The organism is Nocardia sp. NPDC050799, assembly GCF_040654015.1.
Lineage (GTDB): Bacteria > Actinomycetota > Actinomycetes > Mycobacteriales > Mycobacteriaceae > Nocardia.
The window spans coordinates 56603-113437 of the sequence record NZ_JBFAHF010000001.1; the positions used below are offsets into that span (position 1 = coordinate 56603).

A 56835-nucleotide genomic window follows, 5' to 3' on the forward strand; every position below is an offset into this window, starting at 1 on the left:
CGTGGTCCTGCGCGAAAGCAGCGTGCCACGACCCGCCTGAACTGGGAAAATTACTAACCCTTGACACTGTGGGTCCGGTCACACTAGCCTCGGTGACAGCTTCGGAAAGCGCATTCCCGGCGGGTGTAGTGCGAACCCCGCTCCACTACTAGCTTTAGGACTCCAGATGGCGGTAGTCACGTCCGTCGAGGCCGGTTCCTCCCCACCGCAAGCCGCGCAACCCGTCCGTACGCGGCGCCGGAAGCTCCCCTCCCCATCCACGCTGTGGTCAACCGTGTGGCGGCCGCTCGCCCTGGTGGCGGTGCTCGTCGTCGCCTGGTGGGCCGTTACCGAGTTCGAGCTCGTCGAGCCCTATATTCTGCCGTCGCCGGCGGATACCTGGCGCACCGCCGCCGACAACTCGGCATACCTGCTCCAGAACACCTGGGTGACGACCTACGAGACAGTGGTCGGTTTCGTTATCGCCGCGCTGATCGGCGAAGCCGTCGCACTGGTGATGATCTACTCGCGCGGTGTCGAGCGAACGATGTACCCGCTCATCCTCTTCGCGCAGGTCATCCCCAAGATCGCGATCGCCCCGCTGTTCATCGTATGGCTCGGGTTCGGCACCAGCCCCAAGATCCTCGTCGCCGTACTGATGGCATTCTTCCCGATCGTCATCGCCGGGATGGCGGGGCTGCGCTCGGTGGACCCCGAAATCCTCGAGCTCACCTCCACCATGGGCGCGAGTAATTGGAAGACGTTCGTGAAGGTTCGTTTTCCGGCGTCGCTGCCACAGTTGATGTCCGGCCTCAAGATCGCCGCCACCCTCGCGGTCACCGGCGCCGTCGTCGGCGAATTCGTCGGCGCGAACGAGGGGCTCGGCTACGTGATCCTGCAGGCCAACGGGAATATCGACACAGCGATGCTGTTCGCCGCCCTCATCATCATGTCCGTACTGGGCATCATCCTGTTCGCGATCATCGAAATCGCCGAGCAGTTCCTCATTCCATGGCACGCCTCCCGTCGATCCACGGCCTCGGCCGTCGGCGCGGCATGAGCACGCCGAACCACCGCATTCGCGCCACAGCTGGAGAACCTCGCATGAAATTCGGAATTCGCACACTCACGACGATCGGCGCCGCCGCGGTGGCATCGGTCCTGGTATTGACCGGCTGCGGAAGCGGCGGCAGCGAGGCGAAGGATCCCGGCACCGACGGGAAGACCACCGCGGTATCGCTGATGCTCAACTGGTACCCCTATGGTGAACACGCCCCGTTCTACTACGGGGTGCAAGAAGGGATCTTCGCGAAGCACGGCATCGATCTGCAGATTTCGGCCGGCCAGGGCTCGACGAAAACCGCGCAGGCCACCGGTTCGAAGCAGACCGACTTCGGCTGGGCCGATACCCCCGCCGTTCTCAGCAATATCGATAAGGGCGTCAAGGTCAAGAGCGTCGGCGTCTACCTCCAGACCACGCCGTCGGCAGTGCAGGTATTCGCCGATTCGAATATCCGGACACCGGCCGATCTGGCGGGTAAGACCATTGCCGTCTCCGCGGGTGACGCGCCGACCACGACTTTCCCGGTCTATCTCGACAAGGCGGGCGTTCCGGCGGATCAGGTGACCCAGCAGAGCCTCGACTCGGCGGGCAAGATGTCGGCGATGCTCTCGGGTCGCGTCGACGGGCTCATCGGATTCGCGCACGACCAGGGCCCCACCATCGCGAACAAGAGCGGTAGGGAGGTCCGCTATCTGCGGTATTCGGACCAGGGCCTGAACTTCTTCAGTAACGGGTTGATCGCGAACGAGGCCACCATCGAATCCTCGCCCGAGCTGGTACAGGCCATGGTGGACGCGACGAGCGAGGCCTTCGCCGCCGCCGTCGCGAATCCGGATGCCGCGGTCGCCGCGATGGAAGGTAAGGATCCGCAACTGCCGCCGCGGCAGGTACTGCTCCAGCAGTGGCAGCAGACCATCCCGCTGCTCAGCACCCCGGAAACCGCCGGTAAGGCGCCGGGAACCAATTCCGAAGCGAACTGGCGCGCCACCATCGATGTCCTCAGCAGTGCGAAGCTCCTCGACAAAGCCGAGGACCCGGCCAAGTACTGGGACGCGAAGTTCACCCCCACCAGTAAGCCGTGACCGGAGCAGGTGACGATATGAGCACACCCACCGAAACCCTCGCGGGCATCGATACCGCGGTCGCGGTAGCCGACCTGACCGTACGGTTCTCGTCCAAACGCGGCGAAGTCACCGCGCTGCACGATGTCGACCTGCAGGTCCGCCGGGGCGAATTCGTCTCGATCGTCGGTCCGTCCGGCTGCGGCAAATCGACGCTGCTGAAAGTCGTCGCCGGTCTCACCGATCCGAGCGGGGGCAGTGTCGAACTCGGCGGCGCCCCCGTGCGTGGGCCGCAGCGCAATATCGGCTACGTATTCCAGCGCGCCGCACTGCTGGAATGGCGGACCGTACGCAAGAACATCCTGCTCCAGGCCGAGATGCGCGGTATGAACAACCGGGCGGCCGCGGCCGAATGCGCGCGTCTCATCGAGATGACCGGGCTCAGCGGATTCGAGGACGCCCTGCCGCACGAACTCTCCGGCGGTATGCAGCAGCGGGTTTCGCTGTGCCGGGCCCTGCTGCACGAACCGGAAGTGCTGCTGATGGACGAGCCGTTCGGCGCTCTGGACGCGCTCACCAGGGAGCGGATGAACGTCGAGCTGCATCGGATCTGGCGGGAAACGGGCACCACGGTACTGCTGGTCACCCATTCGGTGGCCGAGGCCGTATACCTCGCCAACCGGGTGGTCGTGATGAGCCCGCGGCCGGGCCGGATCATCGAACTGCTCGACGTCGATCTGCCCGCGCACCGGAATTACGCCACGACGATGGAGACGCCGGAATTCATCACGGTCGCCAACCGGGTCCGGGATCTGCTCGGCGCGGTGGCGCACGCGGACTGATATTCGATCCCCGCCGACTCACCGACAGGAAGGCGACCGCGTGAGGGTTCTGGTTGCCCCGGACAAGTTCAAAGGAAGCCTTTCCGCCGCCGAGGTGGCCGACCGGCTGGCGGAGGGCTTGGCGGCGGCGGGGATCGACAGTGACAGATTGCCGCTTGCCGACGGCGGTGACGGCAGCGTCGACGCCGCGGTAGCGGCCGGTTTCGCGCCGCATCCGGTGACGGTGGCCGGTGCGGCGGGAACACCGAGATACGGGCGGATCGCCGTCGGCGACGGTACCGCCGTGGTGGAGGTCGCCAATACCTGCGGCCTCACCACCCTGCCGAACGGCCGCACACTGCCACTGGATGCGAGCAGTCTCGGTGTGGGGCAGGCCATCGCGCAAGCGTTGCGGTTCCGGCCGCACCGGGTGGTCCTCGCCCTCGGTGGCAGTGCCGGCACCGACGGCGGAATGGGCCTGCTCGCAGCGCTCGGTTTCACCTTCGCCGACGCGCAGGGAATACGACTGCGAGCGTGCGGACGAAGTCTGGGGCGCGTCCATACCGTCGACTCGTCGCGGGCGGCGCGGCTGACCGGGATCGAGATCGTGGTTGCCGGTGATGTCACCAATCCCTTGCGCGGCCCGGACGGCGCGGCGGCGGTGTACGGACCGCAGAAGGGCGCCACCGACGCCGAGGTGCGATTTCTCGACGCCGGACTGAACAACCTCGTCCGCGCGTTCGCCCGCAGTGGCTACCCGGACGCGATGGCCTTCGCGGAGGCGGCCGGAGCGGGCAGCGCGGGCGGAATCGGCTTCGCCGCGTTACTGCTCGGCGGCACGATCGTGTCAGGCGCCGAGTATTTCCTCGACTTGCTCGAGTTCGACCGGCGCCTGCCCCATGTCGACCTGGTCGTCACCGGGGAGGGAAGTATCGATGAGCAGACCGCGAACGGCAAACTGCCCGCGGTACTGGCCCGTCGCGCCCACCCCGTTCCGGTCGTCGCGGTCGCCGGCCGGAACACGCTGTCCCCGGACCGATGGGGCGCGGCAGGGTTCACGACCATCTACTCCCTCGGCGACTACACCGACCGGGATACCGCCGGTGACCCCGATCTGACCCGGCAATTGCTGACCCGCATCGGCCGGGAGATCGGCCGCCTCCCGGCCGTGACGCCGAGACACGCCCACCCGTAACCCGAACCGGATGAACCAACTCGTCGACCGGACCCGCCGGTAATCGTCGGTCTTCGGCTCTATGGGCGGTTCCGAGGAGGTTCGAGGAACCCGAATGAGGGAGGGGCGCCCGGTAACTGTGTGGAGCCGCCACCGCCGGAGGCCGATGATCCCTCCGAAGATCCGTTGCAGGCCGAAGTCGACCGGGCGCGGATCGAACTCGGCGGGCGGTATTCGCCCAGGGAGTCGCCGGCCCCGGCGCCGCGGTCCGGGAACTGTGCCAGGTGGTGGCCCTCCTCATCGCGACCCGCGCGATCCGGCTGCCGTGGGGTGCTGAGGCAGAATCGAGGGATGACAAAGGCAGTCGTGAACGGCGTCGTCATCGCGTCCAGCGACGACACCGTCATCGTCGAAGGTAATCATTACTTCCCGCCGGGCTCGATACGGAAGGAGTTCTTCGAGCCCACCGACACGCATACGTTCTGTCCGTGGAAGGGCCGGGCCGGCTACTACACCGTGGCCGTCGGCAACGCCGAGCCACTGACCGACGCAGCCTGGTATTACCCCGAACCCAAGACCAAAGCAGCCGAGATCGAGAACTACGTCGCCTTCTACAAGAATCAGGTCGAGATTCTCGACGACTGACCCACTGGCCGCCCTGTGCCCGGGTGACATCGGTGCCCCGCCCGACCCGAGATCGATCGATGAACATCGAGCGCGCACGGGTCAGGTAGTTTCCCGCGCCGAGCCATTGAGTTCGGTATCCGGGGTGGTCGCGAGGGTGAGATCGAGGAGGCGGTCCACGAGGTCGACCGCGGTCTGTGCGGTGTAGTGGCCGGGCAGCATTCCCTGAGCGATTCCTGCGCCGGCCGCGAGGATGAGCTCGGCGTCCAGCTCGGTGCGCCCGGGAGTCTCGTCGGCGCGTCCGGCCCGGCCGAGTTGGTCGGCGAGGACGGCGGCCAGTGCGCGAGGTGCTGTCAGCGTTTCGTCGGTGGTGATGCCTTGTCCGGCGATGGCCGCGGTGTTGAAGGCGCCCAGGACGATGGCCTCCTGTCGGCGTTGTTCGTCCAGGGGGAGCAGCTCGACCAGCACCATGCGGAGGATCTGGCGGGGTGAGGTGTCGCCGGAGTGGGTCGACATTCGCTGGGCGAAGCGGGTGCCGGCGTCGTGCATCACCGACTGGTGGGTTGCCAGAAGGAATTCCTTTTTGGTGCCGAAGTAGTACTGCACCAGCCGGACGGAGATGCCGGCTTCGGCGGCGACTGTCTGGAAAGTGACCGCGGCCAGGCCGCCGGACACGATCACGCGGCGGACCGCATCGGTGATTTCGCGCCGGCGCGCTCCGTGGTCGACCAATCGTGGCACGAGTACTCGCCTTCCCTCCGGGTCGGTTGTCCTAACACTTTTGATGGTATACCCATAACATTTATGTGGTATGTTCATATCAAAAATGTGGAGAGGGGAGACCATGCCGAAGATCGGGCGATTCACCAGCGAGGAAGCGAAAGCCGCCTTCCTGCGCGCCTACGACGCCGTGGCCGCGAAGTGGCCGGTGCCGTCGGCGAATATCGATGTCGAGACAGCTTTCGGGACCACGCGGGTCCGCAAGTCCGGTGACGGGGACGGGGCACCGATCGTGCTGCTGCCGGGTATCGGGGGAAACGGCCAGGTGTGGTTCCGGTTCGTCGAGGACCTGGCGCGCGATCGGGTCGTGTACACGCCGGACGTTATCGGCTGGGCCGGGCACTGCGTGCAGACCGCACCACTGCGCGGCACCGGCGATATCGCGCAGTGGATGGTCGACGTGCTCGACGGGCTCGGCGTCGAACGCGTCCATCTGGCCGGAAACTCCCTGGGAGCCTGGCTGGTCGGCGCGATCGCGACGCACCGCTGCGATCGTCTGGCGAGCCTGACCATGTTCGAGCCGAGCGCTGCGACCTTTGCCAAGCCGCGCCCGGGACTGCTGTTCAAGTTCGTCATGGCGGGGGCGCGGCCGACGCCCGAGCGGATGCGCAAGTTCAACCGGTGGCTGATGCCGGGCTACGAGATGACCGATGAGGAATTCGAACTCGCCACCGCGATCCGGAGATTCCGGGCAGCGATGCCGTGGGACCGCCCCTTCACCGACGAAGAACTCGCCGCGATCACCGCCCCGGCCCTGGTGCTCTTCGGCGCCGAAACGGTCGTCAGCGACCCCGAACGGGGCGCGGCCCGCGCCCGCGCACACATACCGTCGGCCGAAACCGAGATCTATCCCGGAGTGGGACACGATCTGCTGTGGGCGAATCCGGAACAGATACTTCCGCGTTTCCTCACCTTCGTCGCCGACCACGACCAAGTCCGTACCTGAACCACGCGCAGCGGACCGGGAGCCCACGAAGCGGTCCATCCTTCGCTGCCGGCCGACCCGCAAAGCGGGTGAACGCGTCACTACTTTCGCCATCTGCGGCACCGGCCTGAAAACCGGCGCGGAACACGCGGCCCGCGGGTTTCGACGAAGTACCGGGCCCGGCAGCTCAGGCCTTCGGTGTTCGAGGGGTCGGCGGTATGTGCGCGGCGGCTTTCATGGCTGGTTGCTGTTGCGCGTGGCGTGCAACAGTGTTTCGGCGATCTCGCGTACCCGGTCTCGGGTGATTCCGGTGCGTTGTTCGATGGCGAGGGGGTGGTCGGTGGGTTCGAGCTCGACGAAGGGGCGCTCGCCGACCGGGCGGGTGTGAACTCGGGTCTTCAGGTTGAGAGTCGTGGGCGAGTAGACCGAGAGATCGGTGGTGAGCCAGCCGAAGTAGGGCTTCTCCGTTTCCCGGCCGACGGTGTCCCACAGGTCCGCCGCGCGGGAGAAGTTATCGCTGCTGAGCGAGACCCAGACAGCCCAGGAGAACACCTCGTCGCTACCGATGACCGGAATTTCGATGAGACCTTTGACGAAGTAGTGCTGCGCCCGGATTACGCACTGGTCCGAGGAGAGCAGGCAGTCGTCGGCGTCGGTGAAGGCCGGCTCTCATACGGCGGGGGCTTCGGTCGTGTAATTCATGGGCAACGCGGGGTGGTGCGCTCCGCGCGGTCGACCGGCCGCGGGGCTTCCCCCGGTGGTCGGAGAACCCGCGCATCGACGACGTGCCGGAGTTGCTCTTCGGTCCGGGTCCGAATCCAGGTAGTGGCGATGTCGTAGCCGGTGTCGAACAGCTCCTCGGAGGTTCGTGTCGGTGCACTGAGCGCCGCACCGTAGCGCTGTTGGGCGAAGATGGTCGACGCGCGGAGGGCCTGGTCGCGGAACGGTCGCGGGCGGTGCGCAATGGTGGGTAGCGACGGGTGGAGCAGCGGAAAGATCAGTCCGCCCCGGCTGTCGTACGGTTCTGGTCCGTAGAGGTCCAGAACGAGGGCGGGGTGTTGCGCGAAGATATCGTGCGGGACCCGGTACTGGCAGCCGCCGTCGAAGACGTCGTCGAGTCCGGCGGCCGCGGGCAGGGCCCCGGGTATCCGGGTGGCGGCGACGACTGCGTCCGCGACAGGCAGATCGACCAGGCCCAGCTTCGGCAGATCCCGTGGTAGCAGCAGGGTGCCGTGGCCGGCCGCGTAAACGGGGACCAGCAGCGACGAGTCCGCGCGGTGCGGTTCGGAACCCGGTGGCCCGAGGGCGAAGTCGGCAAAGGTGCGATCTCCGGCGAAGGCGTGGGCGAGTTCGCGAATTCGTGCCTGCGGGTAAAGGGCTCGCCGTGTCATCAGCCCGCGGAGACTTCTCGCGCCGAGGATTTCGTGCTCGGGGTGATCGATCGCGATCCTCCGGGCGCGGTCACGTGTCATGCCCAGCGCTATCGCGGTCGCCGCGAGCGCGCCACCACTGACGCCCACGACGACCGGTTGCAGGGCTGGATCGGATTGCCCGATGTACTGGGCTCGCCGGGCGGTCAGGGCATCCACCGACCCGATGGCCATTCCCACCATCATCGCGAGGCTGCGGCCGGCGACCCCGGCGAGGATCCGGACGATCGGGCGTTCAACTGTCGCCGATCGATCTGTCACTGTTGTCCTCGCTCGCCCGTGAATGCCGCTGGCCGGCGCCGGAGCTCGCGGCCGGACCCGGGAGCTCTCCCGCGTTTCGAGACCGTCGCTGCCAACGCGGTGCGGAGGCCGTGCCGTGCACCGGTGACGGAGTCGACGGGGTGCCGGCGATCCGCGTGCCCCGGTACCGACCACCGCACCACAGCATCCCGCGCGACGCCGTTTCGAGACCGCGCTGAAAGGCGATGACCCGCCGACCCTATCTCCTCCACAAAAAACTCCAGCGAATATTCTTGAAATGCGCACAAGTGCGTGGACGTAATCAACCGGTCGATTCCCGCACCGGCGCAATCCCTCCTACGGCATTTCGCAGATAGCCGACCGGCCCGGCGGCCACGATGCCCACCGGCGCCGTACAACGTGTCGTTGCAGACCCGGAGGACTCTACTGAGACGATTTATCGAGAACAATGAAACCGCCTCGCATATAGGAAAGTTTGTCAAGCGTGCACATTCGGTGGCGTGTCTTTGTCCCCCCCGCACAACACACTCGACTCGATGACGCCCCTCGTGCGCGTCCGTCCGGCCGCAACGACGCCCGCGCCCGGTGTCGGCGCCGAGGCGGGTTCCGCTCATCCGGGCGGTACCGGATCGTCGCGGCCCGTGACACCCGGTGGTGTGGCCCCGCCAGGTTTCGGTTGGAGCAGGGGTACACCCGAATGCGATGGTGGTGGGCCGTACAGAGAGTGCGACCGTCGAGCACCTTCGGCCCCCACCCGACAGCGTCAGGAGGACGGGCGCAGCACACTCCGACCCAGGAAGCGGCAGATACGAAGAGCCAGTGCGATATCCAGCTTCTCGTGACCGGCCCCACTGTTCCGGGTGGCGTCGACCGCCTTGGTGATGCGGTATTTGACGGTATTGCGGTGCAGGGTCATCTGCTGTGCGGTGTGCAGGTGGCTTTCGCCGGTTTCGTAGAAGGTGCTCAGGGTGTCTCGTAGTGTTGCTGCCTGCTCGGTGTCGTCGGCGAGGGTGCCGAGCACCTCACGCACCCACTCCCTGGTCGCGTCGAGGTCTTTGGCCAGCAGCGATACCACCGCCACGCCCGGGTCGCCGAACCCGATCGACCGGCGGCCGGGCGGTGTCCCCGGCAGGGTGGCGACGAAATAGGCGGCGGCGGCCTGTTGGTGGGAGCGGCGGAAACCGTCGCACCCCCGGCCGGGCAGTCCGACCGCCAGCCGTACCTGCGCGGGGAGGTCGGCCTCCAACCGCAACCCGTCGACGGCGGGCCGTCGGCCGAACGGGAACCACGCCCACATCGTCCGCCGGTCGATGGCCGTCACCAGTGGCGGGCCGTCGGCCTGCAATGCGTGTGTCATCGCCCGGGCGCCGGAATCCAGCAGGGCCATGGTGGCGACCTCGTCGCTGCCCGTGGACCACAGGATCGCCGCCAGGTGTGTCCGGTCGAGACCGTAACCGGTCTCGGCCTCGAACGCTGCCGGATCCGGTGTGCGCGTCGACAGCAGTGTGTGCACCGTGGAGGAGTGCACGGTGCCGCGGGCGTTGGCCCACCGCATGCGTTCGGTCTCGTAGGTCGCGGAGACGTACTCGATGATCCAGTCGGTGTAGGCGTAGACGCTCTCGGTGAGGCGTTGGAGTACGGCCAGTCCCAGCGCTGTCGGCAGGCTCCGCTGTGCGACCTCGTCGTAGCAGATGCGCATCATGGTGTTCTGGCCCATGTGGTAGGCCCGCACCAGGAAATTGGACGGGATATCGCGCTGCGCCATCCGCCGCGCGTATTCGACAGCTGCCATCGGCGGTTGCAGGTGATCGACCGGGATATTGTTGGCCAGGATCTCGACCATGGTGGTCACATTGGCCTGGATGCTGGCGGTCCGCAGATCCGAAAGCCGTGGATCGGCCCGGGTGTAGTCGATCGCGTGGAGTATCCGTCGAGTCATCCCCGCGGCGATCTCCGATTCCCGAGCGCGCAGCCCCACCCCGATCTCGAGAACGAGGCCGGATACCCGGCTCGGCGTAGGCTCCGGCGGCGGCTCGGGCCGGTGCCGCGGTGGGTGGGCAGAAGCGGTCATCGTGCATGGTCTTTCACGGAGAGGCGAACGAATGGGTCGATGGTGCCGGGAACCGTAGCGTATGTGCCCCGGTCGCCCGGGTCCTTCCCGATGACGGTGACCGCGAAACCGCCGATCGCGCAATACGGATCCCGACTTCGTCCTTGCTAGTTTGTCTGTGTAATGAACCCGAACCGCTGCCGCGGGCCGAATCCACGAGGACAGAAGAGGTCGATGCCGGAAACGAACTATGCGACCGACCGCCATCTGGTCGGGCGCGCCATTGCCGACATCACCGGAGAACCGGCCGAGGCCGGCATGCTCGGCTACGGCAAGGCCGACCAGAAGACCACCGGAATCCACCTTCGTCTGCGCTCCCGCGCCTTCGTCTTCGTGGACCCGCTCGTCGACCGGCGGGTGCTGTTGATCGTGAACGATCTGCCGTTGATCTTCTCCAGCATCACTCAGGAGGTGCTGCGCCGGCTGGCCCAGCGCTTCGGCGACACCTACAACCAGTCCAACGTGATGCTCACCGCGACCCACACCCACTGCGGACCCGGCGGCTATTCGCACCACCGGTTGTACAACGGCTCGGCCGGGTTCCGTCCTAAAACCTTTGCGGCGATCGTCGACGGCATCATCGAAGCGGTCGAACGAGCACACGAGGATCTCGCCCCGGCGACCCTGCGCCTGGTACACGGCGAGCTGCGCGAGGCCAGCGTCAATCGCTCGCGTGCGGCATTCGACCGGAACCCGGAGGAGGAGAAGGAATTCTTCCCCGATGCCATCGATCCGCAGACGACCCTGCTGCGCATTGATCGCGAGGGCGAACCGGTCGGCGCCATCAACTGGTTCGCCACGCACGGCACCTCGATGAGCAACCGGAACACGCTGATCAGCGGCGACAACAAGGGGTACGCGGCCTACCACTGGGAGCATGTGGTCGAGGGTGTGAACTATCTTGCGGACCCGGATCCCGACTTCGTCGCGGCCTTCGCGCAGACCAACGCCGGTGATATGTCGCCCAATCTGGACGGTAGGCCCGGTGACGCCGGCACCGAGTTCGAGAACACCCGGACCCTCGGTCTGCGCCAGTACGAGGCCGCGGCGAAACTCGCCGCGGGATACGTGCCGCGCATGGCCGGCAGCATCGATCACCGCGTCGTGCACGTCGATCTGTCCGCGGTAACCGTCTCCGCGGAATTCACCGGAGATGAGCGCGAGCACCGCACCGGGCGGCCCGCCGGTGGTGCGGCCGCCTTCGCCGGCGCGGGATACGACGGGCCCACCCACTGGAAGACCTTTCGCGAAGGACGCAATCCGGGCTGGGATCTGCTGTCGCGGTTGGCATACCGGTTCGCACCGTCGCTGCGGGATGCGCAGGCGCCCAAGGCGATCGTGGCTCCGGGTGGGCTGCTCAATCGGCTCGGGCCCTATGTGCAGGAGATCGTTCCGGTCCAACTCCTCCAGATCGGCGAGCTGTATCTGATCGGTATCCCGGGCGAGGTGACCATCGCCGCCGGACTGCGGTTGCGGCGCACGGTGGCGGCCATCCTCGGCGCCGAACCGGCCAACGTCCTGGTCGCCGGATACAGCAACGCCTATATCCACTACGTCACCACCCCTGAGGAGTACGACGCGCAGCACTACGAGGGCGCGAGCACTTTGTTCGGTCGCTGGGAGTTGCCGGCCCTGCAGCAGATCGCGGCGCAGCTCGCGACCGCAATGCACGACGGCAGCCCGGTACCGTCCGGTACCGAGGCACCCGATCTGTCGGAGGTGCAGCGGCCCGCGAAGGCAACCCCGCCCGTGGACTTCCCGCCGGTGGGGCACGACTTCGGCGACGTGCTCAGCGAGCCCGCGCCGGCCTATCGCGCGGGGGAGCAGGTGAGCGTCGAATTCGCCGGCGCGTACCCCAACCATGACCTACATCGCGGCAGCACTTATCTCATGGTGCAGCGGCGCGACGGGGAGCGCTGGCGACTGGTCGCCGACGACGGCGACTGGACGACCACCTTCAGCTGGTCGCGTGGCGCCGCCTCGAGCTCGCGGGTCACCATCACCTGGCACAGCCCGGCCGACGCAACACCCGGCAGCTACCGGATTCGATATTTCGGCGACGCGGTGAAGTCCGGCAGCGACCGCGTCCCCATCAGCGGTACCTCGCCCGAGTTCCGGATCCACGATGAGGAGCCGGGCGAATGACCACGCCCGATTCGGTGCGGCGCCGGCGACGACCGGCGGTGCACCGAGCCCGAGAGCGCAGCGGAGCACGGTTACAGCAGACCCAGTAAGTGCAGGTCGGTGGTGTACTTGACGATGATCTCCGGGGTCACGTGCGGAATATCCCGGTCGGAGCCGATTTCCGCGTGCCGCACCGCCGCGCGGAACCGTTCGGTGGGCGCGATCGAACCGCGGACCGCTCGCTGCGGTTTCCGGTAGCTGTCCAGCAGCGGTAGCAGCGAGTACCGCCGCTGCCGTTCCGGCAAAGCGCGTACCGCGGTCTCGAACCGCCGCAACCAGCTGTCGTAATCGGGTATCCGCTGGATGGGATGGCCGGCCTCGATCAGCCAGTCGACGTAGGTGTCCAGCGAGATCCCATCGTCGTACGGGTTCATCACGTGGTAGGTGCGGAACCCGGTCCCCGCGCGGGCGCCGAGCGAGACGATCGCCTCGGCGATGAAACCGACCGGAAGCCCGTCGTAGTGGGCGCGCTGCGGCCGGCCGTCCGGATCGAGTTCGTAGAAGGAGCGGGGGGCCGTACCCGTGGCCTCCAGACTCAGCATCAACCGGGTGAACATATCGGGGACATTGAGCTGGCCCGCGTACCCGGTATCGGCGAGGATCATATCGCAGCGGAATACCGCCACCGGCAGACCGCACAGGTCGGCGGCCTCCCGCAGCAGCACCTCGCCCGCCCATTTGCTGTTCCCGTAGCCGTTGGCGTACCGGTCGTCGATGCTGCGGTGCGGGCTGGTCACGCGGATATCGGCATCCTCGGTGAAATCCGCGGGGTCGACCTGATCGCCCACCGCGATGGTCGAGGTGTAGGTGTAGGGCTTCTGCTTCGTGGTGAGCGCGAGGCGGATCAGTTCGGCGGTACCCACGACATTGGGGCCGAACAATTCGGTGTAGGGCAGGAGGTGATTGACGAGCGCGGCGGGATCGACGATCACGTCGACGGTATCGGCCAGCCGCTGCCAGGTGTCGTGGTCCAGCCCGAGATCGGCGCGGCCCTTGTCACCCACGATCACCTCGAGATGGCCGGCGGCCAGCTCCCGGTAGCGGGCGGTGAGCCCCGGGTCGCCGGAGTCGAAGGTTTCGTCGAGCCGGGACCGAGCCGCGGTATCGTCCGTGGCGCGGACCAGGCAGATCAGTGTTCCGCCGGCGTGCGCCATCCGTTCCAGCCATTCCAGCGCCAGGTACCGCCCGAGGAAGCCGGTCGCGCCGGTCAGCAGGACGGTCCGTACTGTCGCGCTCGGACCCGGCAGGTGGGGTGCCTGTGCGAGCGTGCGTTCGTCGAGGAACTTGTCGAGTGTCAGATCACCGGCGTGCACCTCGGTCGCTCCCGCACCGTGCACCGCGGCGAAGGTGGGACGCCGGGCGCCGGCTCGTTGTTCGTCGATGTAGTGGGCCACCGCCCGGAGGTCGGCGGTGGGGCCGATGAGGAAACCCACCGGGACCTCGACCGCGAAGATCTCTCGCAACAGCTGTCCGAAGGTGAGTGCCGACAGCGAATCGCCGCCCAGGTCGGTGAAATGCGCGTCTGGGCCTACCTCGCCGGTAGCGGCGCCCAGCAGGGCCGCGGCCGCGCGGACGACCGTCTCCACTGTCGGCCGGTCGCCGGCGCCGTGGCGCACGGTGCGTAGCTCCTCGGCTTCGGCTGCTGCCAGCTCGGTGTACAGCTGCTCCAATCGCGGGCCGTAGTGCTCCTTGAGGGCGGGCCTGGCCAGTTTGCGGATACCGGTGAGCAGGCCGTTCTCCGGTGTGAACCGCTGGTATTCGAGGAGGAAGTCACGCGGTATCTCATAGGACTGCAAGCCGGCCGATTTCGCGACCTGCTGTAAGGATTCGCTGATCAACTGTTTCAGCGCGCGGCTGTCGCCCCCGGCTCGTTCCCGCGCGGCAGCCGTCGGTACCACCACCGCCAGAAGGTAGGACCGCGTGCTGTTGCCGTAGACATAGATCTGGCGGACCAGCGGGCTCTCGGCGAACACGGCCTCCACCTTCGACACCGTCACGAACTCACCCTGCGAAAGCTTCAGTACGAAGCTGCGGCGATCGAGGTACACGAGTTGATCGGGGCCGAACTCGGCGAAAATATCTCCGGTGTGGTAGGCGCCGTCGGCGTCGAACACTTCGGCGGTCACGTCGGGACGCTTGTAGTACCCGCGGGCCAGCGTGTCCGAGCGAACCACCAACTCCCCCCGAGGGTACGGGCGGTCTGTGCGGAAGTAGCCCAACTCCGGGACATCCACGAGTTCGTAGTGGGATACCGGCGGTCGGCGCACCCGGCCGTCGACGGCGATACTCCCGGTTTCGGTGGCACCGTAGCCGTCCACCACATGCAGGTCGAGGAAGGACTCGACCCACGCCCGCATCTCGGCCGAGATCGGCGCCGAACCCGTCGTCGCCGCGAGATACCGGCCGCCGAGCAGATTCCGGCGCAGATCCGCCGCCACCTCGGCTTCGAGTGTCGTGTGGTCGGCTCCGTCGCCGCCGCGACGAGCCACTTCGCCCTGGAAGCGGTGAAAGAGCATCTCCCAGATCCGGGGCACGAAGGAGAGCTGGGTGGGCCGGACCAGGGCCAGATCGTCCAGCAGGGTCGACAGGTCGCTCGTGGCGGCGAAGAAGACGGTGCCGCCGCGGCCCAGCGTCATGTAGAGGATGGCGCGCCCCATGATGTGGCTCATCGGCATGAAGGCGAGCCCTATCGCCGGTTCGGTCCCGCGCTGGCCCCATTTCTCACTGCTCGCGGCCCGCCAGTGGTCGGCCACCAGGCGCTCGGTGAGCATGGCGCCCTTGGGTGCGCCGGTGCTTCCGGAGGTGTAGATCAGCAGTGCCAGCGGATCCACCTCGGCGGCCTCCGGCGTCGGCACAGGCGGCAGCGTCGACCCGCGGGCGACGACTTCGGCCAGGGTCTCCGCGACCACCGCGATGCCTGCCTGCGCCAGCCGTGCCCGCGCCGCCGCCAAGGTCGCGCTTTCGTCGTCGTCGCGCGCGTGGTAGTCGAAAACGATCAGCCGGGCCGGGGTGTGGCCGGTCAGCGCGAGTTCTACGGCATCCGCGAGCCGGCCGATACTCGCCGCGATCACCACCGGCTCGGTTTCGGCGACTATGGGCAGCAACCGGGACGCGGCCGAACTGGTCGGCAGGGGGACGGCCACCGCGGACATCCGGGTCAGCGCCACATCGACCACGGTGTAGTCGACACTGGTGAACCCCAGCATGCAGACGCGATCGCCGGGGCGCACGGCGTCCGCCAATGCGGCGGCGATGGCGCCGGCTCGGTCCCACACCTCGCGATAGGTGACGGTTTCGAATTCGGGCCGCAGTTTCGCCGTGGTGCGCCCGGTCCGCTCGTCGGTGACGTATTCGATCGCGCGCCGGCCGAGCGCGGGCCGGTGCGCGTAGCCTTCCATCACGGTCCGCGCGACCTCGACGGGGCGTAGATCCGGTTTCCCGGCTCTCGCGGTGACCGCCGGGTCGGGCCGGGCAGCGGTGAACTGCTCGTCGGTGCGATACAACTCCGCGATGCGATGTTCGAGCCGGGTTTCGCGGGTTTCGTTCGACATCGGGCTCACCTTCGAAAACTCGTAGTTTCGAAATGCTCCGGTGGCACTCGCGAGTGTCGTGTGGCACTTCCAAGTCTCGAAGCGTCCCTGTGGTGCGTCAAGGGCCTGGGAAAAAGTGACCGGGGCTACCGATCGGCCAACTCGGCCGTTACATCGCGGGGTGTGGTCGAGGCACCGCCCCACCAGGTTGTCCGCGCCGGTGATATCCGGTCCGGGCCCACGACACGGCGTGAAGGCCGGCACTGAGTCGCCCGCAGCGATCCGCCGATCGACTGCGGGCGACTCGGGCCGTACACAGATGTTTCGTCAGCAGGCGACGGGCGCGGGTTCGCCGCGCACCCGGCCCTCGAGCCACGCCACCATGGCGGGCGCGCCGGCCGCCGCCGCGGACAGATGCTCGAACGAGGGGACCAGCAACGTCTGCAATCGCACCCCGGCCGCACACCACCGGCGGTTGGTGTTGTCGATGGCGTTGATCGGCACCAGCGGGTCGGTCGGCGAATGCCATTCGAATATCGGTATCTGTGGAACAGGATCGTAGAGTTCCACGCTGTTCTCCCGCACCACGGCCCAGGCATCGGGCTGCTCGAAGACAGCGGGCCCCGTAGCGAACTCGTGTGCGCTGCCACCGGCCCCGAGGGCGAGGATGTCATTGGTGCAGAGGTTGGCCATTGCGTCACGCATGGCGAGACCACGGGGATTGAGATTCCCGCTCACGTGTACCCGGTCGGGGTATTCCCGCTCGAGGCCGATGGCCGCCGCCATCGCCAGCCCGAAGGCCGGGTGCGGGTTGTAGCCCAGCCCCTCCGCCATCGAGACCAGGTTCATCGGGGCTCCGCCGATGGCCGCGCCCGCGAGCCGTAGCTCGGGTGCGTAGGACGGTTGCAGCGCCGCCGCCCACGCCGTGGCGAGCCCGCCACCGGAGTAGCCGGCCAATACCGCCGGGCTGTTCGCGACGCCGAGTTCGGGCATCCGCTGCACCGCCCGGACGCCGTCCAATGTGATCTGGCCGCCCAGGCGCCCGGCTCCGAGGGCGAACTCCGGTCCGAGATGATCCGGCAGCGCCACGCTCCAGCCTCGCGCCAACATCGCGCCCAACGCCGGCATGATCACCGACAGGTTCAGGTCGGCGCCGTAGAGCCGGTGCGATACCGCGCAGTCGGTGCCGAGCGAATTGATGAAATGTTGATACGACAGCAGCGGCGCGCCGGGTTGATGTCCCGCGGGAGTGGCGATCGTGGTGGTCGCCGCGATCGGTGCGCCCCGCGAATCGGTGGAACGGAACTTGACCAGCCGGACCGTGGCGCCGGGGAAGACGGCCACCGGCGGCAGGACCCGCACGTCGAGCACGTCGCCCGGCCGGTGCGCCGCCAGATCGGCAGGGGCGGCATAGAACCGATCGGGATCCGGAGCCGGGTAGATGGGTGCGGCGGTGGCCGGTGTCGCCACCAGCAGGGCGCATGCCATACCACCGAGCACACCCAAAAAACGAACAAAGGGACGAGTCACGATCTCAACCTCCAGGAGGGGGGAATAGTTCGCCGCAATTGCTGATTCGCAGCTGGAACAGATCGCTTCGGTGAGCAAGCTATCACGACATTCCGAGACAGGACCGCATTGAACGAAAGGCGCGTTCACCTGCGAAAAGGTGCGGCAGTCCCGAGCCCGGTACCGACCGGTCGCCGAGCGGCGGCGCGGCCGATTTCGGCCCTCGGCGCCGAGACCGTGCCGCACCGATCCGTCGTCGGGTAGCACCGGGCGCGGCGCCCCGGAGGCCCGCCGGGCCGGTCGGCGAGTATGTCGAACCCGCGGCACGCCGGGGCACTGGTAGAGGCCGGGGGCGCTCTGCCCGCAGGCCGGCCACCCCCTGGGTCGGCGCGCGGACCACCGATCGGCTACTCGGTGACCCGGTCGTCCGGAGCTTCCAGCGTGTGCAGCAGAGTTCGCAGGAGGTCTTCGAGTGCGGCTTGCCCGGTGTCGGGGAGTGCGGAAAGTAGTCGCGTGACGTTGGCGGTGTGCGCGGTCATCGCCTCGTCCACCGTGGTGTAGCCCTTCTCGGTCAACCGGATGTGGAAACTGCGTCGGTCGTTGGGGTCGAGTGTGCGTTCGACGAGGCCGGAGGCCACCAGCCGGTCGATCCGGTTGGTCATCCCCGCTCGCGTGAGCAACAGCGCGGCCGAGAGCTGTGAGGGGATGAGGGTGTACGGCTCGCCCGCCCGGCGCAGGGTCGCGAGGACATCGAATTCGCCCGGCTGGAGTCCGAACTCGGTGAATACCCGCTCCTGGGCGGGGCGGAGGAGAAGGGCCGCCCGGCCGAGGCGGCCGACGATGCCGATCGCGGTCAGTTCGAGATCCGGGCGTTCCCGAGCCCACGCGGCCACCACGGCGTCGATGGAGTCGGGTTCGGGGGTGTGCTCACTCATGTCTCCATTCTATTCGAGATTTGATAGTTAGACATCTAACTATCAGATATGTGATGATCTTCGCAGACCGCCCCCATCGAAACTCACGGAGGAAACCATGAACGACGAAGTCACCCGATACATCGACGAGTTGCAGCCCTGGCAGGCCGACGTGTGCCGGCAGTTGCGCGGCATGATCCACACGACGATCCCCGCCGTCGAAGAGCAGATCCAGTACGGCAAACCGCACTTCTCGAAGAACGGTAGCCACGCCGCGGTGATCCACGTGGCGAAGAGCAAGGTGTCGTTCATGGTGTTCAACGCCTCCGGGATCGAGGCGGTCAAGGGAGTACTCAGGTCGATGGGCAACGGTGAACGCAAGGTCGCCGATATCCCCGAGGGGCACGATGTCGACTACGCCCTGCTCGCCGGAGTGCTGGCCGAGGCGAGCGCCGGTCTCTGAGCGGGCCGCCGTGCCTCTGCTGCTCTTCGGGGCCGCCGATCGCGATGGCGCTGTGCGATAGTTCTCGGGAGTCGCAGCGAGAGGATGATTCGACGGGATGCCGACTGCTCAGCCGACCAAGCGGGATCAGATCGTCGACGAGTTACGTCGGATGATTCTGACGGGCGCGTTGAGTCGCGGGGAAAAGCTTCCTCAGGACGATCTGGCGCGGCGATTCCATGCCTCGATCACCCCGGTGCGGGAGGCGATGCGCTTGCTGGAGGCCGAGGGGCTGCTGGTGGCCGAGCCGCACCGCGGGGTGCGGGTGGCGGGCGTGGATCTGGAACGGGTCAAGGGCAGCTACGTTGTGCGCCGGCTCGCCGAGAGCTATGCCATGAAGCGAGCGGTGGACCGGATGGCCCCGCGCGATATCGCCGCCGCCGAGAACCTGATCGTGCGAATGAGAGACCATGCGGTCCAGGGTGATTCGGTATCGGTGCGCGAGCTCAACCGGCAGTTCCACTTCTATTTCTACGAGCGGTGTGGTCTGCCCGCGTTGTGCGACGAGATCGCGGCGATGTGGCGGTCGTTCCCGTGGGATCTCATGCTGAGCACGAAGGCGCGGCTGGAGGAGTCACAGCGCGAGCACCAGGCGATCGTGGATGCGGTGCGCGCCGGCGATCACGAGCAGGCCGCCGCTCTGACCGAGGTGCACATCCGGAACGGCTACCTCGCGATCGCCGGCCATATCGCGGGGGAGTCGGCCGCCGACCCGTTCGACCTGCACGTCGACTGAGCCGGTAGCGGTGCCCGCTCGGCATGCCGGATCGGGTTTGCCCGCGATTCCGGGCGAGGAACGCGCCGGCGCGGTCATCGCGCACGCCACCAGCACCAGGGGCCCGGCCGTGGCGGGCTGCCGTCGGCGCCGGAGAACAGCGCGCCGGACTCTTTCGCCGGGATGCACGACCTTGCACGGATAATGCATGATCGGAACAATTTGTGCATTTAAATGGTGATGATGCACGATGATGTCGCGGCAGGACCTATGCCATACGGATGTGGGCTGGTTACGCCATGAGCCGAACCGACGTAGGAGCACGTCATGAGCGATCAGGATCTGGGTGGACAGGTCGCGATGGCGACCGGCGGGCAGGTGGCATCGGGCGCACGACAGTCGAACGCCTCGCCGCAGCCGGTGCCGCGGTCGTCCTCGCGGGCCTCCACCCGGCAGGAGCGCGGGCGCCGACCGGCAAGATCCTCGCGCACGGCGGCCGCGCACGGCGCCGGTGCCGACATCACGCGAGCCGAGCAGCCCGACGCCATGACGCAGGAGAAATGATGCAGCGACGACGTGCGGTGCTGGTGGCACCCGCCTCCGATGAACGCAAAGCCCGCAAGGCGCTGGCTTCCGGCGCCGACGAGGTGGTACTCGATCTCGAGGACGCGGTGACCCCGGATCGCAAGGACGCGGCCCGGGCGACCGCCACCGCGCTCGTCGCCGAATTCGGTGGTGAGCGGGCGGTCTCGATCCGGATCAATGCGCTCACCACCGCATGGGCGGGCGACGATCTCGCCGCCTGTGCCGCGACCGGTTCCGCACTGGGCTCGGTGGTGCTGCCCAAAACCGAATCGCCCGCCCAGCTCGCCGAGGTCGATCGGTGTCTCGGCGACACCGGCACCCGGATACAGGCACTGCTGGAGACCCCGCTCGGCATCCTCCGGGTGGCCGAGATCTGCGCGGGTTCGGCCCGGCTCGACGCGGTGATCATCGGCTACGCCGACCTCGGCGCGGCACTGGGCCGGGCGGCGGACGTCGCGCCGGATGCCTGGCATCAGGTCCAGGAGTCGGTCCTCCTCGCCGCACGTGCTGCCGGGGTGTCGGCGATCGACGGCCCGCAGCTCACCGTTGCCGACGACGAAAGTTTCCGATCGTCGAAACGGTGGGTGCGAGACCTCGGTTTCGACGGCACCTGGGTGATCCATCCGGCCCAGATCGCCGGGGCCACCGATGTTTTCACGCCCGGCGCGGCAGAGGTCGACTGGGCACGCCGGGTTCTCATCGCACTGGAGGAGGCCGCCGCCGGCGGAGCCGGCGCCGCGCGGCTGGACGGGCGGATGCTCGACGAAGCGCTGGCGGTCGGTGCGCGCCGAGTGCTGGCGCGGTCTTCGGAGCGCGTACCGGACACCGGACGCGCTCCGGAGCGCCGCTAGCTACCGCGGGCAGGCCGGCCGGCCGCCACCCATTTCTGGTGTCGTTTCACCGTGCGGTCGAAGATCCAGGAGATTTCTTTTCCGGTACGCCGGTCGAAGGCCAGCTCGATCATATGTGTGGGTTCGTGGAAGGACGTCCACATCGGGGAGTCGATGACACACAGGGGATCCGGGCGCTCGGGTGGGTTCGGCGGCAGGAGCACCCAGATTCCCTCCAACGCCCGTCGAAAGGTCTCGCCGATGAAGTACATGAATCGCACGGCGACTTCGAGGTTCTCCTCGGCGGCCATATCATCGAAGTGCGAATAGCGGCGGAGCATCTCGTGTTCCGCTGTTACCAGCCCTTCGCGGGTCCAGAGGTGGCCGGTGAGTTCGGGAACGTCGACTTCGACGAACTCGCTCTCCACGGCTTCCTGCTGCGTCTGTAGCCATGCCCGAAAGAGTTCGTCGCTCTGGTTTTCCTGGTACTCCGGCGTATCCCGGGCCGTCGTCGGTTCACCTGTCGAAGGCATCGATTCTCCATTTCCGCGTTGCTGCGAGCTTATTTCATGACCCGTACGGCGGCGAATTCGTGACACTCTCCGACCGGATGTGTTCCGGCGAACTCCCTTCGGGTCGCGGGTGGTGGTCGCCGGACTGTCGCTACACCGGGTTCAGTGGCGGCGCGGGTGGAAACACGACCGGTAGTACCGACAGCGCTCGGTGGAACGGTCCCGGACGCCAGGAAAGCTCCTCGACCGGCGCCGCCAGCTCCAGTTCCGGGAGCGCGTCGAGCAGCAGGTCGATCGCGGCCTCGACCACCAGGTACGCGGGCGACCGGGCCGGGCAGGCGTGCGGCCCGATACTCCAGGCCAGGTGGGAACGGTTGCCGGCGAACTCATCACCCCGGATGGCCGGATCGTTGTTGCACGCGGCCAGACTGATCAGCACCGGCTGATCGGCCGGCAGCCACGTATCGTCCACGAGGACCGGCTGACGCGGGTAGGTGGTGCAGAAATTCGCCAGCGGCGGATCGTTGAACAGCACCTCGTCCAGCGCATCCCGGGTGGACAGGCTGCCGCCGAGCATGCTCCCGCCGAAACGTTCATCGGTCATCATCAACAGCAGGGTGTTGACGATGAGGTTCTGCTGCGGTTCCACTCCGGCGCCGTAGATGGTGCTCAGGTTGTACAGCGCTTCCTCGTCGTCGAGGTTCGACGGATGGTGAACCAGTCTCGACGAGACATCGTCGCGGGGATCGGCTCGTTTCTCGACAATGAGTTCCAGCAACGCCTCGGCAAGATTTTTCATCCCCCATTCCGCGTCGATACCTTCGAAAAGCGCCGCTACCCCGGCCGCCACCCGCTGCCCCAACTCCGGTGTGCATCCGACCATACGGTTGAGGACCTCGAAAACCAGTGGGAACGCGTACTGGGAGACGAGATCGGCCTTCCCCGATTCGCAGAACGAGTTGATGAGGGGGACGGCGATCCGTTCCACATCCTGGTGCAACCGATGCAGATCTATTCCGTCGAGGGCATACACATGAGCCCGCCGAAAGCGCTGATGCAGTTCGCCACTGCTGCGCAGCACCGTCGGGTTCCACTCCATCATCGGCCGTACCGGTGAGTCGGCCGGGATGCTTTTCTGCCAATGCCGTGGATCCGCCGGGAACCGTTCGGTGTCATTGAGAATTCGAAGAGCGGCGGCGTAACCGATCACCAGGGTGGCCGGGACGCCCGGCGACAGTTCGACAGGGACGAGCGCGCCGTGGCGATCCCGCATCGCGGCATAGGCACCATGCGGATCGTTCGCGAATTCCGCCGAATAGATACTGAAGCGCGGCCCCACCCCTCCGGTGGGTTCGCCGTGGATCATCGGGCACCTGCGGATGAACGCTGCTCCTGCGATACCGAGGTGTAGTGCACGGTCAAAGACGAGGCTCCAATCGATGGAACAGGTACTCGCCGAGCAGGACCATTCCCTGTGGACAGGGACGCGGCCCGCTCGGCGAACAGGGCTGTTTCACGAACACATTCGCCGATTCCTACATATCGTTTGGCGATGTCCGCGTCGAGCCATCAGCGGTGAAGTCCGTAGGTATCTGCTCTGTGCACGGTACCGGTCGCGGGAAAGTTGCACAGCAAATTCCTGGGGACCGTTGAGAAGCCGTTTCACCGATCCGCCACCGGTAGCCGGGCCTGCCCCGGGCGTCACCCGGCACCGGGGTAGTCCGCGATGTTCTCGCCGAGGATCTCCTCGAAACGGACGGCCATCCGGTCTGCTTCGGCCGGCTCGACAACGTCGGTGGCGTTCTCCAGGGATCCGAACAACGCGACGGTGCGGCCGTGGTCGTCTTTCTGCTCGGACAGGATGAGGGAGAGGTAGAAATCGGCAGGGGCCACGACGGTGACGGGCTCCCGGTCCGCAGCCACATCGGATCCGCGTAGGTCGGCGGCCGGGATGTTCTGGAAGGCCGGACGAACCGGAGGTGGTCGCGGACCCGGAGGGTGTCGGCCGAGTATTCGAACGGAAGATCCTGGTGATCCAGGGCCGCGACGCACCTCGGCGAATACGGCAGCCGGCACTTCTCCGGGTCGGTGCGCGGTGGCGGCCCGGTCGACCCGGCGTCGAATTGCAGTTGTTGCGCCGCTCGTTGCCGGAGTCTCTCGACCGGAGCCGGGCCGGTAGCGCGCACATAGACCGGCAACCTGCCCGCGGCCGGGTCTCCGCCAAGCGGTCGTACCATTCGGTCAGCCGGGTTCGGCCGCGGTCCGGTAGCGGAATCGGCTGCGGCGACGAAACTACCGGGCGCTGATGCCGTGGGTGAGGATGGCGGCCAGTTCGCGGTAGGCGGCGGCGTCGTCGAGTCCGGTGCGGTCGCGGACGGCGCCCTGCTGGATCCGCACCATCATGGTGGCGGCCAGGTCGGCGGCGAACGCGGCGTGCACGCCGCGGAATTCCCCGGTGGCGACGCCGTCGTCGATGAGCTCCTGAACGCGGCGGGCGGCGATGCGGGTGTTGCGTTCGTAGACCTCGCGAGCGGGGGCGAAGGCGTCGAGGTCGGTCATGAACCGCTCCGAGGCGGCGGTGAGGGCTGCGCCGACCGCGGTGAGGTAGGCGGCGATGCGTGCCAGGGAACCGGTGGTCGCGGATACCTCGGCTTCGACGGTTTCGGTGGCGCGTTTGAAGAAATGCACGGTGGCGGCGGTGACCAGCTGTTCCTTGCTGTCGGCGAGGGTGTAGAGCGTGGATTTGGAGCATCTGAGCCGGGCCGCGATGGCGTCGAGCGTCAGGTGGGCGAAGCCTTCGGCGAGGAACAACTCGACCAGCTCGTCGAACAGTTCGGTGCGGCGGGGGGTCGCGAAGGTCGAGCGCTGCTCCATGCGGGGAATAGTACTGCGGAGCTCCTTGCGGTACTGATCCCGGAACAGTACTGTGACAGGGAGTAAAGTACTGCCCTGCGTATCATCGGAGGATTTCCTGTGGCTGTCGATCGACTTCTGCCCACCGACGAGGCAAAGGATCTCCTCCGGCTGACCCGCGATGTGGCCGATAAGGTGCTGGCCCCGATCGTCGACGAGCACGAGAAGGCCGAGACCTATCCCGAGGGCGTGTTCGCCACGCTGGGGGAGGCGGGGTTGCTGAGCCTGCCGTACCCGCAGGAGTGGGGTGGGGGTGGCCAGCCGTACGAGGTGTATCTGCAGGTGCTGGAGGAGATCGCCGCGCGCTGGGCCGCGGTCGCGGTGGCGGTGAGCGTGCACAGTCTGGCCTGTTATCCACTGATGGAGTTCGGTAGCGCGGAGCAGCAGCAGCGGTGGCTGCCGGAGATGCTGGGCGGCGGCACGATCGGCGCCTACAGTCTGTCCGAGCCCCAGGCGGGTTCGGATGCCGCCGCGCTGACCTGCAAGGCCACCGCGGTCGAGGGCGGATACCGGGTCGACGGTGCCAAGGCGTGGATTACCCACGGTGGTATCGCCGATTTCTACAACCTGTTCGCGCGGACCGGCGAGGGGTCGAAGGGTATCTCGTGCTTCCTGGTGCCGAAGGACACCGAGGGGCTGAGTTTCGGTAGGCCGGAAGAGAAGATGGGTCTGCACGCGGTGCCGACCACCTCCGCGCACTACGACGAGGCCTTCGTACCCGCCGAACGCCGGATCGGCGCGGAAGGGCAGGGCCTGCAGATCGCGTTCAGCGCCTTGGATTCCGGCCGGTTGGGGATCGCCGCGGTCGCGGTCGGGCTCGCCCAGGCCGCCCTGGACGAGGCGGTGACCTACGCGCGGGAACGGTCGGCGTTCGGCCGCAGGATCATCGATCATCAGGGGCTGGGTTTCCTGCTGGCCGATATGGCCGCCGCGGTGGATTCGGCGCGCGCGACCTACCTCGATGCCGCCCGCCGCCGCGATGCCGGTCTGCCGTATTCGCGTCAGGCATCGGTGGCCAAACTGGTCGCCACCGATGCGGCGATGAAAGTCACCACCGATGCGGTGCAGGTGCTCGGCGGTTACGGCTACACCCGGGATTTCCGGGTCGAACGCTATATGCGGGAGGCGAAGATCACCCAGATTTTCGAGGGCACCAACCAGATTCAGCGCCTGGTCATCAGCCGCCACCTCGCCGGCTGACCGGCCCGCCGCTTCCGCGGAATGCTCGAGAGGATCATCAGCCCTCTTCCGTGAGCGTCACCGGGTCCACACGTCGTTCGGGCGGCCGGGGTTCGGGCCGGCCGGTTCATTCACCGAGGAAACGCGGGGTGCGTTTCTCCCGGAACGCCGCGATCGCCTCGGCGGAGTCCCGGGTGGATTGGACGACGGCCTGTTCGGCGGCGACCATCGAGAGCGAAGTCGCGAAATCGACTCGTTCGCCGTTGCGGACGAGGCGTTTGATGGCGCGGATCGCCACCGGCGGCCGTCGGCCAGGCGGCGGCACAGCGCGAGAGCGGCCTCGGACAGTTCCGCCGGATCGTGCAGGGACAGCACCAGTCCGAGCGCGCGGGCTTCCTCGGCCTCGACGAAGCGCCCGGTCCACAGCAGTTCGAGCGCCCGGGCCTGCCCGACGATCCGCGGGAGCAGATGAGCGCCACCGTCGCCGGGGATCAGACCCACTCGCACATAGGCTTCGGAGAATCGGGCCCGGGTGGACGCCAGCCGGATATCGCAGGCCAGCGCCATGTCCATGCCGGCGCCGACCGCCACCCCGTCGACCGCGGCGATAAGCGGTTTGTCCAGGTCGAGGGCCGCCGCGGCGACCCGGTGTACCCGGTCCCGCAGTACTTCCTGGCGTCCCAGGGTGGAGGTGATCTCGGCGAAATCGTCGAGATCGACACCGGCGCAGAAGGCGCCGTCGGCGCCGGTCACCAGGACCACCCGCACCTGCGGGTCGGTGCGCGCCGAACGCAGCGCTGCGGCCCAGTGATCGAGCATTTCCAGGGTGAAGGCGTTCTTGCGGTGCGGGCGGTTGAGCAGAATGGTGGCGATGCCGTCGGTGATGGTGTATTCGAGGTCGGCCATGGCTGGTCCTTTGTCTGGATGCGGGCGTCGTGCCGGTCGGTGCTGCTGGTGACAGCCGGGGCGGCGGGTGCGCTGCCGATCAGGTTCACGTCCCGGGTTTCGCGCATGAACACGTAGGTCAGCAGGGAGATCGCGGCGCAGACCGAGACGTAGACGAAGAAGTAGCTTTCGTGTCCGGCGTCGCGCAGGGCGAGGGCGAGATAGGAGGCGGTGCCGCCGAATACGGCCTGGGCGATGTTGTAGGGGATCGCGACCCCGACGGTGCGGACCTCGGTGGGAAACAGTTCGGCTTCGACCACCGCGTTGACCGAGGAATATCCGGCGACGAAGGTCAGGCCCAGCAGGGTGTAGAGCAGGCACCCCAGCCAGGTGGGTGACTGCCGCATACCCTGCAGAATCGGGTAGGTGCATAGGGTGGTGCCGAGACCGAAGAAGATGAGCACTGGCCGGCGGCCGACGCGGTCGGAGATGTAGCAATTCGATCATGTTGCCGATGGAGCCGGCGAAGACCGATTTGATGTAGTAGCCGCGGGTTCTGGGATCGGCGACGTCGGCGGCGCCGAGGGTGTGGCCGGCATGGCGGACTCCTCGGAGATCAGGTGTTGTCGAAGCAGTGCTCGTAGCACGGGGCTCGAGCAGGCGGCGGAGGGGTCAGGAGGTGATGAGGGCCCAGAGGTCCGGTGCGCCGGCGGTGAGCGCGGCGGTGGTGAGGGTGTCGTCCCAGAAGTGGACGGAGCCGTATTCCGAGCGCCAGGCCAGGGCCGGTCGCGTGAATTCGTGCAGCCGGTGTTCCCTGGTGGTGCCGATGGCGCCGTGGACCTGGTGGGCATTGCGCACCACGGCCGAGGCCGCGTGCCCGGCACAGGAGCGGGCCACGGCGATCCGGAATGCGGCCTCGGCGCCGGACCAGCCGGTGCGCACGGCGGTGGCGAGCGCGGCTTCGGTGGCGGCGCGGGCCAGGGCGGCTTCGGCCGCGATATCGGCGACCAGCTGCTGGACGGCCTGGAACCGGGCGAGCGGACGTCCGAACTGCACCCGCTGGGTCGCATGGGTGGTGGTGAGATCGACAATTCGATCCAGTACGGCGCAGACCTGCAGGCCCCGGACCAGAGCCGCGCGCAGCCGCAAGCCGTCCACGACGCTGTCCGGTACCGGTGGTCCCGACAGCCTGGCCGGGTCGGCGGTGACCGTATCCCGTGGTTCGCCGGCGAGATTGGTACCCGCTTCGATCGTCAGTGCCGCGGTCTCCGCGTCGGCGGCTCGGAAAATCCCGTCCTGCTGCCACAGCACGACGATGCGCTCGGCGGCACTCGCCCACGGCACCCCATGCGCGGTCCCCGAGTCGTCGAGCAGGCATACCGTGCGGCGCGCGGAATCGACGGGAAGACCGGCGGACTCCAGCAACCAGCAGGCCAGCAGATCGTGTTCGGCAAGTGGTAACCGGACCCCGTGCCAGGCCGCCGCACGCAGGAGCTCGGCCGCTTCGGACCAGCCGGCGCCGCTGCCGCCCGACTCTTCGGCGCCGGTGAGCCGGACGAGACCGAGTTCGGTGAGCCGCTGCCACAGCGGACGATCCCAGGCGGCACCGTCCCCGGGTGCGTGCTTTTCCCGGTGGTCCGCGAACACCGCGGACATCATGTCGGCCAGATCCTTGTCGACAGTGGTCGGGGTGTTCATCAGCGCATTCCCAATCCCCGCGCGATGACACCGCGCAGAACCTCGTTGGCGCCGCCGCGGAGGGTGAACCCGGGGCGTTGGACGACGGCGTGGCCGAGCATCGCGCGGTATTCGGCACCCACCGGGGCGCCGTCCCCGGCCAGGAGGTCGGCGAAATCGGCGATATCCCCCTCGGTGGTGGTGCCGAGGACCTTGACCACGGCCGCGGCGGTGTCCGCGGGCTCGCGGCGTTCCAGCGCGCCGGCCACCGCGGTGGACATCTCGTGCAGGCCGGTGATCCGGGCGAGATAGCGGCCGAGATCGGTGTGCCGGGGGAGCGTGCCGGCGGCCATCTGCTCCGCGGTCGCGGCGAGCAGCGGAAAGGTGGACAGGAAGCGTTCCGGGCCGCTGCGCTCGAAGCTCAGTTCGGAGGTCACCTGCTGCCAGCCGTTGCCGAGGGTGCCGAACACCCTGTCGTCGGCGACGAAGACCTCCTCGAGTACCACCTCGTTGAAATGGTGCTCGCCGTTCATCGATACGATGGGCCGGACATCGACACCTGGTGACCGGAGGTCGACGAGGAACTGGCTGAGTCCGTCGTGCCGGTGAGCGGCGTCGGCGGGTGCGGTGCGGGCCAGGCAGATGAACGCGTCGGCGCGATGGGCGCCGGAGGTCCACACTTTGGTGCCGGTGATCGACCAGCCACCGTCGGTGCGCGTCGCCCGGGTGCGCACGCCGGCCAGGTCCGAACCCGAATCCGGCTCGCTCATCCCGATGCCGAAATAGCATTCGCCGCGTGCGATCGCGGGCAGATAGGTGCGCTTCTGTTCCTCGGTGCCGTATTTCAGCAGCGACGGCACGATCTGCCGGTCGGCGATCCAGTGCGCGGCGACGGGTGCGCCGGCGGCCAGCAGTTCCTCGGTGACGACGAAGCGTTCGAGATGGGTGCGGCCGTGACCGCCGTATTCGACGGGCACCGTCATCCCGAGCCACCCCTGTTCGGCGAGTGCGCGGGAGAAGTCCTCGTCCCAGCCGGTGAGCCAGGAGTCGGCGGTGCGGCCGATTCTTCCCTCGGCGTACTGGGCTGCGAGGAATGCGCGCACCTGCGCGCGCAGCGGGGCCGACGCGGTGGGGTCCTCGGCGACCGGCGGGACGAGCCGGTTCGGTGTCATGGCGTTCATTCCTTCAGGCGGAGGCGGTTTCGGGGGCGGTGGTGGCGACGACACCGGCGGCGGTCAGATCCCGGATCCGCTGTGCGGAATAACCGAGGTCGGCCAGTACCGCGGCGGTGTCGGCGTTGAGCAGCGGGGCGTGCCGTTTGAGTGAGACCGGGGTGCGTGACATGGTGAAGGGGGTTCGCGTGGCGTAGTACTCGCCCTCGGTGGGGTGCTCGTGTTTGGTGATCAAGGCCTGGTCACGCACAGAGGAGTTCCGGTGTGCCTCCGCGAGATCGAGCAGATCCGCGGCGGTTATCGGGTCCCGGCGCCATGAGGGTATGAGCGCGCTGTCGATGAACCTGCAGCGCAACAAGCGCAGTGTCGCGCTCGATCTCGCCTCGGCGGAGGGCCGCCGGATCCTCGACGACCTGGTACGAGACGCGGCGGCTCATGTCCTCGTCCAGGTTCTCGATCTCGAGCACGTCCGCGCCGAGGTCGGCCAGGGTGGCGGTGGCGAACGGACCCATGATCACCGTGGTCAGGTCGATGACCCGGAATCCGGCCAGGGCGTCGGGGGTGAGTGGCATGCGTACTTCTCCTCGCTGTGACGGGCAGCACCCCGTGAACTATGACAGCTCCGCCCATATATACGCAATAGAGGAACATTTTACTTATATATGTAATATTGTCGGTGGCGTAGATTTCCGCACGAACAGGAAGGGGAGTCATGGCGCAACCGGAAGGCGCTGCGCACGCGCGTGCCCGGACCCGTCATCGCACCGTGGATCGCATCGCCGCGATTCTGGAGAGCGCGGCCCGGACCCGCGGCGGTATCACCCTGAGTGCCCTCGCCAAGGAGCTCGAGGCACCGGTCAGTTCGATACAGTCGCTGGTCAACGGGCTGGTCGCGGCCGGGTATCTCGACGAGCACGAGCGCCGCTATTCGCTCGGCAGCGCGCCGTATCTGCTCAACCGCCTGGCCGGGCGGCAACCGGTCTCCTCGGTGACACATGCCGACCTCGTCGAGATCCACCGCCGGACCGGTTTGACCACGGTGCTCTCCATCGCCGTGGGCCCGGATATCTTCTATGTCGACTACTGCTCGTCGGACCCCCGGTTCGCCTACCTCGCGGAGAACTACGTCCGCCGGTCGCTGCTGCGCACCTCCGGTGGCTGGGTACTGCTCGCGGGAATGGAAAAGCGCGACCTCTGGGCCTATATCCAGGCGCTCCCCGCGCCGGAGCAATCTCTCGCGGACCGGTTTTTCGCGCTGCTACCCGATATCCAGCACACCGGGATCTGCGCCGCCCCCGGCGCTTCGGAGCAGGGGGACGGGGTCTCCATCGCGGTGCGCGAGAACGGCAGAACGGTCGCCGCCGTCGGGGTGATCGCCTCGCGGGAGGTCATCCTCGGCGAGCGTGACCGATTGGTGGACATTCTCGAGGAATGCGGCCGGGAGTGGTCCTCGTGAGGTGCCGGGTGCGGGTCCCGGTGCGGCCGCGATGAGCGAGACCGTCCACGCTGTCGCGGCCGGCCGGTGGCGGTACGTCCCGACGGGACCGCACTCGTATGCCAGGTGAGCGGACCTGCCGGTGCTCCGCCGCTACTGCTCCTCCCGGGCCAGGCCAACTCGCACCGGTGGTGGGACGGCGTCCGGCCCGGCCTCGCCCGGAGTTTCCGGACGATCACCTTCGACTACCGCGGTACGGGGGACACCCGGGCAGACGACACGGACGCCGCGGAGTGGACCACCCGGCTCTTCGCCGCCGACGCCGCCGCGGTCCTGGATGCGCTGGGCTACCCGTCCGCCCACGTCTATGCCACCTCGATGGGCGGCCGGGTCGCGCAGTGGCTCGCGGCCCGGCATCCGGAGCGGGTGCAACGCCTGGTGTTGGCCTGTACCTCCCCGGGCGGGAGCCGCGCCCGGGAGCGGGGCCCCGAGATACGCCGTCTGCTCGCCGACCCGGACCCGCGCAGAAGACATGCGGTGCTATTGGAACTGATGTACACCTCCGAGTGGCTGGCCGCGCCGCCGCGCCGGTCGACCCTGCTGGGCGATCCGCGCATGAGCGCCCGGGCGGCGCGGGGGCATCTGCGTGCCGGCAACCGGCACGACGCCTCCGCGGTACTGGGCGAGATCCGCGCACAGACCCTGGTACTTCACGGCAGCGAGGACCATATGGTGCCTGCCCGGAATGCGGAGCTGCTCGCCGCGGCCGTGCCGGATGCCGCCGTCGAGATCTTTCCCGGCGGCAGGCACGGCTTCTTCGACGAGTTCCCGGCCGTCGGTGATCGTGTCACGGGATTCCTACTGCTGGGGCGCTGACATTCGCGCGGCCCGGGCGGCTCGGACGCCGCGACGCCCGCCGGCAGTCGAAACAGCTGCTACGGGCCGCTCAACCGCCCCGTTCGTAGAGCGCGCGGACGGTGTCGACCGTATCGGCCTCGGCCGGGGATTTGTCGTCGCGGTAGCGCACGACACGGGCGAACCGGAGCGCCAGGCCGCCGGGATAACGCGTCGATCCCTGCACTCCGTCGAAAGCGATCTCGACGACCTGTTCGGGCCGCAGTCGCACGACGAGGCCTTCGGTCGAGCCGTCGGCCAATTCGGTGAAGCGGCTGGTCTGCCACTCCAGCATGGCGTCGGTCATCCCTTTGAAGGTCTTACCCAGCATCACGAATCCACCGGTGGCCGGATCACGAGCGCCCAGGTGGATATTGGACAGCATGCCGGTGCGCCGGCCCGAACCCCATTCGGCCGCGAGAACCACCAGGTCCAAGGTGTGCACGGGTTTGACCTTGAGCCAGCCGGCGCCGCGGCGGCCCGCTTCGTACGGCGCCGACGATGACTTCGCCATCACCCCTTCGTGCCCGGCGGCCAGCGTGCGGTCCAGGAACTGTTGTGCCGCCGCGGGGTCGGCGGTCACCAGGCGGTCGACCCGCTGGGCGCGGGGAACGAGCACGTCGAGTGCGGTGAGCCTGTCCCGGGTGGGTAGATCGAGCAGGTCTCGGCCGTCGAGATGCAGGAGGTCGAAGAAGAACACCGACAGCGGTTCGAGATCGCCCGGATGTCTGCGGCCGAACCGGGCGGCAGTGACCTGGAATCGATCCGGCCGTCCATCGGGTCGCAACGCGATGGCCTCGGCATCGGCGATCAGATCGGTGGCGGGAAGGGCGAGGGTGGCCGCGACGGCCTCGGGGAGCCGGTCGGTGACCTCGTCGAGGCTGCGGGTATAGATCGAGACCGCCGATCCGGCCCGATGAATCTGCACCCGCGCACCGTCCAGCTTGGCTTCGAACACGGCGGTGCCGCCGAGTCGTTGGAGCGCGTCGGCAACCCCGGTCGCGGTCTGGGCGAGCATCGGCCCGACCGGCTGCCCCGCGCGTAACCGGAACTCCGCCAGCGCCGGTCGGCCCCCGGTGAGAGCCGCGGCCGCGACGGTGGGCAGCGCGCCGGCCAGCATCGCCGCGCGCCGGACCTCGGCGGCGGGTATCCCGGCAGCTCCGGCGATCGCGTCGGACATCACTCCGGCGAGCGCGCCCTGGCGCAATTCGCCGCTGAGCAGCCGGCGCAGGAATGTCTGCTCGATGCCGGAGGCAGTCTCGAACAGATCGCGCACGAGTGCGGCGCGCACGGTCCGGGCGCCTTTACCGGCGACCGCACCGATCCGGGTGAACCGCGCGTCGACCTCGGCGACCGTGAGCGTCGGCGTCGCGGCGGGCGGCGGCAGCGACCGCAGCGCGGCCCAGCCCACACCGATCTGGCGTTGCGGCAATTCCCCGGAAAGCCAGGACGCGGTCACCGCGACCAGGTGTGCGTCGCCGTCCGCCGCGGCGCGACTCAGCAGCGCGGCGAGACGGTCGGTCTTGGCCCGCCGGGCCGACGCCGACGCGATATCGGCGGATGCGGCGGCGACCTCGGCTAGCAGCACGTCGAACAGCCTGGCATGCCGACCGGCCGCGGGCAATCAGCGCGACCGATACAGCGCTACGCCCGCCCGGGTTCACCGGGTTCACCGGGTTCACCGGGTTCACCGGGGGCGCCGGCCGGGCCGATCGCCGGATACTCTCCTTCGGCTATCTGCTGGGCGGTCGCGTAGGCGAGGTGCAGGAAGTCGGCGCCGGCCAGTGCCGCCGTCGCCTCGCTCACCAGTCGGGTCGCTCGTGGTGCGAAGACGTGGCCGATGGTCAGGGCGGTGATGAGCCAGACATCGAAACAGAAGGGGCAGCTGAGCAGTTCTCCGAGGCTGTGGCCGACGCCATCCTCGGCTCGCGGCTGCTCCATGACTTCCCCGGGACCGCCGTCGCCGGTGGGCCGGGTGAACGGGGCGCGGACGGGAGCGGTGACGGTGCCCTTCGTCATCAGCCGCGACAGCTTGTGTGCGGCAAGAGCTGTGACGACGAGGTCACGGGTACTCATGGAATCGGGCAGCCGACGGCCGGTGAGACCGCCCAGCAGCGTCACGGCGCCGACCGACCCGGCATAGACCAGGATCGTGGCCGTATAGCCGCTGAGGGGGCGAGGATCGTCGCTCATGGCAGGTGCTCTATCAGCGCATTCCGGCGGTCGCGCGGGCACCGGCCGCGATGCGCTGCAGCAACCCGTCGAGATGCCGAGGGTCGCGACGCTGTCGCACCAGCACACTCTGTTACCCGGCCCGGTTCGGTCCCACTTCGACCCGCGATCGATCGCATCGTCCACACTTCCTCTCACCGTCCTAGGCCAGCGCCTACCCCGGCTGTCGACGGGCAAACACCGACCAACCGACCATAGGGAGGCGTTTGCTTCGTGTCTGCGGCCCAGGAAGCCGCCGACCCGGTGATCGGCGCGGTCTCGGACGGGATGGACCCGCAGCAGGCGATCATCTCCGGCGGCGGGCCCAGACTCTGTCCGACAGCGACGGTGTGCCCTGGAGCGGCCGCTGCACCGAGACGCCGCGAGTTCGTGAACCAGGCACGCTTCGGTGGTCCGGCGCTGGGCCACGGCCGGGGAGGGCGATCGCACCTGCATGGTGGGATACACAGCGGGACCGGCGATCCGCTGTGAGTGGCCCCCAATCCCTTCTATCTTTGGCAAATTCGGCAGCGACTGTCGATACTGAGGGAAATTTGCTTATTCGAGGGTGAGGGTCGTGAAGCCGCTTCTGGCAATCCTGGGAACTGTGCTCGTCGGTTGTGCGTGGTTGGGTGGGCCCCCGACTCGTGCGTACGCGGATCCACCGGCCGGTCCGGCCGAGCCGGAGGTCAACGCTCCGTCACCGCTGCAGCAGTGGATCGACGGCACGATCCCGGCGCCGGCGCAATTCGCGGGTGACGAGCCCGGATTGTCGTTGTGGCGCGGGGTGCTGCCGTCGGCGACCGGCGATCCGATCTTCGATGCCTGGCCCGCCGACCTCACGAATTTTTCGCCCGGTCAGATCATCGAACGACGGGATGTCACCGCGACAACCGCCGCGCGAATGGCGACGCCCATTTCGCGGGCGACACTGCTGAAGTTCCGGTCCACCTCCGCCTCGGGCGGTCCCTCCTTCGGCACCGCGACATTGATCGTCCCGGCGACCGCGTGGACCGGACCCGGACCCCGGCCGGTGGAGGTGAACGCGATGCCGATCAATTCCCTCGGATCGCACTGCACCCCGGGGTTCCAGTTGTCGCACGACCTGCTGGATCGCCCGAATACCGATCTTCCGGTGTTCCTGCCGTCGGTCTGGCTGGCGCTGAGCAAGGGACACGCGGTCCTCATGCCGGACCACGAGGGCCCGCTGATGGCGTACGCCGAACCCAATACCGCCGGACACGTGATGCTCGACGCCATCCGCGCGGTCCGTACCTACGCGCCGGATGAATTCGCCGACAGTCGATACGTGGCCATCGGCTATTCCGGTGGCGCGATCGCCTCCTACGCCGCGGCCATGCTGCTCGACGAGTACGCGCCGGAACTGCGCGATGTGCTGATCGGCGCGGCGGCGGGTGGCCTGGTCACCGACAATTCGAGCGTGGCCCATCAGTTCAACGGCAACATCTCCTCCGGGATCCTGTTGACGGTCGCGCTGGCGGTCGCGCGCGAACATCCGGAAATCCTGCGCTATATGAACAATCTCGGGCAGTGGGTGGCGACCTCGCCACTGCGTGATATCTGCGGCGACGCCTCCGGGCCCCTCGGCGTGGTCGGCATTCCGATCGACATCGCGGCGAATACCGCCAACGCACTCGACAGTCCCTTCGCGGCGACGATGTTCGAGCGATTGGACCTGACGGGACGAACCTCCGCCGTGCCGCTGTTCATCTATCACGGCCTGCACGACCCGTGGATTCCGCTCGACGACGCCGAGAACATGTATCGGCAACAGTGCAGCCGCGGCGTCTCCGCCGTCTTCCGCGTCGTGGGCGGTGAACATCTGCTCGGTTATGTCAGCGGCTATCCCGAACTCAGCGGCTGGATCGACGCGCGCTTGCGCGGCGAACCCGCAGCGAGTGAATGCTGAAATTCACCGAGTTCCGGTGGGGTTGTCCGTAATATTCCGGCGCGCGCCTTCAGCATTCACTGCGCGCCGGGATACCGCGGAGCCGCTCGTCCAGCCAGATCATGGCGTCGGGGTAGCCGAGGCCCGCCGCGATGATGTGTTCGCCGAGCACACTGCGGTAGACCGCGGTGACACCGAGTGAGCACTGCTCCTGATAGAGGTTGCGGGCGCCCTCGGCCGGGATCCAGAACTCCTGTTCGCCGTTGTAGATGTAGAGCGGCGTCGCCGAGGCGCGCCCGGCCATCCGGGTCACCTCGTAGATGTCGCGTGCCAGCGTCGATCGCAGTGGGTCGGCGATATTCGCGGCGATATCGATCGGCAGCAGCAGTGCGCCCGGCAGCGCGAAAACGCTTATGCACTGGTCTTTCATCGGTGAGGTCGTCACCCACTGGGCGAGGTGGTTCATCCGGGCCAGGATTTCGGGGCGCTCGCGGGCGATACCGAAGACAGCCGCCATGAACACGCCCGAGGCCAGATTGCCGTTCATGCTGCCGGCCAGGATTTCGAAGTCGGCGGGCACCCCGCCGAGCGCCGCGCCGACCAGTGCCGGTGCGAGATCGGGTGCGTAACTCTCGATCAGTTTCGCCGCGCCGTGCGTGGCGATCGCGCCGCCGGAGTAGCCGGTCATCGCGAACCTGCTCGCGCCGAACTCGTCCGCCCGCCAGCCGCGCACCGCGCGCACCGCGTCCAGTACCGCGTGGCCCGCGACGTAGGGCTCGGCGTAGGCCATGAGCGGACCCTCGTGATCCGGAATGAGTACGGCGTAACCACGCAGTGCGGCCAGCTGGGTGGTGGGCGGCACGAAGTCGGTGAGCGCGCTCGCGAAGGAGAGACCGTGCGCCAGCGTATAACTCGGCGTGCACCGACGGCCGAGAGCGTCGATCGGAAGGTTGTTGACCAGTACCGGCCGCGCCCCGGGCACCGGTGAGCCGGTCGCCGGAATCACCAGTGTGGCCGTGGCGAACGAGGGGCGATCATGCGCGTCGGTGGTCCGGTATTTGAACAGCACCGCCTGCCGGATCGGCACAAGGACCAGTGGCGCGGCCGAGGCGGTGATATCGCGGACCTCGAGCACCGCGCCCGGGGCGAAGTCGGCGAGGTTCGGCGGCCACAGATCGAATATCGGGTCGCCGACCGGCGCGGGCAGCACCGCCTGACGCAGTGCCGCGAGTGCCGGTGCCAGGTCGTTCGTCTCCTCCAGCGGCGGCGCCGGTCGGGGTGCCGGCGCGATCGGCGGCGGCGGGATCACCTGGTCGATCCACTGCTGGATACCGGGCAGGATCGCGCCGCTCGCCTCCGCGGGCGAGGGCGGGACCGGGAGTCCGGCGAAGGGGAGAGCGGGCAGTGCGGGCGGCTGGGCGGCGGCCTGCCCGGTGAGCAACGGCACGATGACGAGCAACGCGAGAGTGACGGCACGTAAACGTCTCATGGCACACGCCCCTGGGTGCAATATCGATACATCTGGCACTCGGGGAGATGCGGGCTTCCGTGCTCCGAAACGTCCCCTGTCCTACCGGGGCCAGAGGCTCAGGTTACGTGACCGGAGGTCGATTACTGTGGTATGTCACAAGATTGAGACGACCTGCTGCTGATTCGAGACAAAGGCGCCGCTCCCATTGCGGGGTCAGGAGGCCAGGATCTGGGGAGCGAGGATTTTCAGCATGGAGTTGGCCCAGCGCATCTGGCGCAGGGTCTCGGGGTGCAGCGTTCGGCGAGTTCGAGAAGGTCGGTGCCTCTGGTGGTTTGTGCTCCTTGGGTGCGCAGTTCCCAGTCGAGTGAGGCACCGGCGGCGACCCGGCGCAGGTGACGCAGATCGATGAGCAGGAGCAGCGCCGGTTCGCTCCGGTGTCCCAGTTGGGTGCTGAGGCGTTCTTGGACGGGTCCGGTGCGCGGTTCGGTGCGGGGGTCGCTGTCGAGGGGGAGTCCGTAGCGGTGGCCGGCCCGGGCGAGTCGATGGACGTGTTCGGTGGACCACCCGGCGATATCCCGCGCGACGTAGTGCACCTCGTGGTCGGCTTTGTGGCGGGCGGCCAGAGTGGTGCGGTCGAGGGCGAGTTTGCGTTCGGAGAGGTGCAGTTCCCGGATCGCGAGGTCGAGTTTCACGGCTGTTCTCCCACGGGTTCGAGGGTCCCGGTGGCGAAAGCCGTCCCCCCGCCGACGGTTTCCGGCAGGGAGGTGCCGAGGGGGCGTGATGCCGTGGTGGTGAGGGCCGGTGCCGGGCCGCGGGTATCGGTGACGAGCACGGTGATCCGGTCCTCTCCACCCAGACCTGCGGCGCGGCCGTCTGGAGCTGAGGTGCTCGGGCGGTTTCGGTGCGGGTGTGGAAGTGATAGAGGGTGCGGCCGGTGGTGAGGACGAACGGATAGTCCGGGCGCGGGGGGTCGTGCGGGGTTCGGCCCGCGCCGTAGGGGGGTGCGGGTTCCCCAGGGGCCGGCGATTCGGTCCTTGGCCACCATGCCCGCCGCGCACCCGTCGTCTCTGTCGGAGAAACCGGCCGAAACCAGGAGGAACCCCGCACGATGTCGCGGTCACCACCCGCTCCGCGCACCGCGTTGCTAGGTGGTTCCGCGCTTCTTCTGGTCCGGATCGATCTCGTCGGCACGCTCGAACTGCTGATCCAGCTCCTCGCGGGAGGCATCCGCCTCGCCTCGATGCGCGGCTGCCTGCTGCTGGAGTCCGGCCGCCCGCGCTTTCTGGGCTTCGGCTTCGGCCGCGGCGGCGCGGGCTTTGGCGGCGGTCTCGTCGGCTAGTGCTTCGCGCTGGCCGACCCGGTGTGCGTGTCCAGCCGCCTCGCCGCGGATGTTCTCCGCCTCGATCCGGCGGTGTTCTCTGCGCTTGTTCGCGGCCGCCCAGATCAGTGCGGCAACGATCAGGACTACGACAACCGCGATGACAACGATCGCGACAATTGTGCTGGTTGCCATTTCTGTTCCTCACCTCGCGTGTGATTCGTCCATGGCATCGATCGACAGTGGTCATCGGCCGACGACGGGCAGGGTCGTGCGGCACCGTCTCCGGTGGTGTCAGTAATAGTGGCGCCGTCCGCCGACCGCGCGGCCCATCGACCCCAGTGCCAGGAGCACCAGCCCGATGATGAGAAGGATGATTCCGATGATCCAGAGGATCTGGATATTGAACAGGAATCCGATGACCAGCAGAATGATTCCGAGAATGATCACGACGGGACCTGGATTCGGTATCGGGAGTGACGGGACCGGAGGAAATTGTGTACCCCGGTAATCCGTATCGAGTGCGCCGGTGTGCGCACGTCCGCCCGGCGACGCGGCCGCGAGGGGCCGGGAGCCGCGGCGAGTGTCCGCCGGAAGGGCGCGCGGGCCGTGGGAGCGGCCGTCCGGGAGCGTGGTGCCGCGGGCCGGAGCCGACGAGTTGCCGGCCGGCCCGAGACCAGACGGAAGCGGTCGGGTTCGCCGCCTGTGGGTGCGGGGGTGACATACGCGAGCGCCATGGCTTCGCCGGTTACGGCATTCGCGCTGTTCCTATCGCTCACCACACCCACCACCAGCTGCAACGAGCTCGACGTTCCAGATCTTCAGTAGACGCCTGGCCCTCGGCAAAGTCAACGTCGCCGCCCGCCGCCACCGGCGGTCTCGACCGTGACACCGCGTCGAAGTAACGGCGGCGAATCGCCGGGGTGTGCGCGGCGCCGGCGTCCGGTGCGGGCCGGCGGTCCGCCGAGGGCGCATGATCGATAGGGGGCCATCGGCGCTCGAGGAGGATCTGTGCGCAGTCCATCGGTCCACGTCGCCTCGCTGTGGCAGGGCGAGGAAATCTATCGCAGCGAACTCGGCACGCTGACCAGACTCACCGCCGACAACTTCCCGATCCTCTCGGGGCTCTCCATCAAACGCCTCACGCTCGCCCCCGGAGCCTTCCGCGAACCGCACTGGCATGCCAATGCCACCGAGCTCACCTACTGCACCGCCGGCCGGGCGCTGGTCTCGGTGCTGGACGACGGCAGCCGCTTCTCCTCGTTCCTGGTCACCGCGGGGGAAATGTTCCATATCGACTCCGGCGCCCTGCATCACGTCGAGAACGTCGGCGACACAGACGCCGAGTTCGTCCTGGCGTTCCGGCACGAACGTCCCGAGGATTTCGGTCTCGGCGCCGCCGTGGGCGCGATGACCGATGCCGTCCTCGGCAATACCTACGATCTGCCCGCGGCGGCCTTCGCCGATATCCGCCGCGGCACGACCGCCCGCCTGGTGGCGCGCCGCGACGGCGAGCCGGATATTCCCCCCGGCGCCCACTTCGGCGACCCGCATCACTTCGCCGTCGAGGCGATGCCCGCTCCGGTCGATTCCCCGGTCGGGTCCGCCCGCACCGCCCGCCGGCAGTTCTGGCCCGCGCTGCACGATATCTCGATGTACTCGCTGCGGGTGCGGGAGGACGGTATGCGCGAACCGCACTGGCACCCGGTGACCGCCGAAATGGGGTATGTCCACCAGGGTTCGGCGCGGATGACCATCATGGACCCCGACGGGACCCTGGACACCTACACGGTGAACGAGGGCGAGGTGTACTTCGTCCCGCGCGCCTACCCGCACCATATCGAGGTGGTCGACGCCCCCCGGGTGCACCTGCTGATCTTCTTCGATCAGCCGACGCCGGCCGATATCGGCTACCGCGCGTCCATGAGCGCCTATTCGCGCAAGGTCCTGGCGGCCACCTTCGGCAAAGCACTGGACGAACTACCGGAGCTGCCGTTCACCCCGGCCGACCCCCTGATCGTGACGCGGAACAATCCGCTCGACCCATAGCTGGACGGGCGTTTTTTGTCGCTACGAGCGACCACTCGCCGAGAGGCGCTTGTGGGACGTCGGCATCCGAGCCGCGGCGCCTACGGCGTCCGGCTCTACGCCGCCAGGTGGTTCACCTGGCGGAGTTTTCCATCGATGGCCGAGCCCGTCGCGGAGCTGGATACCGCGGTCCACGACCCGGAAGACGGCCTCGGCGGCTCCGGTCGCGCGGTATGCCACCGGGGTGAACGCCGGATCCGGAGGAAGGCGACCGACCGGATCGCCTCAGGTCGGGCCGAAGCGTTTCCGCGACGCTTCCGCGTGCGCCACCCGGCGCAACGCGGCCAGCAGGCTGTCGCCGAGTACCGTGCCGACCACCGCGCCCTCCACCATGTTCTCGGCCGAGCCCAGCCCGGCGAGGGCCTCGATATCGGCGGTGGCCACCCGATCGGCGTGTTCGGCGTAGGCGGAGAGATTGTCGAGCGGCCATTCGTGGCCGACCGCCCGGTAGGTGCACAGCACCCCGGTCAGCGTTTCGATCAACGGTGACCCCGGTGGCGGCTGCCAGCCGCGTTCCGCGACCACCTCGTCGATCCGGCGCGTGGCCCATTCGCGGTCGGCTGCGGAGACGGCTTCGGGGGGCGCGGCCGGTAGGCCCGGCTGGGCGGTGCCGAGTACGTCGTGCAGTGAGCTGCTCGGTGCGTCGATCGCGGTGAGGACGTCGCGCACGGCGGCCACCGAGAGTCCGGCCACCTCGGTGAGCGCCCGGACGAGCGCGAGCCGCCGCACATGTGCCGGACCGTAGCGGGCCTGGTTGGGGCTGGTCAGTTCGCCGGGTGGCAGGAGTCCTTCGCGCTGGTAGTACTTGATGGTTGCGATCGCGACGCCCGACTCCCGGCTCAGTTCCGCCATCCGCATCCGCTGCCGCCTCTTTTCTCGCGTCGTCCCCGGTTCGATCATGTCAGCTGTCGTCCCGGCCCGGAGGTCCGGTCGAGGCTCAGGCGGCCGCCGGCCGGGCGTGCCACCAGGCGAGCAGGAATGCCGCGGCGAAAGCCAGGTGGACGACCCCGAATACGGCGGCCACGTCCCGTGCTTCGCCGCTGAGCACTCCCCAGACGTCGTTGAGCGCGACCACGCCGAATCCGGTCAGGTCGGCCAGGAGTACGGTGTTGCGGATCGTGGCGGGGGCGAGTGTGCGCGACATCCAGTTCAGCAGCGCGATTCCGAGGAAGGGTCCGCCCAGCAGCCGCAGCAGCGCAATCAGTTCGGGCGAGGCGTCTTCGGGTACCGCGCCGACGCCGAACTGCGCGGGGACGAGCAGGAGCGCGAGTCCGATCGCCGCGAGGTAGAGCGCGGCGACGGTGAGAAGTGCCTTGTGCATTGGGGACATCCTGTTCACTCGTGGATCCCCGTGGAGATCGGCAGATCCGGTGGGCCGGTTCGGTCCGGCCAATTATGGATAGTTAAAATATCCATAATGGAAATTTACGCTATCCATTCGGGCCGTGTCCAGACCCGTGCGCCTGCTTCGGCGCAGTCGGATCGTCAGGATTTCCGGCCCGGTCCACCGGGATCGATCCCGTCCTGGAGAGCGACTCCTCGCCGCGAACCGCCCAGGCCGAGATCGTCATCGAGCAATTCGCGCCGCGCGCGGCCGGCCGGATCGTCGGTGTCGGTGGCGCTTCCGCGACCCGTGGGGCGGCCGCGCTCGACCGGCATCGGCGGAACCTGCGCACTCTGTTCTCACACAACCCCGCGGCCTACCAGGCGCGAGTGCTGGGGAACCTGCGGGTCAACGGCGAACCGCTGCCTCTGGCCGGCCACTTCTGACCGCGCCCGGCCCGCGCCCAAGGTTTGGATTCAGAGTGATCGAGACCGGCGACGCCACGCCGGTCGCTCCTTAACGTCTTTTCCAGCATCCGGGAGACCGCCGTGGGGCGGCACCGGCCCGACGATGCCGCGGCCGGTCCCCGGCGCGGTGCGATCCGGAGAATTCGATGAAACGACCCGTTGCCCTGTTCGGGGTATTCGCCGCAACGTTCGCCCTCGCGGCGTGCGGAGGCGGGGTGACGCAGACCGGTGTCAGCGGTCCGCCGCAACCCGGCGGAACACTGCGGTACGGACTCTCCCAGGCGCCGACCTGCTCCGATCCGGCGCAGAGCGGCACCAACCAGACGATCTACGTCACCCGTCAGATCGCCGACTCGCTGACCGATCAGGACCCGGGGACCGGTGAGATCCGGCCGTGGCTCGCCCAGCGCTGGGAGGTGGGCCCGGACGCGCGGACCTTCACCTTCCATCTGCGCGACGGCGTGACCTTCAGCGACGGCACCCCGCTGACCGCGGAATCCGTCCGTGCCACGCTCGATTCGATCGTGCACGTACTGGGCGGCGCCAAAGCACCACTGGCAGCCACCTACCTCGCCAATTACACCGGTACCGACGTGGTGGACCCGCGAACCGCGCGGGTGCGCTTCAGCACCCCGAATGTGCAGTTCCTGCAGGCGACGTCGACCCCGCAGCTGGGCATTCTCGCCGCCGCCACCACCGCGAAAGAGGCCGAGCAGCGCTGCCTCGGCGATACGATCGGCAGCGGTCCGTTCACCTATGCCGCGTACCGCCAGGGTGATTCGGTGACGCTCGCCAAACGCGCCGGCTACCACTGGGGCTCGGCGGTGTTCGCGCATCAGGGCGAGGCGTATCTGGACCGGATCGAATTCACAGTGGTCCCGGAATCCGGAGTACGCACCGGCAGCCTGGTGTCCGGTCAGCTGGACGCGACCAGCGATGCCCTACCCCAGGACGCCCCGCAGATCGAAGCCGCGGGCGGACAGGTGGCCACCGCCTCCAACCCCGGAATCACCTTCGGTTTGCAAACGAATGTGACGCGGGGCCCGCTGCGCGACCGCGCGGTACGCACCGCGCTGCTGCCCGCGGTCGACCGTCAGGAGCTCGTCGATACGGTGCTGGGCCCGCAATTCCGGCCCGCGACCAGCCCACTGGCCCATACGACGCCCGGCTATATCGATCTGAGCGGGGAGCTCGGCTTCGATGCCGAGACGGCGAAGCGGGCGCTGGACGCGGCGGGCTGGGTCCCGGGCGGCGACGGTATCCGCGCCAAGAACGGTGAACGGTTGTCCTTCGGGGTGCTGTTCAGCGCGGCATTCGCCGGAAACCAGGCCATTCTGGAACTCCTCCAGCAGCAACTGCGGGTGGTGGGGGTGGAGTTGCGGCTGGAACCTGCCGCCAACGCCGACTACACCGTCCGGCAGAACACCAAGGATTTCGACACCATCTACTACAACGTGACCCGGGCCGACGGCGATATCCTGCGCACCAATTTCGGCCTGGATGCCCGGAACCTGAACGACCGCGGCGCGATCCCATCGCTGGATGCCGCGCTGTCCGGCCAACTCGCCACCGTCGACAGTGCGCAGCGGGCCCAGCTGATCGGCCAGGCACAGCGGCTGCTGCTCGACGAGGGATTGTGGATCCCGACCATCGAGCTCTCCCAGGCCATCGGAGTCGCGAACACGGTGCAGGGCCTGACCTTCGAGGCCTCGGCGCGACTGCAGTTCTACGACACCTGGCTGAGCGGCCGATGACCACGCTGACCCGGTATGTGCTGCTGCGTGTGCTCCAGGCGGCCGGCGTACTGTGGGCGGCGTTCACCGTTTCCTTCGCGGTGCTGTACCTGCTCCCCGCCGATCCGGTGCAACTCGCCGTGGACGCCAGTCCCGGTACCCCGGTCGACGCCGCCGCGGTCGCCGAACTGCAGGCCCGGTACGGGCTGGACAAACCGGTGTGGGAGCAGTACGCCACTGCGGTGGTCCACGCGGTGCGCGGTGACCTGGGGCATTCGCTGAGTACGGGGCAGACCGTCGTCGAGGCCATCGGGGAGGCGCTGCCCTCCACGCTGGCGCTGGCCGGTACGACGCTGGTGCTCGCCGTGGTGTGCGGCGCCGCCCTCGCACTGGCCGCGGCCTATACCGAACGCACGTGGTTGCGCGATCTGCTGACCGCCCTGCCGCCGGTCGGGGCGGCCATGCCCACCTTCTGGGTCGGATTGATCCTGCTGCATCTGTTCTCGTTCCAGTTGCGCCTGGTGCCCGCGTTCGGGGGCACCGGGTTCAGCGGGACGATCCTGCCGGCGATCACCCTGGCCGTGCCGGTGGGCGCGGTGATCGCGCAGGTGCTGTACAGCAATCTGATCACCACCTGGAACCAGCCGTTCGTGGCGGTCGCCTTCGCGAAGGGCGCGTCCCGTGCCTGGGTGCAGCGGCGGCACGTGCTGCGTGCGGCGGTCGGCCCGGCGCTCACCATCGCGGGAGTCTGGGTGGGCACGGTGCTCGCCGGGTCGGTGATTGTGGAGACGGTGTTCGCGCGCGCCGGTGTCGGCCGCCTGACCCAGACCGCGGTGCTGAACCAGGACATCCCGGTGGTGCAGGGCATCGTGGTGTTCAGCGCGGCGGTGTACGTACTGGTGAACCTGCTGGTGGATCTGGTGTATCCGCTGGTGGACGCGCGGGTGGTGGACGGGTTCCGCGGGAAGGAGACGGTCCGTGCCTGAGGTTCGCGAACTCGTGGCACCGCCGCGCGAGAAGGTCCGGACACCGCACCGGGGGCGGACCGCGGCCGGTGTGGTGTTCTCCGGGGCGGTGCTGATCCTCGTACTGGGCTGGGCGGCCGTGCCCGCCCTGTTCACCCGGGGCGACCCGCTGACCGGTGTACCGAGCGAGAAGTTCCGGGGCCCGAGCCCGCAGCACTGGTTCGGTACCGACAATCTGGGTCGCGACCTCTACACCCGGGTCGTGCACGCGGCCGCGCTGTCGCTGACGGCGACCGTGCTCGCCGTGGCGATCGGACTGGTGGCCGGGTCGCTGCTCGGGGTGGTGTCGGGCGTGGTGGGCGGAACCCTGGACAGCATCGTCATGCGCTGTGTGGATGTGCTGCTGTCGATTCCGGAACTGCTGGTCTCGCTGGCCCTGGTGACGGTGCTCGGTTTCGGCACCGGCAATGTCGCGCTCGCCGTCGGTGTCGCGCTCATCGCGCGGTTCGCCCGCGTGATGCGCGCCGAAGTACTGCGGGTGCGGCAGGCGCCGTACGTGGAGGCCGCCCGCGCCTGCGGGGTGCGCTGGTACGGGGTGCTCTTCCGGCACGTCCTGCGCAACTCCTACGCCCCCGTCGCCGCGCTGGCCGCCGTCGAGTTCGGTCTCGCGGTGCTGGCGGTGTCGTCACTGAGTTTCCTCGGCTACGGTGCCGCCCCGCCGACTCCGGAATGGGGATCGCTGATCTCGGAGGGACGCAACTATCTCGCCACCGCCTGGTGGCTGACCACGTTACCCGGCCTGGTCATCGTCGCGGTGGTGCTCGCCACCCAGCGCCTGGGTCGGGCCTTCGCCCAGGAGGGACTGCGGTGAGACATCACGAAGTCGCCCGTGCACGAACCGGTCGCCACACCGCCCGTATGTGGGCCGGCCGCGAAGCGGCACCCGTCGGGTCGGAAGCCGGCGACCCGCTGGTGGCCACGGCGCGCCGGGTCCGCGGATTCCTGCGCGCCGGCTGGCGCTTCCAGGTCGGTCTGGTCGACCAACTGCCGCGACTCTTTCTGACCGGGTGGTCACTGTGAGCGCGTCGGGGGACCCGCTGCTACAGGTCGAGAATCTGGTGGTCGAGTACCGCACCGCCGCGACCTCGACCACCGCGGTCGACGGGATATCCCTCACGATCGGCACCGGGGAGACGGTCGCCGTGGTCGGGGAGTCCGGATCGGGCAAATCCAGCTTGGCCCACGCGGTGATCGGTCTGTTGAGCGGTGCCGGAGCGATCACCGCGGGTAGCGTGACCTTCGCCGGAGAGCGGATCGACCGGCTACCTTCCCGCGGGTGGCAGCGAATCCGCGGCGCCCAGATCGGTTTGGTACCCCAGGACCCCGCGGTCTCGCTGAACCCGGTGCTGCGCATCGGTGACCAGGTCGCCGAGACGCTCCGGATCCACGGCCGCGCCGACCGGCGTACCGCCGCGGCCGAGGCGATCCGGATCCTGACCGAGGCCGGAATCGATCGCCCGGCCCTGCGGGCCCGGCAGTTCCCGCAGGATCTGTCGGGCGGCCAGCGCCAGCGGGTACTGATCGGGATCGCCCTGGCCTGCGGTCCGCGCCTGGTCATCGCCGACGAACCGACCAGCGCGCTCGACGTCACCGTCCAGCGGCGCATCCTCGACCATCTGGCCGGTCGCACCGCCGAATCGGGTACCGCGGTCCTGCTGATCACCCACGACCTCGGTGTCGCCGCCGACCGCGCCGACCGGATCGTGGTGATGCGGCACGGCCGGATCGTGGAATCCGCCGCCGCCGCCGAAGTTTTCACCGAGCCACGACACGAGTACACCCGCCGGCTGCTGGCCGCCGCCTCGGGAACGGACCGGACGCGCCGACCCGGACGTGCCCCCGCCGCCACACCGCTGTTGTCGGCCCACGGTCTGCACAAATCCTTCCGGGTGGCGCGCGGCACCACGCTCGCGGCCGTCACCGATGTGTCGCTGACCGTCGATCGTGGCGAAACCTTGGCGATCGTCGGCGAATCCGGCTCCGGTAAGTCCACGACCGCGCGGATCATCGCCCGGCTGGAGCAGCCCGACCGCGGCACCGTGGAATTCGACGGTACCGATATCGGCGGGCTGCGCGGGGCCCGGCTGCGGGAGTGGCGGCGGCGCGTCCAGATCGTGTACCAGAACCCGTATGCCTCGCTGAACCCGAAACTGACCGTCGGCGCCCTCGTCGCCGAACCGTTGCGGGCCTTCGGGATCGGCGACCGGCGGTCCCGCGGCGACCGGGTCGCCGAACTGCTCGACCAGGTCGCGCTGCCGGTCTCCGCCGCGCACCGGCGCCCGGCCGAACTGTCGGGCGGGCAGCGCCAGCGGGTGGCCATCGCCCGCGCCCTGGCCCTGCGACCGGATCTGGTGATCCTCGACGAACCGGTGTCCGCGCTGGACGTCTCGGTGCAGGAACAGATCCTGGGCCTGCTCGACGCTCTGCAGACGGAACTGTCACTGAGCTATCTGTTCGTCTCCCACGACCTCGCGGTGGTCCGCGGGATGAGCGATCGGGTGGCGGTCATGTGGGAGGGCCGCATCGTGGAGACGGGCCGGACCGCGGAGATCTTCGAGGCGCCGCGGCACGAGTTCACCCGGGAACTGTTGCTGGCGATGCCGGGGGCCGCGCGCCGGCACCGGCCGAGAGAAAGGACCGCCTGATGACGCAGGTGTCGCCGCTGCTGTTCGCCGTCGAATTGGCCGGTACCGGAATGCATCCCGCGTCCTGGCGGCGCGCGGACTCGCGGGCCGAGGATCTCTTCACCGCCGGGTACTGGGTCGACGCGGCAGCCGCCGTGGACCGGGCCGGCCTGGATCTGGTCTTCCTGCCGGATTCGTTCGCCCTGCAATCCGGCGGCGCGCGAGGACGACTCGAAGCGGTCGGTATCGCCGCCCGGGTCGCGACGGCCACCACCCGGCTCGGCGTGGTCCCACAGGCGCCGGTCACCCATACCGAACCGTTCCATCTGTCGAAGGCGATCGCGAGCCTCGACTACGCGACCTCCGGCCGGGCGGGCTGGGAGGTGACGGTTTCGCCGGGCGCCGAGCAGGCCCGCTTGTTCGGCCGCAAAGCCGAGCAGCCCGCGGATTCGCTGTGGCACGAAGCCGGCGAGGCGATCGAGGTGGTCACCCGGTTGTGGGACAGCTGGGAGGACGACGCGGAGATCCGCGACAGCGGCACGGGCCGGTTCATCGATCGCGACAAGCTGCACTACATCGATTTCGCCGGGGACAACTTCTCGGTGAAGGGCCCGTCGATCACGCCGCGCCCACCGCAGGGTCAGCCGCTGATCGCGGTGCGGGCCTCCGGTCCGCACGCGACCCGGACGGCGGTGCGATACGCCGATCTCATCCGGATCACCGCCCCGGACCCGGCCACCGCCGCGGAGACCCGGTCGGTCCTGCGCTCCGCGGTGGCCGTGGCGGGCCGCGATCCCCGGCAGGTGCGGGTGCTGCTCGATCTCGAGGTCCATCTCGCGCCGACGCCGGCACTGGCCGCGCAGGAGGTGGCCGAACTGGAGGAGTGGACCGCCACCGCCGGCCCGGTCGGCCTTCGCCATGTGGGGACCACGGACACCTTGCGGGAGCTGGCCGAGCAGGTGCAGCGGGAGTGCGCCGCGGACGGGATCGTGCTGCGGCCGCTGGCCCTCGCCTCGTTCCTGGACCGGCTCCCGGCCCCGCTCACCACCTTGCGCGGCAGGCTCGGCCTGCCGCGTCCCCACAACCGCTACGCGACCGAACGGGGCTGATATGCCGAAGACGCAGTCGGGTAGGCAGATCCATCTCGCCGCCCACTTTCCGGGGGTCAACAACACCACCGTCTGGACCGATCCGGAATCCGGTAGCCAGATCGATTTCGAATCCTTCACCCACCTGGCCCGGACGGCCGAACGCGGACTGTTCGATTTCTTCTTCCTCGCCGAAGGTCTGCGGCTGCGCGAGCACCGCGGCCGGATCCACGACTTGGACGTCGTCGGCCGCCCCGACACGTTCACGGTGCTCAACGCCCTCGCCGGGGTCACGGACCGGCTGGGCCTGGCGGGCACCATCAACACGACCTTCAACGAACCGTTCGAGCTGGCGAAACAGTTCGCGACCCTCGATCATCTGTCCGGTGGGCGGGCCGCCTGGAACGCGGTCACCTCCTCCGACGCGTTCACCGGCGAGAACTTCCGCCGCGGCGGGTACCTCGAGCACGCCCAGCGGTACACGCGGGCCGCTGAAGTGGTCGCGGCAACCCGCACGCTATGGGACAGCTGGCCCGCCGACGCGCTCGTCGTCGACCGGGAACAGGGGGTGTTCACCACACCGCTCCCCGAGTTCCGGTATCGCAGCGATCAGTTCGATATCGAGGGCACGTTCGTCCTGCCGCGCAGCCCGCAGGGATATCCGGTGCAGTTGCAGGCCGGGGATTCCGAGGAGGGCCGGGAATTCGGTGCCGCCACCGCGGACGCGATCTTCAGCCGGCACGGCGAACTCGAAGCGGGACAGCAGTTCTACACCGATATGAAGGGCCGGCTCGCCAAGTACGGACGCCACCGCGAGGACCTGCTGATCCTGCCCGCGGCCACCTTCGTCCTCGGTGACAACCGGGCCGACGCCGAGGAACGCGCACAGCACATCCGGCGGCAGCAGGTCGGCCCGCAGACCGCCATCGCCTTCCTGGAACAGGTCTGGGGCCGCGACCTGTCCGCCTACGACCCCGACGGCCCACTGCCCGATATCGAACCGCTCGACGATGTGACCATCACCCGGGGCCGGGTGCGTCACGCCCGGGATCCGCGGGCGGTGGCCGAGCAGTGGCGGGCCCGGGCCGAGGCGGAGAACCTGACGATCCGCGAACTGATCATCGAGGTCACCGCGCGTCAGCAGTTCGTCGGGTCACCGGCGGAGGTCGCCGCCGAAATCGACCGCTACGTCCAGGAGGACGCCGCCGACGGGTTCATCCTGGTGCCCCACCTCACCCCGGCCGGGCTGGACGAATTCGTCGACACGGTGATCCCGGAACTACAGGACCGCGGCACCTATCGCACCGAGTACACCGGCACGACCCTGCGCGAACACCTGGGTCTACGACATCCCCATCGAGCCGACGAGAAAGTACGTGCCTCATGACGGTACCCCTGTCCGTTCTGGACCTGTCGCCGATCAGCACCGGATCCACCGCCCGGCAGGCGATCCGGAACACCATCGACCTCGCCCGGCACGCCGAGGCATGGGGTTACCGGCGGTTCTGGGTGGCCGAACACCATTTCGTCGCGGTCGCCTCCTCGGCGCCGACCGAACTGATCGCCCTCATCGCCGGCGCCACCGAGACCATCCGCGTCGGTTCGGCCGCGGTCCAGGCCGGGTACCGCACCTCGGCCTCGGTCGTCGAATCGTTCGGCACCATCGACGCCCTGTACCCAGGCCGGCTCGATCTGGGGCTGGGTCGTTCGGCACATCGGATCGGACAGCTCCGGTCCGCGGCCGCCCCCACTCCGCAACGTCCGACCGAGGTCCGCGACGGAGTGGTGATCCCACCGCCGTTCGCGCCCACCCAAATCCTCGATAGCACCCGGCTGGTGGCCTCGCTGGAAGCGCTGCGGCTTCCTGGCGCGGAACCGCTCGACTACACCCGGCAGGTCGAGGAGATCCGCGCCTTGCTCGCCGGCACCTATGCGACCGCCGACGGCGTCGCCCTGCACGCCGTGCCGGGGGAGGGCGCCGGGGTCGAACTGTGGTTGTTCGGCAGCAGCGGTGGCGAGAGCGCCCGGCTGGCCGGTTCGCTGGGGCTGCCGTTCGTGGCGAACTACCACGTGTCCCCGGGGACCGTCCTGGAAACCGTCGAGGCCTACCGGACGGCGTTCCGTCCCTCACCGCGCTATCCGGAACCGTACCTGGTGGTTTCGGCCGATATCGTGGTCGCCGCGCAGGAGGCAACCGCCCGCCATCTGGCCTCCACCTACGGGCACTGGGTAGCGAGTATCCGCAGTGGCGCGGGGGCCGCGGAATACCTCGATCCCGATACCGCGCCACCGCTGACCGACGATCAGCTGCGGCTGGTCGACGACCGGGTGAACACCCAATTCGTCGGAACCCCCGGCTCGGTCGCCGCCCGCCTGACCGCGCTGCGCGATCTCACCGGCGCCGACGAACTGGTCGTCACCAGCGTCACCCACCGGCACGAGGACCGCCTCACCTCGCACCGTCTCCTGGCCGAGGAGTGGGGCCTGACCCGCGCCCGCGCCGCGTAGCTGCGCCGGTCGAGCTCAGAAGGCCCCGCCCGAGGCGGGTAGGGTCGCGCCGGTGATCCACCGGGCCTCCTCGGAAACGAGAAAGCCCACGATATCTGCGATATCGGCGGGTTCACCGATTCGGCCCATCGGGATCGTCGCGGCGATCCGGTCGATCTGTCCGACCCCCGCGGCGGCCAGTGCGTCGGTGCGTACAGCGCCGGGCAGCACGCTGTTGACCGTGATCGCGCGTGGGGCGAGTTCCCGGGCGAGTACCCGCACCAGCTGTTCGGCCGCGGCCTTGCCCGCCGCGTAGAGCCCGGAGCCGGGCCGGTGGGTGACGGTCGCGCCGGAGGACACCAGCACGATCCGCCCACCGTCGCGCAACCGGTTCGCGGCCTCGCGCAGGACGTAGAAGGTGGCTTTCGTATTGATCGCGAACTGCTGATCGAAATCGTCGTCGGTGGCCTCGGCGAGGGGGGAGAAGCGGGCGATTCCGGCGTTGCTCACCACGATGTCGATACCGCCGAAGGTTTGCTCGGCGGTATCGAACAGGGCGCGGAGCTGCCCGGGATCGGCGACATCCGACTGGACGGATAGCGCACGGCCGCCATCGGTTTCGATCGCGGTGACGACCTCCGCGGCGGCCGCGCGGTCGGCTCGATAATTGACGACGACCGCGGCGCCGGTGCCGCCTAGTCGATGGGCTATCGCCCGGCCGATACCGCGGGAGCCTCCGGTGACCACTGCGACGGGCACGATTGCCTCCAAAAGTATATACTATGGATAGTCGATATACTCGACTAACTATCGTGTCTCGTCAACCATTGATCATCTAAACTGCTCGTCGTGGCAGTGAACGATCACGACCTGGTTGCCGCCCTCGGCGGGCTCTATCGTGAGGTGAACGCGTTCTATGGGGCGGTAGCCCGCGAATTCGGCCTCACCGCCCAGCAGATCGCGCTGCTCTGCCTGGTGCAGGCCCAGCATCCGACATTCGGTGAACTCGCGGCGGCGCTCGGATGCGACAAGACCAATATCACCGGCATGGTGGACCGGCTGGAACGTCGCGGTTACGTTGCGCGGCAACCCGATCCGGCCGATCGCCGGATCAGCCGGGTGGCGCCGACCGCGGAGGGGGTGGCGATCGGCACGGACATCCAGGCGGCCATCGCCGGAAAACTCGCCGCCACCCTGCCACACGTCGCGCGGATCGAACTCGCCACCGCCGCAGCCGATCTGGTCACCGCCCTATCCGATCGCGGCGGAGCGCGTTAGCCGCCGCTACCCGGCCACCGGCTGCGGCGCGTAACGGCTCGCCGGTTTGGGCAGTCCGAAATGGTCGCGCAGAGTGGTGCCGGTGTACTCGGTCCGGAACAGCCCGCGCTGCCGCAGGATCGGGACCACGGTCTCGGTGAAGACCTCGAGGCCGCCGGGATAGTAGGGCGGCATCACGTTGAAACCGTCCGCGGCACCGGAGCGGAACCACTCCTCGATGGTGTCGGCCACCTGCTCCGGGGTGCCCGCGAAGACCCGGTGTCCACGCGCGCCCGCCAGCCGGTGCAGCAGCCCGCGCAGGGTCGGCCGTTCCCGCTGGACGATCCCGGCCACCACCTGCCGCCGGCTCGCCGAATTGTCGATGACATCACCGGCGTCGGCGAACAATTCGACCGGTACCGGTTCGTCGAGTTCGAGATGCCGCAGTGATTCGTGGGCCAGCGATTCCAGCTGTTTGATGCCGTACTCGGGCACGGTGAGCTCGTTGAACTCCCGTTCCAGCTGTTTCGCCGCCGACTCGGTGCCCGCGATGAACGGACTGATCCCGGGCAGGATCTTCACCTGGTCGGGTGCGCGGCCGAAACCCGCCGCCCGCTGTTTGATATCGCGGTAGAACGCCTGGGCGTCGCTGAGCCGCTGATGCGCGGTGAAGATCGCCTCGGCGTACCGCCCGGCGAAGGCGCGGCCGTCGTTGGACGCTCCCGCCTGCACCAGGACCGGATACCCCTGCGGCGTGCGGGCCGAATTGAACGGCCCGCGTACCCGCAGGTGTTCGCCCGCGAAATCGATGGGATGGATCTTGTCCGGGTCCGCGTACCGGCCGCCGGCGCGGTCCAGCAGGATGGCGTCGTCCTCCCAGCTGTCCCACAGCGCGGTGACCGCGTCGACGAATTCGCGGGCCCGCGCGTAGCGCTCGGTGTGATCGGGATGGCGTTCCAGCCCGAAATTGGCGGCGGCCAGATCGGTTCCGGTGGTGACGATGTTCCAGCCCGCCCGGCCGCCGGAGATATGGTCCAGCGACGAGAACAGCCGGGCCAGGTTGTAGGGCTCGTAGTAGGTGGTGGACGCCGTGGCGATCAAACCCAGATGCGTGGTCGCCGCGGCGATCGCGGTCAGCAGCGTGATGGGTTCGAGGCCGGGAGCGGCGTTGTAGGCCACATTCGTCCGCAGTGCCGGTCCGTCGGCGAAGAACACCGCGTCGAAGGTCGCGGCCTCGGCGGTCCGGGCGATCTCCTGGTAGTAGCGGACATCGTAGATCCGGTCGGGGCGGCTGGCCGGATGGCGCCAGGCCGCCTCGTGGTGCCCGGCGGGGTAGATGAACGCGTTGAGACTCAGCCGGCGTGGTTCGGTCATCGTGCATCGTCCTCGTACTGAGTGGGTTCGGTGGAGACACCGAGCGCGGCCAGGAGTTGTTCGCGGTAGTGGGCGACGGCGGGATCACCGTGCCGGCGCGGGCGGGCCTGCTCGATGGACAGGTCGACGGCGATGCGGCCCTCGTCGAGGACGAGCACCCGGTCGGTGAGCAGCACCGCCTCGTCCACATCGTGCGTGACCAGCAGTACCGCCGGGCGGTGCCGGGCGCAGAGATCCTGGAGCAGTCCGTGCATCCGGATCCGGGTGAGCGCGTCGAGCGCGCCGAACGGTTCGTCGGCGAGCAGCAGCGCCGGTTCGCGGACCAGGGACCGGGCCAGCGCCACGCGCTGTTGTTCACCGCCGGACAGTTCCCGGGGCCAAGCCTTCTCCCGGCCGGCCAGACCGACCTCGGCCAGTGCGTCCCGGCCGCGCTGCGCGGCGCCCGGACCGCTCAAACCGAGCGTGACATTGTCGAGCACCCTGATCCACGGCAGCAGCCGGGAATCCTGGAACACCACCGACCGCTCCCGGGGGACGGTCAGTTCACCGTCGCCGGCGACATCGTGGTCCAGTTCGCCGAGTGCCCGCAGCAGGGTGCTCTTACCGGAACCGCTACGGCCCAGCAGCGCCACGAACTCACCTCGCGCGATATCGAGATCCACCCCGCGCAGCACGATCCGGTCGCCGAAGCCGCGCCGCAGCGCGCGGACCCGTACGGTCAATCCGACAGTGTCTGTCGCCATGCCAGCGCCCTCCGCTCCAGCGCGCGGACGGCCAGGTCACCGAAAAGACCCAGCAGCCCGTAGATCACCAGTCCCACCACGATCACGTCGATCTGCCCGTAGGTACGTGCCTGGGTCATCAGATAGCCGATCCCGCTGGTGGCGTTCACCTGCTCGACCACCACCAGGGCCAGCCAGGAGATGGTGACCGCCAGCCGCAGTCCGGTGAAGAAGCCCGGCAGTGAACCGGGCAGCGCGACCCGGCGGATGAAACCCCACCGGGACAGGCCGACCGTCTGCGCCAGCTCCACATAGCGCGCGTCGACTCCGCGCAGGGAGGCATGCGTATTGATGTACACCGGCACCAGCACACTGGCGGTGATGACGATGAGCTTCATCTCCTCGCCGATCCCGAACCACACGATGAACAGCGGGATCAGCGCGAGGGTCGGAATGGAGCGCTTGATCTGTACCGGGCCGTCCACGAGAGCCTCACCGATCCGGCTCAGGCCGGAGACCAGCGCGAGCACCACACCGAGCGACACCCCGAGTACGAGACCGATCGCGGCCCGCTGCAACGAGGTGAGCAGATTGGACTGCAGGGTGCCCTCGGCGATCAGATCACCCGCGGTCCGGGCCACATCCCACGGCGCCGGTAGCGTTTCGGCATCGAGGGTGCCGGACAGCGAACCGATCACCCAGGCGGCCAGCAGCAGTACGGGACCCAGCGCGAAACCGAATGGGATCGGCCGGCCCGGCCCGAGGCGGACCCGGCGCCCGGCCCGCGCCGACCGGGCCGGTGGTGCGAGCGGCGCGGGCCGGGCGCCCGCGGAGATATCCAAGGTGGCCACTACTGTGCCTCCCGTTCGAATCGTGCGCCCACGGCGGGCACGGTCTCACTGATCACCTGGTCGAACCGGGTATCGAAACCGTCGGCGGCCTCGACCTTGCGCGGCAGCTGACCGGCCGCGTCGATGACATCGATGGTCGCCTGTTGCGCGTCGATCAACTTCTGATCCAGATGGGGGAAGGTGAACTCTCCGAGCGAATCCACGATCCGGCCCGCATCGTCGGCGCTGAGCTTCTGATTCTCGATGTAGTAGATCCGGGCCCACTCGTCCCGGTGCGTATTGGTCCAGTGGAACGACCGCACGAAGGCCCCGACCAGGGCGCGCAGCGCGGCGGATTTCGCCGGATCCTGGGTCGCTTCCCGCCGGGAGTACAGATAGCCCAGGCCGTAATAGATACCGGTGGTCTCCGGATCGGCGATCACGGTCGCGCCCGGAGTACGCAGGAAACGGGTGAGCCGCGGCTCGTTCAGCGGGGCGATATCGACCTGCCCGGTGCGGACCGCATCATTGAAATCGGCCAGCTGCAGCCGCACCAGCTCTACATCGGACGTGGTCAGGCCGGCCTTGTCCAGTGCGCGCAACACCGCCGCCTGCTGGGCCGTCCCTTCGGCATAGGCGATCTTCTTACCCTTCAGATCGGTCAGCCGGGTCGCCGTGACACCCGGCGCGACAGCGAGTTTGATCCCCGCCGGATCGGTCTGATAGGCGGCGATGATCGGCACGTCCTGTCCGGCGGCGAGGGCGTGAATCGGCGGCACATCTCCCACCGGCGCCACATCGGCCGCCCCCGCCCGGAACGCCTCCAGGATCTCCGGGCCGCCGATGAAATTCGCGAACTCCACCTTGAACGGCAATTTCTCCAGTTCACCGGAGGCGCGCAGCGCGGTCTGGAAACGTTCTTGCTGGTCGGCGACCACCAGGGTGGTGCCCGGCGGAACCTCGGTGGGCAGCGGCGTATCGAGTGCGGCGCCACCGGGCCTGTCGCTGCTGTTGCACCCGGTCAGCGCCATCCCGGCAGCGGCGACGGCGAGGAGCATCGCGACCGAACGGAGTCGGAAACGCACGGCAAGAGAACGAGACTGGTGCATAGCGGCATTGAAACAACGCCGCGGTCACGAGGGAATGATTAATAAGACGGTGATCCGAACTGTATCCCTCTGCTCCGCCTCCGGAGCCGCAGAACCAGGGCGGGCCCGGCGGGCGACCGTCCGAGTGGACGATC

Annotated in this window: 55 protein-coding genes and 4 pseudogenes (1 of these 59 running past the window's edge); 27 read left to right on the top strand and 32 right to left on the bottom strand. The window is 68.4% G+C overall.

All coding sequences use genetic code 11. The features are described from left to right. From AB0H42_RS00270 to AB0H42_RS00295, 6 genes are all read left to right on the top strand, one after another. Positions 1-40 carry the end of a LacI family DNA-binding transcriptional regulator gene (locus tag AB0H42_RS00270; RefSeq protein ID WP_357047459.1) on the top strand. 1001 nt of this gene lie to the left of the window's left edge, so the window shows 40 of its 1041 coding nt (coding positions 1002-1041); its start codon lies beyond the left edge, outside the window; it ends in the stop codon at positions 38-40. Positions 41-166: 126 nt separating this feature from the next. After that, positions 167-1039, top strand: coding sequence for an ABC transporter permease (locus AB0H42_RS00275; protein WP_357047462.1), 873 nt, complete (start codon positions 167-169; stop codon positions 1037-1039). A 44-nt stretch (positions 1040-1083) separates the two neighbouring features. Beyond that, the gene (locus tag AB0H42_RS00280) at positions 1084-2124 is read left to right on the top strand and encodes an ABC transporter substrate-binding protein (protein WP_357047464.1); all 1041 of its coding nucleotides are present in this window, start codon (positions 1084-1086) and stop codon (positions 2122-2124) included. 17 nt (positions 2125-2141) lie between these two features. Continuing rightward, on the top strand, positions 2142-2945 hold the full coding sequence (locus AB0H42_RS00285) for an ABC transporter ATP-binding protein (protein WP_357047467.1): 804 nt from the start codon (positions 2142-2144) through the stop codon (positions 2943-2945). Positions 2946-2985: 40 nt separating this feature from the next. After that, on the top strand, positions 2986-4119 hold the full coding sequence (locus tag AB0H42_RS00290; protein WP_357047470.1) for a glycerate kinase: 1134 nt from the start codon (positions 2986-2988) through the stop codon (positions 4117-4119). A gap of 330 nt (positions 4120-4449) precedes the next feature. Beyond that, positions 4450-4743, top strand: coding sequence for a DUF427 domain-containing protein (locus AB0H42_RS00295; protein ID WP_357047473.1), 294 nt, complete (start codon positions 4450-4452; stop codon positions 4741-4743). An 81-nt stretch (positions 4744-4824) separates the two neighbouring features. Here AB0H42_RS00295 and AB0H42_RS00300 read toward each other — a convergent pair whose 3' ends face one another. Beyond that, complete coding sequence (locus AB0H42_RS00300; RefSeq protein WP_357047475.1) at positions 4825-5463, bottom strand: TetR family transcriptional regulator; 639 nt, start codon at positions 5461-5463, stop codon at positions 4825-4827. Between the two features lie 103 nt (positions 5464-5566). Between AB0H42_RS00300 and AB0H42_RS00305 the strand changes: the two genes are divergently transcribed. Continuing rightward, entirely contained in the window at positions 5567-6448 is an 882-nt protein-coding gene (locus AB0H42_RS00305) for an alpha/beta fold hydrolase (RefSeq protein WP_357047478.1), read from the top strand. Between the two features lie 213 nt (positions 6449-6661). Here the strand turns inward: AB0H42_RS00305 and AB0H42_RS00310 are convergent, their stop codons facing one another. From AB0H42_RS00310 to AB0H42_RS00320, 3 genes are all read right to left on the bottom strand, one after another. After that, positions 6662-7066: a DUF2199 domain-containing protein gene (locus AB0H42_RS00310; protein ID WP_357048605.1), complete on the bottom strand. Its 405-nt coding sequence runs from the start codon at positions 7064-7066 to the stop codon at positions 6662-6664. Positions 7067-7125: 59 nt separating this feature from the next. Beyond that, positions 7126-8118, bottom strand: coding sequence for a patatin-like phospholipase family protein (locus AB0H42_RS00315; RefSeq protein WP_357047481.1), 993 nt, complete (start codon positions 8116-8118; stop codon positions 7126-7128). 763 nt (positions 8119-8881) lie between these two features. Next, complete coding sequence (locus AB0H42_RS00320; protein WP_357047484.1) at positions 8882-10189, bottom strand: helix-turn-helix domain-containing protein; 1308 nt, start codon at positions 10187-10189, stop codon at positions 8882-8884. A gap of 213 nt (positions 10190-10402) precedes the next feature. Here AB0H42_RS00320 and AB0H42_RS00325 point away from each other — a divergent pair, with 213 nt between their 5' ends. Next, the gene (locus tag AB0H42_RS00325) at positions 10403-12373 is read left to right on the top strand and encodes a neutral/alkaline ceramidase (protein WP_357047487.1); all 1971 of its coding nucleotides are present in this window, start codon (positions 10403-10405) and stop codon (positions 12371-12373) included. A gap of 71 nt (positions 12374-12444) precedes the next feature. On the opposite strand, the gene car is transcribed toward AB0H42_RS00325, so the two are convergent. From car to AB0H42_RS00340, 3 genes are all read right to left on the bottom strand, one after another. Further along, positions 12445-15963 (bottom strand): carboxylic acid reductase, encoded by a 3519-nt coding sequence (car, locus tag AB0H42_RS00330; protein ID WP_357047490.1) that lies wholly within the window; start codon positions 15961-15963, stop codon positions 12445-12447. Positions 15964-16269: 306 nt separating this feature from the next. Next, positions 16270-17430, bottom strand: coding sequence for a lipase family protein (locus tag AB0H42_RS00335; protein WP_357047493.1), 1161 nt, complete (start codon positions 17428-17430; stop codon positions 16270-16272). 428 nt (positions 17431-17858) lie between these two features. Next, positions 17859-18386 carry a MarR family transcriptional regulator gene (locus AB0H42_RS00340; protein WP_357047496.1) on the bottom strand — a complete coding sequence of 176 codons (528 nt, stop codon included), beginning with the start codon at positions 18384-18386 and terminating at the stop codon, positions 17859-17861. Between the two features lie 97 nt (positions 18387-18483). Between AB0H42_RS00340 and AB0H42_RS00345 the strand changes: the two genes are divergently transcribed. The 4 genes from AB0H42_RS00345 to AB0H42_RS00360 all read left to right on the top strand — a co-directional run bounded on the left by AB0H42_RS00345 (position 18484) and on the right by AB0H42_RS00360 (position 21018). Then, on the top strand, positions 18484-18828 hold the full coding sequence (locus AB0H42_RS00345; RefSeq protein ID WP_357047499.1) for a DUF1801 domain-containing protein: 345 nt from the start codon (positions 18484-18486) through the stop codon (positions 18826-18828). 97 nt (positions 18829-18925) lie between these two features. Further along, positions 18926-19603 carry a GntR family transcriptional regulator gene (locus tag AB0H42_RS00350; protein WP_357047502.1) on the top strand — a complete coding sequence of 226 codons (678 nt, stop codon included), beginning with the start codon at positions 18926-18928 and terminating at the stop codon, positions 19601-19603. A 306-nt stretch (positions 19604-19909) separates the two neighbouring features. Further along, positions 19910-20146, top strand: coding sequence for a hypothetical protein (locus tag AB0H42_RS00355; RefSeq protein WP_357047505.1), 237 nt, complete (start codon positions 19910-19912; stop codon positions 20144-20146). Beyond that, positions 20146-21018, top strand: a complete 873-nt coding sequence (locus tag AB0H42_RS00360) for a CoA ester lyase (protein WP_357047508.1) — start codon at positions 20146-20148, stop codon at positions 21016-21018. The genes AB0H42_RS00355 and AB0H42_RS00360 overlap by 1 nt, the downstream gene beginning before the upstream one ends. Here AB0H42_RS00360 and AB0H42_RS00365 read toward each other — a convergent pair. From AB0H42_RS00365 to AB0H42_RS00380, 4 genes are all read right to left on the bottom strand, one after another. Next, positions 21015-21530, bottom strand: a complete 516-nt coding sequence (locus tag AB0H42_RS00365) for a hypothetical protein (protein ID WP_357047511.1) — start codon at positions 21528-21530, stop codon at positions 21015-21017. The genes AB0H42_RS00360 and AB0H42_RS00365 overlap by 4 nt on opposite strands. A gap of 130 nt (positions 21531-21660) precedes the next feature. Then, entirely contained in the window at positions 21661-22875 is a 1215-nt protein-coding gene (locus tag AB0H42_RS00370; RefSeq protein WP_357047514.1) for a cytochrome P450, read from the bottom strand. Positions 22876-23210: 335 nt separating this feature from the next. Beyond that, a complete protein-coding gene (locus AB0H42_RS00375) occupies positions 23211-23432 on the bottom strand; it encodes a hypothetical protein (protein WP_357047517.1) in 222 nt (73 codons plus the stop codon). Positions 23433-23801: 369 nt separating this feature from the next. Beyond that, complete coding sequence (locus AB0H42_RS00380) at positions 23802-24383, bottom strand: TetR/AcrR family transcriptional regulator (protein ID WP_357047520.1); 582 nt, start codon at positions 24381-24383, stop codon at positions 23802-23804. A 99-nt stretch (positions 24384-24482) separates the two neighbouring features. On the opposite strand from AB0H42_RS00380, the gene AB0H42_RS00385 reads away from it, so the two are divergent. Further along, positions 24483-25622, top strand: coding sequence for an acyl-CoA dehydrogenase family protein (locus tag AB0H42_RS00385; RefSeq protein WP_357047522.1), 1140 nt, complete (start codon positions 24483-24485; stop codon positions 25620-25622). A gap of 57 nt (positions 25623-25679) precedes the next feature. On the opposite strand, the gene AB0H42_RS00390 is transcribed toward AB0H42_RS00385, so the two are convergent. The 6 genes and pseudogenes from AB0H42_RS00390 to AB0H42_RS00415 all read right to left on the bottom strand — a co-directional run. Next, on the bottom strand, positions 25680-26507 hold the full coding sequence (locus tag AB0H42_RS00390) for an enoyl-CoA hydratase/isomerase family protein (RefSeq protein WP_357047525.1): 828 nt from the start codon (positions 26505-26507) through the stop codon (positions 25680-25682). A gap of 92 nt (positions 26508-26599) precedes the next feature. Next, positions 26600-26977, bottom strand: a pseudogene (locus AB0H42_RS00395) (MFS transporter); the annotation flags it as partial. Positions 26978-27158: 181 nt separating this feature from the next. Further along, on the bottom strand, positions 27159-28184 hold the full coding sequence (locus tag AB0H42_RS00400) for an acyl-CoA dehydrogenase (RefSeq protein ID WP_357047528.1): 1026 nt from the start codon (positions 28182-28184) through the stop codon (positions 27159-27161). Beyond that, on the bottom strand, positions 28184-29335 hold the full coding sequence (locus tag AB0H42_RS00405; RefSeq protein WP_357047531.1) for an acyl-CoA dehydrogenase family protein: 1152 nt from the start codon (positions 29333-29335) through the stop codon (positions 28184-28186). Before AB0H42_RS00405 ends, AB0H42_RS00400 begins: the two co-directional genes overlap by 1 nt. 13 nt (positions 29336-29348) lie before the next feature. Then, positions 29349-29585, bottom strand: coding sequence for a hypothetical protein (locus AB0H42_RS00410; RefSeq protein WP_357047534.1), 237 nt, complete (start codon positions 29583-29585; stop codon positions 29349-29351). A gap of 202 nt (positions 29586-29787) precedes the next feature. After that, positions 29788-29886: pseudogene (locus AB0H42_RS00415) on the bottom strand (CoA transferase); the annotation flags it as partial. Between the two features lie 161 nt (positions 29887-30047). Here AB0H42_RS00415 and AB0H42_RS00420 point away from each other — a divergent pair. Together AB0H42_RS00420 and AB0H42_RS00425 are read left to right on the top strand one after the other, a co-directional pair. Continuing rightward, the gene (locus tag AB0H42_RS00420; protein WP_357047537.1) at positions 30048-30791 is read left to right on the top strand and encodes a helix-turn-helix domain-containing protein; all 744 of its coding nucleotides are present in this window, start codon (positions 30048-30050) and stop codon (positions 30789-30791) included. 105 nt (positions 30792-30896) lie between these two features. After that, positions 30897-31646 carry an alpha/beta hydrolase gene (locus AB0H42_RS00425; protein ID WP_357047540.1) on the top strand — a complete coding sequence of 250 codons (750 nt, stop codon included), beginning with the start codon at positions 30897-30899 and terminating at the stop codon, positions 31644-31646. 70 nt (positions 31647-31716) lie between these two features. Here the strand turns inward: AB0H42_RS00425 and AB0H42_RS00430 are convergent, their stop codons facing one another. Together AB0H42_RS00430 and AB0H42_RS00435 are read right to left on the bottom strand one after the other, a co-directional pair. Next, the gene (locus tag AB0H42_RS00430) at positions 31717-33252 is read right to left on the bottom strand and encodes an ATP-dependent DNA ligase (RefSeq protein WP_357047543.1); all 1536 of its coding nucleotides are present in this window, start codon (positions 33250-33252) and stop codon (positions 31717-31719) included. Between the two features lie 56 nt (positions 33253-33308). Beyond that, entirely contained in the window at positions 33309-33857 is a 549-nt protein-coding gene (locus AB0H42_RS00435; protein WP_357047546.1) for a DUF1360 domain-containing protein, read from the bottom strand. A gap of 270 nt (positions 33858-34127) precedes the next feature. Between AB0H42_RS00435 and AB0H42_RS00440 the strand changes: the two are divergent. After that, positions 34128-34243 (top strand): annotated as a pseudogene (locus tag AB0H42_RS00440) (manganese catalase family protein); the annotation flags it as partial. Positions 34244-34452: 209 nt separating this feature from the next. Further along, positions 34453-35805, top strand: coding sequence for a lipase family protein (locus AB0H42_RS00445; protein ID WP_357047549.1), 1353 nt, complete (start codon positions 34453-34455; stop codon positions 35803-35805). Positions 35806-35854: 49 nt separating this feature from the next. On the opposite strand, the gene AB0H42_RS00450 is transcribed toward AB0H42_RS00445, so the two are convergent. The 5 genes and pseudogenes from AB0H42_RS00450 to AB0H42_RS00470 form a co-directional block, all read right to left on the bottom strand. Further along, positions 35855-37273, bottom strand: coding sequence for a lipase family protein (locus AB0H42_RS00450; RefSeq protein WP_357047552.1), 1419 nt, complete (start codon positions 37271-37273; stop codon positions 35855-35857). A 195-nt stretch (positions 37274-37468) separates the two neighbouring features. Further along, positions 37469-37947: pseudogene (locus AB0H42_RS00455) on the bottom strand (hypothetical protein). Then, positions 37944-38087 carry a hypothetical protein gene (locus AB0H42_RS00460; protein ID WP_357047555.1) on the bottom strand — a complete coding sequence of 48 codons (144 nt, stop codon included), beginning with the start codon at positions 38085-38087 and terminating at the stop codon, positions 37944-37946. The pseudogene AB0H42_RS00455 and the gene AB0H42_RS00460 overlap by 4 nt, the downstream one beginning before the upstream one ends. Before the next feature lie 312 nt (positions 38088-38399). After that, a complete protein-coding gene (locus AB0H42_RS00465) occupies positions 38400-38768 on the bottom strand; it encodes a hypothetical protein (RefSeq protein WP_357047557.1) in 369 nt (122 codons plus the stop codon). Positions 38769-38867: 99 nt separating this feature from the next. Further along, complete coding sequence (locus AB0H42_RS00470; RefSeq protein ID WP_168165651.1) at positions 38868-39023, bottom strand: DUF6131 family protein; 156 nt, start codon at positions 39021-39023, stop codon at positions 38868-38870. A gap of 561 nt (positions 39024-39584) precedes the next feature. Here AB0H42_RS00470 and AB0H42_RS00475 point away from each other — a divergent pair. Next, positions 39585-40622 (top strand): cupin domain-containing protein, encoded by a 1038-nt coding sequence (locus AB0H42_RS00475; protein ID WP_357047560.1) that lies wholly within the window; start codon positions 39585-39587, stop codon positions 40620-40622. Positions 40623-40886: 264 nt separating this feature from the next. Here AB0H42_RS00475 and AB0H42_RS00480 read toward each other — a convergent pair whose 3' ends face one another. The 3 genes from AB0H42_RS00480 to AB0H42_RS00490 form a co-directional block, all read right to left on the bottom strand. After that, entirely contained in the window at positions 40887-41513 is a 627-nt protein-coding gene (locus AB0H42_RS00480) for a MerR family transcriptional regulator (protein ID WP_357047563.1), read from the bottom strand. Between the two features lie 85 nt (positions 41514-41598). Further along, positions 41599-41982, bottom strand: coding sequence for a hypothetical protein (locus AB0H42_RS00485; protein ID WP_357047565.1), 384 nt, complete (start codon positions 41980-41982; stop codon positions 41599-41601). 164 nt (positions 41983-42146) lie between these two features. Beyond that, positions 42147-42320 carry a hypothetical protein gene (locus tag AB0H42_RS00490; RefSeq protein WP_357047568.1) on the bottom strand — a complete coding sequence of 58 codons (174 nt, stop codon included), beginning with the start codon at positions 42318-42320 and terminating at the stop codon, positions 42147-42149. A 278-nt stretch (positions 42321-42598) separates the two neighbouring features. Between AB0H42_RS00490 and AB0H42_RS00495 the strand changes: the two genes are divergently transcribed. The 8 genes from AB0H42_RS00495 (at position 42599) to AB0H42_RS00530 (ending at position 51430) form a co-directional block, all read left to right on the top strand. Then, on the top strand, positions 42599-44206 hold the full coding sequence (locus tag AB0H42_RS00495; RefSeq protein ID WP_357047571.1) for an ABC transporter substrate-binding protein: 1608 nt from the start codon (positions 42599-42601) through the stop codon (positions 44204-44206). A gap of 5 nt (positions 44207-44211) precedes the next feature. Further along, on the top strand, positions 44212-45171 hold the full coding sequence (locus tag AB0H42_RS00500; protein WP_357048608.1) for an ABC transporter permease: 960 nt from the start codon (positions 44212-44214) through the stop codon (positions 45169-45171). Between the two features lie 70 nt (positions 45172-45241). Next, complete coding sequence (locus AB0H42_RS00505; protein ID WP_357048611.1) at positions 45242-46021, top strand: ABC transporter permease; 780 nt, start codon at positions 45242-45244, stop codon at positions 46019-46021. Continuing rightward, positions 46018-46230, top strand: coding sequence for a hypothetical protein (locus AB0H42_RS00510; RefSeq protein WP_357047574.1), 213 nt, complete (start codon positions 46018-46020; stop codon positions 46228-46230). Before AB0H42_RS00505 ends, AB0H42_RS00510 begins: the two co-directional genes overlap by 4 nt. Then, positions 46227-47855: an ABC transporter ATP-binding protein gene (locus AB0H42_RS00515; protein WP_357047577.1), complete on the top strand. Its 1629-nt coding sequence runs from the start codon at positions 46227-46229 to the stop codon at positions 47853-47855. The genes AB0H42_RS00510 and AB0H42_RS00515 overlap by 4 nt, the downstream gene beginning before the upstream one ends. Then, positions 47855-48943, top strand: a complete 1089-nt coding sequence (locus AB0H42_RS00520; RefSeq protein WP_357047580.1) for an LLM class flavin-dependent oxidoreductase — start codon at positions 47855-47857, stop codon at positions 48941-48943. The genes AB0H42_RS00515 and AB0H42_RS00520 overlap by 1 nt, the downstream gene beginning before the upstream one ends. 1 nt (position 48944) lies before the next feature. Continuing rightward, complete coding sequence (locus AB0H42_RS00525) at positions 48945-50309, top strand: NtaA/DmoA family FMN-dependent monooxygenase (protein WP_357047583.1); 1365 nt, start codon at positions 48945-48947, stop codon at positions 50307-50309. Beyond that, complete coding sequence (locus AB0H42_RS00530) at positions 50306-51430, top strand: LLM class flavin-dependent oxidoreductase (RefSeq protein WP_357047586.1); 1125 nt, start codon at positions 50306-50308, stop codon at positions 51428-51430. The genes AB0H42_RS00525 and AB0H42_RS00530 overlap by 4 nt, the downstream gene beginning before the upstream one ends. A 15-nt stretch (positions 51431-51445) precedes the next feature. Here AB0H42_RS00530 and AB0H42_RS00535 read toward each other — a convergent pair whose 3' ends face one another. Next, a complete protein-coding gene (locus AB0H42_RS00535; RefSeq protein WP_357047589.1) occupies positions 51446-52168 on the bottom strand; it encodes an SDR family oxidoreductase in 723 nt (240 codons plus the stop codon). Between the two features lie 90 nt (positions 52169-52258). Here AB0H42_RS00535 and AB0H42_RS00540 point away from each other — a divergent pair, with 90 nt between their 5' ends. Further along, positions 52259-52687 carry a MarR family transcriptional regulator gene (locus AB0H42_RS00540; protein WP_357047592.1) on the top strand — a complete coding sequence of 143 codons (429 nt, stop codon included), beginning with the start codon at positions 52259-52261 and terminating at the stop codon, positions 52685-52687. A 6-nt stretch (positions 52688-52693) separates the two neighbouring features. On the opposite strand, the gene AB0H42_RS00545 is transcribed toward AB0H42_RS00540, so the two are convergent. Genes AB0H42_RS00545 through AB0H42_RS00560 form a run of 4 tightly spaced genes read right to left on the bottom strand, consistent with a single transcriptional unit; the run spans position 52694 to position 56677 of the window. Then, positions 52694-54040: an LLM class flavin-dependent oxidoreductase gene (locus tag AB0H42_RS00545; RefSeq protein ID WP_357047595.1), complete on the bottom strand. Its 1347-nt coding sequence runs from the start codon at positions 54038-54040 to the stop codon at positions 52694-52696. Continuing rightward, complete coding sequence (locus AB0H42_RS00550; RefSeq protein ID WP_357047598.1) at positions 54037-54783, bottom strand: ABC transporter ATP-binding protein; 747 nt, start codon at positions 54781-54783, stop codon at positions 54037-54039. The genes AB0H42_RS00545 and AB0H42_RS00550 overlap by 4 nt, the downstream gene beginning before the upstream one ends. After that, positions 54759-55604, bottom strand: coding sequence for an ABC transporter permease (locus AB0H42_RS00555; protein ID WP_357048614.1), 846 nt, complete (start codon positions 55602-55604; stop codon positions 54759-54761). Before AB0H42_RS00555 ends, AB0H42_RS00550 begins: the two co-directional genes overlap by 25 nt. 8 nt (positions 55605-55612) lie before the next feature. Continuing rightward, positions 55613-56677 carry an ABC transporter substrate-binding protein gene (locus tag AB0H42_RS00560; protein ID WP_357047601.1) on the bottom strand — a complete coding sequence of 355 codons (1065 nt, stop codon included), beginning with the start codon at positions 56675-56677 and terminating at the stop codon, positions 55613-55615. Positions 56678-56835: the final 158 nt, after the last annotated feature.

Bases quoted from the DNA above. Each gene is read 5' to 3' on its own strand.
- AB0H42_RS00275 (WP_357047462.1), top strand. From the start codon at position 167: ATGGCGGTAGTCACGTCCGTCGAGGCCGGTTCCTCCCCACCGCAAGCC.
- AB0H42_RS00280 (WP_357047464.1), top strand. From the start codon at position 1,084: ATGAAATTCGGAATTCGCACACTCACGACGATCGGCGCCGCCGCGGTG.
- AB0H42_RS00285 (WP_357047467.1), top strand. From the start codon at position 2,142: ATGAGCACACCCACCGAAACCCTCGCGGGCATCGATACCGCGGTCGCG.
- AB0H42_RS00295 (WP_357047473.1), top strand. From the start codon at position 4,450: ATGACAAAGGCAGTCGTGAACGGCGTCGTCATCGCGTCCAGCGACGAC.
- AB0H42_RS00305 (WP_357047478.1), top strand. From the start codon at position 5,567: ATGCCGAAGATCGGGCGATTCACCAGCGAGGAAGCGAAAGCCGCCTTC.
- AB0H42_RS00320 (WP_357047484.1), bottom strand. From the start codon at position 10,189: ATGACCGCTTCTGCCCACCCACCGCGGCACCGGCCCGAGCCGCCGCCG.
- AB0H42_RS00325 (WP_357047487.1), top strand. From the start codon at position 10,403: ATGCCGGAAACGAACTATGCGACCGACCGCCATCTGGTCGGGCGCGCC.
- car (WP_357047490.1), bottom strand. From the start codon at position 15,963: ATGTCGAACGAAACCCGCGAAACCCGGCTCGAACATCGCATCGCGGAG.
- AB0H42_RS00335 (WP_357047493.1), bottom strand. From the start codon at position 17,430: ATGGCATGCGCCCTGCTGGTGGCGACACCGGCCACCGCCGCACCCATC.
- AB0H42_RS00340 (WP_357047496.1), bottom strand. From the start codon at position 18,386: ATGAGTGAGCACACCCCCGAACCCGACTCCATCGACGCCGTGGTGGCC.
- AB0H42_RS00345 (WP_357047499.1), top strand. From the start codon at position 18,484: ATGAACGACGAAGTCACCCGATACATCGACGAGTTGCAGCCCTGGCAG.
- AB0H42_RS00350 (WP_357047502.1), top strand. From the start codon at position 18,926: ATGCCGACTGCTCAGCCGACCAAGCGGGATCAGATCGTCGACGAGTTA.
- AB0H42_RS00355 (WP_357047505.1), top strand. From the start codon at position 19,910: ATGAGCGATCAGGATCTGGGTGGACAGGTCGCGATGGCGACCGGCGGG.
- AB0H42_RS00360 (WP_357047508.1), top strand. From the start codon at position 20,146: ATGCAGCGACGACGTGCGGTGCTGGTGGCACCCGCCTCCGATGAACGC.
- AB0H42_RS00365 (WP_357047511.1), bottom strand. From the start codon at position 21,530: ATGCCTTCGACAGGTGAACCGACGACGGCCCGGGATACGCCGGAGTAC.
- AB0H42_RS00370 (WP_357047514.1), bottom strand. From the start codon at position 22,875: ATGATCCACGGCGAACCCACCGGAGGGGTGGGGCCGCGCTTCAGTATC.
- AB0H42_RS00380 (WP_357047520.1), bottom strand. From the start codon at position 24,383: ATGGAGCAGCGCTCGACCTTCGCGACCCCCCGCCGCACCGAACTGTTC.
- AB0H42_RS00390 (WP_357047525.1), bottom strand. From the start codon at position 26,507: ATGGCCGACCTCGAATACACCATCACCGACGGCATCGCCACCATTCTG.
- AB0H42_RS00400 (WP_357047528.1), bottom strand. From the start codon at position 28,184: ATGAACACCCCGACCACTGTCGACAAGGATCTGGCCGACATGATGTCC.
- AB0H42_RS00405 (WP_357047531.1), bottom strand. From the start codon at position 29,335: ATGACACCGAACCGGCTCGTCCCGCCGGTCGCCGAGGACCCCACCGCG.
- AB0H42_RS00420 (WP_357047537.1), top strand. From the start codon at position 30,048: ATGGCGCAACCGGAAGGCGCTGCGCACGCGCGTGCCCGGACCCGTCAT.
- AB0H42_RS00435 (WP_357047546.1), bottom strand. From the start codon at position 33,857: ATGAGCGACGATCCTCGCCCCCTCAGCGGCTATACGGCCACGATCCTG.
- AB0H42_RS00450 (WP_357047552.1), bottom strand. From the start codon at position 37,273: ATGAGACGTTTACGTGCCGTCACTCTCGCGTTGCTCGTCATCGTGCCG.
- AB0H42_RS00465 (WP_357047557.1), bottom strand. From the start codon at position 38,768: ATGGCAACCAGCACAATTGTCGCGATCGTTGTCATCGCGGTTGTCGTA.
- AB0H42_RS00480 (WP_357047563.1), bottom strand. From the start codon at position 41,513: ATGGCGGAACTGAGCCGGGAGTCGGGCGTCGCGATCGCAACCATCAAG.
- AB0H42_RS00485 (WP_357047565.1), bottom strand. From the start codon at position 41,982: ATGCACAAGGCACTTCTCACCGTCGCCGCGCTCTACCTCGCGGCGATC.
- AB0H42_RS00490 (WP_357047568.1), bottom strand. From the start codon at position 42,320: ATGCCGGTCGAGCGCGGCCGCCCCACGGGTCGCGGAAGCGCCACCGAC.
- AB0H42_RS00495 (WP_357047571.1), top strand. From the start codon at position 42,599: ATGAAACGACCCGTTGCCCTGTTCGGGGTATTCGCCGCAACGTTCGCC.
- AB0H42_RS00520 (WP_357047580.1), top strand. From the start codon at position 47,855: ATGACGCAGGTGTCGCCGCTGCTGTTCGCCGTCGAATTGGCCGGTACC.
- AB0H42_RS00525 (WP_357047583.1), top strand. From the start codon at position 48,945: ATGCCGAAGACGCAGTCGGGTAGGCAGATCCATCTCGCCGCCCACTTT.
- AB0H42_RS00530 (WP_357047586.1), top strand. From the start codon at position 50,306: ATGACGGTACCCCTGTCCGTTCTGGACCTGTCGCCGATCAGCACCGGA.
- AB0H42_RS00545 (WP_357047595.1), bottom strand. From the start codon at position 54,040: ATGACCGAACCACGCCGGCTGAGTCTCAACGCGTTCATCTACCCCGCC.
- AB0H42_RS00550 (WP_357047598.1), bottom strand. From the start codon at position 54,783: ATGGCGACAGACACTGTCGGATTGACCGTACGGGTCCGCGCGCTGCGG.